The organism is Paraburkholderia solisilvae (assembly GCF_902859875.1).
GTDB lineage: Bacteria > Pseudomonadota > Gammaproteobacteria > Burkholderiales > Burkholderiaceae > Paraburkholderia > Paraburkholderia solisilvae.
This window is the reverse complement of the sequence record NZ_CADIKF010000015.1, coordinates 57,672-115,342: the sequence shown is the minus strand read 5'-3', so window position 1 is coordinate 115,342 and position 57,671 is coordinate 57,672. Positions and strand designations below refer to the sequence as shown.

Below are 57,671 nucleotides of genomic sequence, written 5' to 3'. Positions count from 1 at the left end.
ACCTTATACGGTGCAGCGACCCGATGGGGAACTCGCGCTCTATCACTTCGATCTGTACCGGTTCAACGATCCGGACGAATGGGCCGATGCGGGCTTTCGCGAGTATTTCGACAGCGGTGCGATCTGTCTCATCGAATGGCCGCAGCGTGCGGGACCTTTACTGGGTGTGCCGGATCTCGTGTTCTCGCTGGAAGTCGACGGCGAGGGGCGCAGGCTGACCGCCCGGGCGTACAGCGAATCAGGAAAAGCATGTCTCGAAAGATGTTGATCAAACCGTTCCGCTCGATCGAATCCGCCGCCACCGCATCGCACAACTGGCGGCGCCGCCAGATTCTGCGTGCCGGCGCGTCGACCCTCGTACTCGGCCTCAGCGTGTCGGTGCCGCGCCTCGCGTTTGCCAGCTCCGTGCTCGGCGTGCGCGTATGGCCGGCGCGCGACTACACGCGCGTCACGATCGAATCCGACCAGCCGCTGCAGAACAACCAGCAACTGCTGCAGAGTCCGGACCGGCTCGTGGTGGATCTGAACGGCCTCGATCTCGACCAGGCGCTGAAAGACCTCGTATCGAAGATCACGCCGAACGATCCGCAGATTCAATCGGTGCGGGTCGGGCAGTATCAGCCGCATGTCGTGCGGATGGTGTTCGACCTGAAAGGCTCGGTGAAGCCGCAAGTATTTACGCTGCCGCCGGTCGGTTCGTACAAGTACCGGCTCGTGTTCGATCTGTATCCGGCCGTCGCGCCGGACCCGCTGATGGACCTGCTCGCGCAGAGCGAGCGCAAGGAGCAGCGTCTGCAGGAGCAAAGCGCGCCGCCGAACGCGACGCTCAACGGCCCGTCAGCGCCGCCCGCCAACGCCGACAACAGCGATGCGTTCTTCGAGAAGTACGCGCAAACCGATACGCCCGCGCCTGCGGGGCCATCCGCGGCGCCGGGCGCAACCGCTCAATCGCGCGCGCAGACGCAGGCACGCGCGAATGCTGCGCCTACGCCGCGCCCGTCCGCGAAGCCGGCGCAGCCGCCTGCGGCACTTGCGCACAACGACGACGGCGACGCCGATTCGGACGACAGCGACAACTACGCATTCACCACGCCGAAGGGCAAGAGCAACACGGTGCGGCTGCTGACCGTCGCGATCGATCCGGGCCACGGCGGCGAAGACCCGGGTGCGATCGGCGGCAGCGGCACCTATGAAAAGCACGTCGCGCTCGATATCGCGAAGAAGCTGCGCGCGAAGATCGACGCGCAGCCGAACATGCGCTCGATGATGACGCGCGACGCGGACTTCTTCGTGCCGCTCAACGTGCGCGTGCAGAAGGCGCGGCGCGTCGGCGCCGACCTCTTCGTGTCGATCCACGCCGATGCGTTCACGACGCCCGAAGCCAGCGGCTCATCGGTGTTTGCGCTGTCGGAGCACGGCGCTTCGAGCGCGGCGGCGCGCTGGATGGCGAACAAGGAGAACTCGTCGGACCAGATCGGCGGCATCAACATCAAGTCGGCCGATGCGGCGGTGAACCGCGCGCTATTCGATATGTCGACCACCGCGCAGATTCGCGATTCGATGCGGTACGGCAATTTCGTGCTGAAGGAAGTCGGCGAGGTCAACAAGCTGCACAAGGGCTCGGTCGAGCAGGCGGGGTTTGCGGTGCTGAAGGCGCCGGATATCCCGTCGATCCTCGTCGAGACCGCGTTCATCAGCAACCCGGACGAGGAGCGGCGTCTGAATGACGACGCGTATCGCGACCGGATGGCGACCGCGATCATGAACGGCATCAAGCATTATTTCGCGGCGAATCCGCCGCTCGCGAAGAGCCGGATGACCTGAAGGCCGGGCGGCGCATGCCGCGCTGTCCGCGCGCTGCAGGTGCGGTTGGCCGACGCGGTTGGCCAACTAACGCGCCGGCGCAAGCCGCTGGATAACCCACCCGCCGAACACATTCACCGCAAGCCCCGCCATCACCACAACCGCACCCGCGATTTCCGCAGCCGACAGCTGTTCGTCGAGCAGCATCGCCGCGGACGCCAGACCGACGATCGGCACCAGCAGCGAGAACGGCGCGACCTGACTGGCCGGATAACGCGACAGCAGACGGCTCCACAAACTGTAGCCAAGCAGCGTCGCGACAAACGCGAGATAGACGATCGCCAGTATCGAATTCACGCCGATGGTCGACAGCGCATCGACCATCCGCCGCGGTCCTTCGAGCCAGTACGACAGCAGAAAAAACGGCACCGGCGGAATCAGGCTGCCCCATACGACAAGCGCGACGAGGTCCACTTTCCCCACCTTCTTCGTGACGACATTGCCGAGCGCCCACATCGCGGCTGCGCATAGCGTCAGGACGAAACCGGTCAGCGTCATCGCGTGGCCGCCTTGCATGCCGATCACCGCGAGACCGATTGCCGCGATCACGAGGCCCGCGACGTTGTGCGCGCGAAACCGCTCATGCAGGAACAACGCCGCAAACACCAGTGTGAAGAACGCCTGCGCCTGCAGCACGAGCGACGCAAGGCCGGCCGGCATACCGACATACATCGCCGAAAAGAGAAACGCGAACTGGCCGAGGGAAATGGTCGCGCCATAGGCAATCAGCCAGAACCACGGCACGCGCGGGCGTTTGATGAAGAAAGCCGCCGGCACCGCGGCCAGCGTGAAGCGCAGCGCGCCGAGCAGCATCGGCGGCGCGCCGTGCAAGCCGACTTTGATCACGACAAAGTTGACGCCCCACACGACAACCACGACCAGCGCGAGCAGCAAGTCTTTTGGCGACATTCGCGCGTCTCCGTTTTTGCGTTTGGTCAGGTGAAGATGTCGGAGTTTACCGGAGCGCGCGGCGCTCGGCGCGGCGCCTGCTGCCGCGACACCCCAGGCATCGCCATCCAGACGCGACCAGGCCCGCCGCTTCAAGGGATGGCTGCGTGCCTCAACCTTCGGGCAGTAGAATGACGATCCCGCCCCACCGTCCGAGTGTCCACTCATGTCCTCATCGATCAAAGCGGTTCTGAAACCCCATTTGCGCGACATCGGCAATCTCGCGGTGCGCCGCGTGCTGCCCGCGATGGCCGCGCGCCTCATCGGGCCGTTTATCTTTTTCGATCACATGGGGCCGGCGGTGCTGCCTGCCGGCGTCGGCATCGACGTGCGCCCGCACCCGCATATCGGGCTCGCCACGGTCACCTATCTGTTCGAAGGCGCGATCATGCATCGCGACAGCGTCGGCTCGCAGCAGAAGATCGTGCCCGGCGACGTGAACTGGATGACCGCCGGGTCCGGCATCGTTCACTCGGAGCGCACCCCCGACGACGAACGCGCGCGCGACTCGCGCGTGCACGGCATCCAGACCTGGGTCGCGTTGCCGCTCGCCGACGAAGACTGTGCGCCGTCTTTCGAACATCACGCGGCCCACACGCTGCCGGAGTTCGAGCGCAACGGCGTCACGCTGCGCGTGATCGCCGGCAGCGCGTTCGGCCATGCATCGCCCGCCCGCACCTTCTCCGGCACGCTGTATGTTGCCGCGCAGTTCACGCCGGACAGCGCAATCGCGCTCGAACCCGAGCACGACGAACGCGGCGTCTATCTGGTCGAAGGCGACCTGTCGATCGACGGCACGCCGCTCGAGGCCGAGCAGATGGCCGTGCTCACGCCCGGCGAAACGGCGACGCTCGCGAGCCGCAGCGGCGCAACGGTGATGCTGCTCGGCGGCGAAAAACTCGAGGGCGAACGCTTCATCGAATGGAATTTCGTCGCGAGTTCGCGCGAGAAAATCGAGCGCGCAAAAATCGCCTGGACGAATCAGGAAATGGGCCAGGTGCCCGGCGAAACCGAATGGATTCCGCTGCCGGAGCGCAAGCCGGGCTGACCGCCGATGCGGGCGAGGCAAGGCGCTTGCTTGCCGTTGCTATATTGAATTGATGCTTCCTGCCCTCAATTAACCCGCCGACACGTTTGATCACGAGGATGCGATGGACACCACTCTGGCCACTTTTGAAAAGGACGTAATCGCCGGCTCGACGCTCGCGCCCGTGCTGGTCGACTTCTGGGCGCCATGGTGCGGGCCGTGCAAGAGCTTGAGCCCGATGCTCGAGAAGCTCGAAGCCGAATACGACGGCAAATGGAAGCTGGTGAAGGTGAACGTCGACGAGAACCAGGAGCTGGCCGCGCACTTCCAGGTGCGCAGCATTCCGCACGTCGTTGCGTTCGCGGATGGCCGGCCGGTCGATCAGTTCATCGGTGTGCTGCCCGAAGGCCAGTTGCGCGCGTTCCTCGACCGGCTCGTGCCGAACGGCGCTGAGGCCGCGCGAGCGGAAGCCGCCGCGGCGATCGCGGAAGGCCGGCCCGCCGAAGCTTACGATTTCCTTAAGGAAGCGCTCGCTTTCGATCCGGGCTTCGACGACGCACGTATGGACCTGATCGAACTGCTGCTCGCGGACAGCCGCGTCGACGAGGCGCGTCAGCAGGTCGAGCTGCTGTCGCCGAAAACCACGCAGGGCATCGATGCGCGCTTCAACGCAATCAAAACGCGCCTCGACGCGCTCGACGCCGCAGCCGACCTGCCGCCGACCGATGCGCTCGAAGCCAGCGTCGCGCAGCACCCGGACGATCTCGACGCACGCTTCGATCTGGCGAGCGCGTTTATCGCGCGCCACAAGTACGAAGGCGCATTGGAACAGTTGCTGGAAATCGTCCGACGCGATCGCGCCTTTCGCGACGACATCGGCCGCAAGACGATGCTGTCGGTGTTCGATCTGGCCGCTCACCAGCCGGAACTGGTCGCGAAGTGGCGGCGCAAGCTGAGCGCCGCCCTTTACTGAGTCACGTCAACGCGCGCTCGCGTTGTGCGAGCGCGCGCAACACATGCGCGACCGCGGCGAGACCGAAGCTCGCGGTCACGCAGATGCTCGAGCCAAACCCCGCGCAATTCAGTCCGACCGGCCCGGCATGTCCGGGCGAGGTCGCGACGTGCCCCGCTTCCTCGTCGATATCGCAGACCGCGGCTTCCGGATAGATCAGCGGTTCGTCTGAATAGACGGCGCTCACCTTGAACTTCGCCTTCGGTCCGCGCGGAAAGCCATGATGCTTGCGCAACTGCGCGCGCACCTTCGACAGCAGCGGGTCCTGAATGGTCTGCGCGAGATCGTCGATGCGAATGCGGGTCGGGTCGAGTTGCCCGCCCGCGCCGCCCACCGTGATAAGCGGTTGCCCATGCTCGACGCACCATGCGATCAGCGCGGTTTTCGTGCGCACGCTATCGATCGCATCGATCACGAAATCGAAGCCGCCGCCCAGCAGCGTGCCGAAATTGTCCGGCTCGATAAAGTCTTCGATGACGCGCACATCGCACTGCGGGTCGATCAGCGCAATGCGTTCGGCCATCGCATCGACCTTCGGCTTGCCGTAGTTGCCGTCGAGCGCATGAATCTGCCGGTTCGTATTGCTTTCGGCGACGTTGTCGAGATCGATCAGCGTGAGCGTGCCGATCGCGCTGCGCGCAAGCGCCTCGACCGCCCACGAACCCACGCCGCCGATGCCGATCACCGCGACATGCGCGCGCTCGAACGCGGCGAGCGCGGCCGGACCGTACAGCCGCGCCACACCGCCGAAGCGCCGCGCGCGATCGGCTTCATTCCCCGTGTGGCTGGTAGTAACATCGACAGGCGCGGCAACGTGAGAGGCTGACATGATCGGCTTGATATCGGGCAAACAGTGGTGCGAAGAATGGTGCGAACCGTGGCGCGAACAGCGGCGCGAAGCACGGTATGGATCGCCGCACCGGACGGGCGAGGCCTCCATTTTGCCTGATCGCGCGGCGACCGATTCCGGCCGTCGTCCTGCCGCGCTCCCGTTACGCGTCCAGTCGCACACGCCGGCACGCGATTCTCACGTCACGATGTACACGGCGGTTGATCTGACCAGCCACAAAAAAATGCGTCCTTCGCTATACTGACTCCACTGTAGCGCTTGCATAACAACATGAGCTCACTCGCTGAACTTCGAAAAAACTATTCGCTGGGTTCGCTAGACGAAGCCGACCTGGATCGCGATCCGATCCGTCAGTTCGACAAGTGGTTCGCGCAGGCTATCGAAGCCCAACTGCCGGAACCCAATGCGATGACGCTCGCCACGGTCGACCCGCGCGGCTACCCGTCGGCACGCATCGTTCTGATCAAAGGCGCCGACGCGCGCGGCTTTGTGTTCTTCACCAACTACGAAAGCCGCAAGGGCCGCGAGATCGCGGATAACCCGCGCGCGAGCCTGCTGTTCCACTGGATCGAGCTCGAGCGCCAGGTGCGCATCGAGGGCAGCGTCGAGCAGACGAGCGCCGCGGAAAGCGACGCCTACTATGCGTCGCGGCCGCTCGCGTCGCGCATCGGCGCATGGGCCTCCGAACAGAGTCAGGTAATCGAAAGCCGTGCCGCGCTCGAAGCGCGTGAGCAGGCGGTGAGGGCACAATATGGGGACCACCCCCCGCGTCCGCCGCACTGGGGCGGCTATCGCGTAGTCCCCGAGACGATCGAATTCTGGCAAGGCCGGCCGTCCCGGCTGCACGACCGGATGCGCTATACGCGCGACGGCCGCGGCGGCTGGCAGATCGCCCGCCTGTCACCCTGATCCAGCGGTAACACCGGCAATACCGGCAAGGGGCGCGGTCGCGGTCGGGCCGCATACGCCGAACGGATCGTGCTCACCACCGCGCAAGCTGCACGGCACCCGCGGGCGCAGGCCGATTCGTCAGGCTTTGCTTTTGATTCATTGGATACGGAGAGATCGAATGTTCTGGGAGAAAAAGCTGGCGCAATGGGTCGACGAAGTACGGACGCAATCGAATCTGCCCGCCCGTCTCGTGCTATGGGATGGTCAGAAACACGATTTCGGCCAGTTCACCGAGCCGCAGGTCACGCTGAAGGTCAAGACAGCATCGGCGATGCGGCTGCTGCTCGACCCGAGCCTCGACAATCTCGGCGAAGCTTATGTGAAGGGCAAGATCGACATCGAGGGCAAGCTCTCCGATGTGATCAACATCGGCTACTCGCTGGCGCGCAGCACGGTCAAGAACAACACGAGCAAGCTCGCGCGCGTGGCGCGCTACTTCAATCACTCGAAGGCGTCGGACAAGAAAGCGATCCAGTACCACTACGACGTATCCAACGAGTTCTACAAGCTGTGGCTCGACGAGAACATGGTGTACTCGTGCGCGTACTTCGAGAACGGCGATGAAGACCTCGCCACCGCGCAGCTGAAGAAGATCGACCACATCCTGCGCAAGATCGAGCTGCAACCCGGGCAGCGCCTGCTCGACATCGGCTGCGGCTGGGGCGCGCTGATGCTGCGCGCGGCGCAGAAATTCGGCGCGCAGTGCGTCGGCGTCACGCTGTCGCAGAACCAGTTCGATCTCGCCACCGAACGCGTCAAGGCGGCGGGCCTGTCGGACCGCATCGAGGTCCGTCTGCAGGACTATCGCGACCTCGACGGCCAGTTCGACCGGATCACGAGCGTCGGTATGTTCGAGCACGTCGGCCGCAAGAACCTGCCGGCGTATTTCCGGAAGATTCACGATCTGCTCGCCGAAGACGGCGTGGCGATGAATCACGGCATCACGTCGAGCGATGCCGACAGCGGCGAAACGGCGCTCGGCGGCGGCGAGTTTATCGACCGCTATGTGTTCCCGGACGGCGAATTGCCGCATATCGCGCTCGTGCTCGAAGCGATGCAGCGCGGCGGCATCGAGGCGATCGACATCGAAAGCCTGCGCCGTCACTATGCGCGTACGCTCGACCTCTGGACCGAGAAGTTCGAGGCGAAGGCCGACCAGGCGAAAAAGCTCGTCGACGACGAGAAGTTCCGCATCTGGCGCGTGTATCTCGCCGGCTGTTCGTACGCGTTCGAACACGACGACGTGTCGATCTACCAGGTGGTGTGCCGCCGCGCCGGCCGCAGCGCAACGACGCTGCCATGGTCGCGCCGGTATATGTACGACACGCCGCTCTAATATGCCGCCAGGTGGGTGAGCCCGATGGGTGAGCCCGCTAGTTGAGCCCGATGGAAAGCACTACGCGCCGGACGCGTCGCAGACGCGCTCCGGCGCCTGCATGAAACGCAAAGGAATCGATGGAAGCGCGCCGCGCCCGCAACGACAACGCGCCAGCCGGGCAACTCGACATGTTCGGCCAGCCGGTGGACGAACCATCCGCTGACGCTACACCGCCGCCGTCTTCCGCGGATCAAGGCGCAACCTCCGCAAGCGCTTCGGCCGTTAGCGCCGCTCCCCGCACAGCCCGGCCGCGCAACGACGCGGCGGCTTCGCTGTGGGAAGCCGAAACGGGACGCGAAGCAAACCGGCAGGCAAACGAAGCGGCGCCGGCGCCATCCGCGACGACGCACGGCGAACCGGCGTCTGCCGCGCCGGCGCCCGGAAAGCGCCGCGCTTCGAAGGGCGTGCTCGCCGCCGTGCCGAACCCCGAAGTCGTCGCGATTGCGCAGACGCTGCCGCCGCACGTGCACCTCGGCACGTCGACGTGGTCGTTTCCCGGCTGGCGCGACATCGTCTACGGCGATGACTACAGCAACAGCAAATTGTCGCGCGATGGGCTGAGCGCGTATGGCGCGCATCCGTTGCTGCGCACGGTCAGCATCGACCGTTCGTTCTACAAGCCGCTCACGCTCGCCGAATACCTGCGCTACGCGCAACAGGTGCCCGAGCATTTCAGATTTATCGTGAAAGCGCCGGCGCTCGTGACCGACGCGACCGTGCGCGCGGAACGCGGCGAGCCGGTTTCGCCGAACCCGTGTTTTCTGAATGCGCAGCTCGCCACCGATGAATTCGTGCGACCGTGTCTCGACGGGCTCGGCGCGAAAGCGGGCGCGCTCGTGTTCCAGTTCTCGCCGCTGCCCGACACGCTGCTCGCGGAGCCGGCCGCATTGATCGACCGGCTTGCCGCCTTTTTCGCCGCGCTGCCCACGCTACCCGAAGGCCCTTGCTACGCAGTCGAAATTCGCGACGCGTGCCTGCTGACGCCACGCTTCATCCGCATGCTGAAGGCCGCCGGCGTGCGCTATTGCGTCGGCCTGCACGCGCGGATGCCCGACCCGCTGCGGCAGGCAGCCGCACTTGCGCTGCTGGACGACGCGCCGGCCGGCCCGCTGATCGTGCGGTGGAGCCTGCACAGCGGTTTCAAATACGAACAGGCGAAGGCGAAATACGATCCGTTCGACAAGCTTGTCGACGAAGACCCGGCTACTCGCACCGCGCTTGCCGAGCTCGCGGCCCGTTACGCGATTGCTGGGCAGCCGGTGCTGATCGCGGTGAACAACAAGGCGGAAGGCTCGGCGCCGCTCAGTTGCGTGCAGCTTGCACGCGAGATCGCAGCCGCGTGTGTGCGGCTGCGGGAGGAAAGCGCCGTGCAACCGGCGTGATCCGGCTGCTTGAACGAAGCACGAAGCATCAAGGAAATCGATCAGCACAACATCGATCGCGGCGGCCGTTATCACGCGACGCGCCGCCGCCTTGCTCACACCCGGCTGCTTCGGATCCGGTGCGCGAACTTCTGCCGGAACTTCGCGACCTTCGGCGCGACGACGAACGAGCAATAGCCCTGATTCGGATGCTGTGCGAAATAGTTCTGATGATAGGCTTCGGCCGGCCAGTAATTGCCGTTGAGCGGCAATACCTGCGTGACGATCTGGCCGTCGTAGATGCCTTGCGCACCGATCTGGCGAATCGCCTGCAAAGCCGTATCGCGCTGCGCATCGGAGTGCGTGAAGATCACCGACCGGTATTGCGTGCCGACGTCGTTGCCCTGCCGGTTCAATTGCGTCGGATCGTGAATCGCAAAGAAGATGTCGAGAATCTCGCGATAGGTGATCTTCGACGGATCGAACTCGACCTTCACGACTTCCGCGTGGCCGGTGTCGCCGTCGCACACCTGTTCGTACGAGGGACGGTCGACCTGGCCGCCGGCATAACCCGACTCCACCGACGTCACGCCGTCGACATCAAGGTAGACCGCTTCGAGACACCAGAAACATCCGCCGCCGAGCGTGGCGGTTTCGACTGACTGACTCATGCTGCTCGCTCCTATTGTTCGAATGCTGTGTTGCGACTGATGCACCAACTGTTCCATGTGCCACCCGGCGACCGGCGACAAGCTTCGCACCGCACACGGCTTGCTTCGCCGCCCGTAGGGCCTTCGCGGAAGCGCCGCGCGATTCCGCTAAAATTGGGTCAATTCGCCGAAAATCTACATGACCTTCGATTCAGTTTTTCCAATCCGCGCGCAACAGACCGCCGACGAAGCGCTGCCGGCGCTGGCCAACGCATGAAGCACGCCACGCCGCCCAATTTCGACGCTTCCGCGTTTCGTCGCGCGCTCGGCACGTTCGCCACCGGCGTCACCGTGGTCACGACCCGCGCGCCGTCGGGTCAACTGCTCGGCATCACGGCCAGCTCGTTCAATTCGGTGTCGCTCGCGCCGCCGCTCGTGCTGTGGAGCCTGTCGACACGCTCCGCGTCGATGCCGGTATTCCGCTCGAACAGTCATTATGTCGTCAATGTACTGGCCGCGTCGCAACTCGATCTGTGCAAACGCTTCGCGACGGTAAAAGGCGATCGCTTCGAAGGCGTCGCGCACGCGGCGGGCGATACCGGCATGCCGGTGCTGGAAGGCGCGCTCGCGTGGTTCGAGTGTCATAACCGCAGCCGCTATGAGGAAGGCGACCACGTTATTTTCGTCGGCGAAGTGGAGCGTTGCGGCGTGCGCGAGGATGCGCAACAGATCGAGCCGCTGGTGTTCCAGAACGGCATATTCCATACGGTGAAGCCGCTGTAACGAACGACGCGCGGCGCGCGCGAAAAGCGCAATGCGCCGGCTGATTGCGATCGCGGGCCCGTATGGTTTGCGCGACGGTGCATTTTCTGAATTGGCAATTCCGGGCGCGGCATGCGGGCGCCGGCCCGAGCGACGATGCGCCGCAGACCCGATGATTCGTGATTGCGAAGGCGACTGCGACTGCGATTGCGTTTGTGGTTGCCTGCCGGATTCGCCCGCGAAACCAACCTCCGGCCTGCGCAATTGATCGCGCTACGCTTTCGCGCCCGGCACCAGACTGACCGGCACGCCGGAGTCTTCTTTCAGCGTCTGCAGCACGATGTTCGAGCGGATGTCCAGCACGCCGGGCGCCTTGTACAGGCGCGTGAGCACGAAATCTGAATAGTGCTTGAGATGATGCGCGAGCACGTGCAGCAGATAGTGCGTCTCGCCCGTCACGACAAATGCGCCGATCACCTCCGGCCAGTCGCGCACCGCTTCCGCGAAACGTTCGTGCCAGTTTTCCTGTTCGTTGCGCATCGACACCTGCACGAACGCTTCGAGTTCGAACCCCAGCACTTCGCGGTTCAAACACGCGCGATAGCGTTCGATGACACCCTGTTCTTCCAGCAGGCGCAACCGCCTCAGGCAAGCCGACGGAGACAGCGAGATCCGCTCCGCCAGATCGAGATTGCTGATTCGTCCTTCGTGCTGAAGCACCGTCAAGATACGGCAATCGGTGGCGTCGAGCGAGATCGCGTTCATTTTCGGTCTCCCTTTTCCGTCTTGTTCAAATTATGTTCCAAACAAGCGGAAATAACGAGCTTTTTTCGCAACCCTATTGCGCACCAACCGGCCTATCATCGACGTCATGGACACGACAGCGGGAGCGCAGCGCATGGACCGCAAGCTGTGGGACCTCACGCCGGCCGTCGATCCGGCCACGCCGGTATGGCCCGGCGACACGCCGGTCGGCGTCGAGCGCGTGTGGCGCATCGAGGCCGGCGCGCCGGTCAACGTCGCGCGGCTGACGATGTCGCCGCACACCGGCGCGCATACCGATGCGCCGCTTCACTATGACCCCGCAGGCGCGGCAATCGGCGCAGTGGCGCTCGACGCCTATCTGGGCCGATGCCGTGTGGTTCATTGCATCGGCGCGGCGCCGCTAGTCACGCCGGACCGGCTTGCCGCGGCACTGGACGGCATCCCGCCGCGCGTGCTGCTGCGCACCTATGCGCGGGCGCCGGCGCGCGAATGGGATCGCGCGTTCTGCGCGGTCGCGCCGGCCACCATCGATCTGCTCGCCGCGCATGGCGTGAAACTGATCGGCATCGACACGCCGTCGCTCGACCCGCAGGATTCGAAAACGATGGATGCGCACCACCGCGTGCGCGTCCACCAGATGGCGATTCTCGAAGGCATCGTGCTCGACGGTGTCGACGCGGGCGACTATGAGCTGATCGCGTTGCCGCTCAAATTCACGACGCTCGATGCGAGCCCCGTGCGCGCGGTGTTGCGCGCGCTGTAGCAGGTCCCGCGCGAATCCGCCCGCGCGGCCGGATGACCCTCACCGATGACGATTGATCCACTACTGGATAACGATGAATACCCGAGAAGAAGCCCTCGCCCTCGACGCCGCCGATCCGCTCGCACCGCTGCGCGCGCAGTTCGCGCTGTCGCCCGACACCCTCTATCTGAACGGCAACTCGCTCGGCGTGCCGCCCGCCGCGGCCGCGCAGCGCGCGCAGGTCGTGATCGCCGCCGAATGGGGCGAAGGTCTGATCCGCAGCTGGAACACGGCCGGCTGGTTTACGCTCACGAAGCGCCTCGGCAACAAGCTCGCGCCGTTGATCGGCGCCGCGCACAACGAAGTGGTCGTCACCGATTCGATTTCGGTGAATCTGTTCAAGCTGCTGGGCGCCGCATTGCGGCTGCAAAAGCAGCGCGACCCGAAACGGCGGGTGATCGTCGCGGAGCGCGGCGATTTTCCGAACGACCTGTACATTGCGCAGGGCCTCATTTCGCAATTCGACGGCGCATATGAACTGCGTCTGATCGACGATCCATCGGAACTGCCGGCCGCGCTGCAACCGGACACCGCGGTTGCGATGCTCACGCATGTGAATTACCGCAACGGCGCGATGCACGACATGGCGGCGCTCACGCAACTGATTCATCAGAAAGGCGCGCTCGTGTTGTGGGACCTCGCGCATTCCGCGGGCGCGGTGCCGGTCGATCTGAACGGCGTCGGCGCGGATGGCGCGGTCGGCTGCACGTACAAGTACCTGAACGGCGGCCCGGGTGCGCCCGGATTCGTCTGGGTGCCGCACCGGCTCCAGAATGCGTTCGAGCAGCCGCTGTCGGGCTGGTGGGGACATCGCGCGGTCTTTACGATGAACCCGGTCTACGAACCGGACGACGGCATCGGCCGCTTTCTGTGCGGCACGCAGCCGATCGTGTCGATGGCGCTGATCGAATGCGGACTCGACGTGTTTCTGCAAACCGATATGCAAGCGGTTCGCGACAAGTCGCTCGCGTTGACGGATCTGTTTATCGAACAGGTCGAGGCGCGCTGCGATGAATTTCCGCTGCGTCTCGTCACCCCGCGCGAACACGCGCAGCGCGGCTCGCAACTGAGCTTCACGCATCCGCACGGCTACGAGGTGATGCAGGCGTTGATCGCGCGCGGCGTGATCGGCGACTATCGTGAGCCGCAGGTGCTGCGCTTCGGCTTTACGCCGCTCTATACGCGCTATGCCGACGTGTGGGACGCGGTCGAGGCGCTGCGCGACGTGCTGGTCAACGAAACGTGGCGCGCCGCGGAATTTGCCGCGCGCGTCGCGGTGACCTGAGCCAGGCGGGGAGCGCGCGATGACCACCGACCCGATGAAGCTGCAGGACGACGAGCGGCCGCATGGGCCGGACGCCGGCCACGGCGGCGCGCAGGTCCCGCACAGCCCGCATGCGCCGCATATGGCGGCCGGCGAACGGAACGCCGGTGACAACGACCACGCCGCTGAAAACAGCGGCTGGCATCACGCGAAGCTCGATATGTCGAAGTCGATGAGCTACGCGGACTACCTGTCGCTGAACACGCTGTTGTCCGCGCAGCATCCGTTGTCGCCGGATCACAACGAGATGCTGTTCATCATCCAGCACCAGACCAGCGAGCTATGGCTGAAGCTCGCGCTCTACGAACTGCGCGGCGCGCTTGCCGCGGTTCATCGCGACGAGTTGCCGCGCGCCTTCAAGATGCTCGCGCGCGTGTCGCGCATCTTCGAGCAGCTCGTGCAAGCCTGGGATGTGCTCGCGACGCTCACACCGTCCGAGTACACGTCGATGCGGCCGTACCTCGGCAGTTCGTCGGGCTTTCAGTCGTATCAGTACCGGGCGCTCGAATTCCTGCTCGGCAATAAACACGAACCGATGCTCGAGCCGTACGCGCACCAGCCCGACGTGCTGGCTGAGCTGCGCCCGCTGCTCGAAGCGCCGTCGTTTTATGACGAAGTCGTGCGTCTGCTCGCGCGGCGCAGCTTCGCGATCGCGCCGGAGCGGCTCGAGCGCGACTGGACGACGCCGACCGAATACGACGCGAGCGTCGAAGCCGCGTGGCTCGACGTGTATCGTCACCCGTCCGAGCACTGGGAACTGTACGAAATGGCCGAAGAGCTGGTCGACCTCGAGGACGAGTTCCGCCAGTGGCGCTTCCGGCATGTGACGACTGTCGAGCGGATCATCGGCTTCAAGGCGGGCACCGGCGGCACCGCGGGCGTGCCGTATCTGCGCAAGATGCTCGACGTCGTGCTGTTCCCGGAACTGTGGCACGTACGCACCGTGCTCTAAGCCCTGCTCGTCCTTTTATGCCGCACTGCCGCACGAAAACCTCGTCGTGCCGCCTTGACTTTCCCTGTCGCCAATACGATCATAAGTTCACAAACAGAGCAAATGCTCTGCGTTTAGCTCGACGCACTCGCGCAAACCATTCGCGCACGAGACTCGCGCACGACACTCATGCGGGCCGCCCCGACAGCAGCCACGCGCGCAGAACAATCAGGAGACACATCATGAACAGCGACCCGAGCGGCAGCGGCGCGAACGCGCACGTGATCCTGCACATCGGCGCAGGCTCGTTTCATCGCGCCCATCAGGCGTGGTATCTGCACCGGCTCAACGAGGCGCGGGTCGAGGGCGAACCCCACTGGTCGCTCGCGGTCGGCAATATCCGCAGCGACATGAATGCGGTGATGGACGCGCTTGCCGCGCAACACGGCGCCTACACGCTGGAAACCGTCACGCCGCAAGGCGAGCGCAAGTATGAAACGGTCCGCTCGATCAGCCGCGTCGTGCCGTGGTCCGCGGATCTGCAAGCGCTGATCGACGCGGGCGCCGACCCCGCCTGCAAGATCATTTCGTTCACGGTCACCGAAGGCGGGTATTACCTCGACGAGCACGACCGGCTCGATACCGGCAACCCTGATCTCGCCGCCGATCTGAACGGTGCGCGCACAACCATCTATGGCGCGCTCGCCGCGATTCTCGACGCGCGCATGCAGCGCAACGGCGGCCCCGTCACGCTGCAGACCTGCGACAACCTGCGCAGCAACGGCCATCGCTTCCTTGCGGGGATGACCGCGTTTCTCGACCGGCGCGGCGCGAGCGCGTTGCGCGCGTGGTTCGACGCGAACACCACCAGCCCGACCTCGATGGTCGACCGCATCACGCCACGCCCGACGCCCGATGTGCGCGAACGCGTGCGCGCCGCGACCGGCGTCGACGATGCGTGCCCGGTGATGGGCGAGGCATTTATCCAGTGGGTCATCGAAGATCACTTTCGCGCGGGGCGTCCCGCGTGGGAAAAGGTCGGCGCTGAACTGGTCGACTCGGTGCTGCCGTATGAAGAGGCGAAGATCCGCATTCTGAATGCGACGCATAGTTGCATCGCGTGGGCCGGCACGCTGGTCGGCTTGCGCTATATCCACGAAGGCACGATCGACACGGAGATCCAGCGCTTCGCATACGACTACGTGACGCAGGATGTGATGCCGTGCCTGACGCCCAGCCCGATCGACCTCGGCCGCTATCGCGACGTGGTGCTCGAGCGCTTCAGCAACCCGTTTATCCAGGACACGAACCAGCGCGTCGCCGCGGACGGCTTTTCGAAGATTCCCGGCTTTATCGCACCGACGCTTTCCGAAACCTTCGCACGCGGCAAGGAGCCGGCCGCGACCGCGATGCTGCCCGCGCTGTTCTTCCGCTTCCTCGACCGCTGGCAGCGGGGCGAATTGCCGTACACGTATCAGGATGGCGTGATGGACGAAAAGGTCGCGCGCGGGTTCTTTGCGGCGCCGGACCCCGTGAAAGCGTTTTGCGCGGACCGCCTGCTATGGGGCAGCATGGCGCAGACGCCGCCGCTCGAGCATGCGGTGCGCGCGGCGGTGGCACGCGTCGACCAATGGCTCAACAAGCGTACGTGAGCTGCGCAATGAGCGATGCGTGTCGACAGGTTGGCTGGTCGCAGTCTGCCCGCGGCTCGTGCGGCATCGCGTGCGCGGCCACGCGATAATCGCGACCGGATGAGCGGACACCGCGCAGCCACGCGGCACGCAAACCCACATAGTGACCGCGCCGCAACTCAACACACCGTTTGCGAGCGAGCCAGGTCTAACGCCCATGGCATCGCCCGCCGCATGCGGCTAAAGTAGCGCATCTTGACCGACGAAGGTATCGCGCCCATGTATCTCGGCATCGATCTCGGCACGTCCGAAGTGAAAGTCCTGCTGCTCGCGTCCGATGGACGCGTAATCGGCACCGCGGGCACACCGTTTACGGTGTCGCGCCCGCATCCGCGCTGGTCCGAGCAGAACCCGATCGACTGGTGGGAAGGCACGCGCGCCGCGCTCTTCGCATTGCGCGAGCGGCATCCCGACGAATTCGCGCAGATTCGCGGCATCGGCCTGTCAGGCCAGATGCACGGCGCCGTGCTGCTCGATGCGCAAGACCGCGTGCTGCGTCCGGCCATTCTGTGGAACGACATGCGCAGCGTCGACGAATGCGCGGAGCTCACCGAACGCGCGCCCGAACTGCATCGCATTGCCGGCAATCTCGCGATGCCCGGCTTCACCGCGCCGAAGCTGTTGTGGGTCGCGCGGCACGAACCCGAGATTTTCAAACGCACTGCATGCGTGTTGCTGCCGAAGGACTACTTGCGTCTGCAACTGACTGGCGGCAAAGTGTCCGATCCGTCGGATGCGGCCGGCACGCTGTGGCTCGATGTCGCGAAACGCGACTGGTCCGACACACTGCTCGCCGCCTGCAATCTGACGCGCGCGCATATGCCGGCGCTCGCGGAAGGCAGCGCGCCGTCGGGCATGCTCAAAGCCGAACTCGCGCGCGAGCTCGGCTTGCGCGAGCCGGTCGTCGTGGCGGCCGGCGGCGGCGACAATGCGACGAGCGCAATCGGCATCGGCGCGACGCAACCGGGTGATGGTTTCGTGTCGCTCGGCACATCGGGCGTGCTGTGCGTGATCGGCGACAGCTTCCGGCCGAACCCCGAGTCCGCGGTGCATGCGTTCTGTCATGCGATTCCGGACCGTTGGCATCAGATGAGCGTCGTGCTGTCGGCGGCAAGCTGCCTGCGCTGGGTATGCAAGCTGACCGGCACCAACGAAACATCCCTGCTGCCGGAAATCGAAGCGCTGCCCGATGATGCGCTCACGCATGCGCCGATCTTCCTGCCGTATCTGTCCGGCGAGCGCACACCGCATAACGACCCGTATGCGCAAGGCGTGTTCTTCGGCATGACGCACGCGACCGATCGCGCGCTGCTCGGCTACGCGGTGCTCGAAGGCGTGACGCTCGCGTTGACCGATGGGCTCGATGCGCTGAAAGCGGCCGGCACCGAAGTAAACGCGTTGTCGCTGCTTGGCGGCGGCGCGCGCAGCAACTATTGGGCGCAACTGCTCGCGGACGCGCTCAATACGAATACGCGCAAGCACGGCGGCGGCGAGACCGGCGCCGCGCTCGGCGCTGCGCGCCTCGGCTGGCTCGCGGCGGGCGGCGATCCGGCGCAGGTGCTGACCAAGCCGCCGGTCGAACTCGAGTTCACGCCGAATCCGCGGCGGCACGCGGTGCTGCGCAAGCGGCTCGAGCATTACCGCGCACTGTACCGGCAACTGAAGCCGTTATTCGCGCAGACCGCGAGCGGCGACTCGCCGGCGTAGCCCGTCGCCAGGGTCGCCCGAATCGCTTATCGCCCGTCAGGCCCTCGCCCACGCATTTATTCACCGTGCCCAAGTCCAGCGAAAAACTCGATCTCGCGACGCGCGCCGCCTGGCTGTACTACGTGGCCGGCAACACGCAGAACGAGATCGCCGAAAAATTGCAGGTGTCACGGCCCGTCGCGCAACGGCTCGTCGCGTTCGCGGTCGAGAAGAACCTGATTCGCGTGCGGGTCGACCATCAACTGGCCGAGTGTCTCGCGCTCGCGGATGAACTGTCGAAGCGCTACGGGCTCTCGATGTGCGAAGTCGTGCCGGTCGATAACGACACGCAGGAAGAAATCGATCGCAAGCTCGCGGTCGCCGGCGCGCAGGTGATGGAGCGGTATCTGAGCGAAGAAAAGCCGATGGTCGTCGCGGTCAGCAGCGGTCGCACGCTGAAGGCCGTGGTCGATCAGGTCGCGCAACTCGAGCGGCCGCAGCATCGGCTGGTATCGATGGTCGGCGCGATCGCGCATGACGGGTCGTCGAATCGCTACGACGTCGCGTTGCATATCTCCGAGAAGACCGGCGGCAAATATTTTCTGCTGCCCGCGCCGTTGATCGCCGATAGCGAGCCGGAGCGCGCGCAGTGGTGCAATCACCGCCTCTACCGGATCGTCGAGTCGCTGTCCGGCGAAGCGGATGTCGCGTTTGTCGGGATCGGCAATATCGGCCCGCACTGTCCGCTGCACGACGACGGCTTTATCACGTCCGATGAAGTGGCCGAGTTGATGGAACTCGGCGCGGTCGCGGAATTGCACGGGCTGCCGATTTCGGCCGACGGCGCGCGCATCGAGTCGCCGACCGAACGGCGCGTAACCAGCATACGGCCGGTTTCACCGCCGAAGCGACCGACGATCGGCTTTGCGTGCGGCGAAAGAAAGCGCACCGCGGTGATTGCCGCGCTCAAAGGCGGCTGGCTCTCGGGGCTCGTCACTGACGAGCGGTGCGCACGCGCGGCGCTCGAAGACGCCGTCGACGCCGGGTTGAAAGAGACCGCGCGCTGACGCCTGACGCCGTTCGACTCGCGGCCTTCTTCGTTACTTCATCACTGCGCCGCCTTGTCCCTTCGCCGCCCTGTCGATCGTTTCGTGCCTTCCATGTGACAGAGGCTTCTCCGTTAGGTAGCTTGAAACGCTATCTAACCCGGGAGAAGTCGAATGCGTCGAATCGCGATTGTGGGCGCGGGCCAGGCAGGGTTGCCGCTCGCCTTCGGACTGCTCGATCACGGCTACGAGGTCACCGTCGTGTCGGATCGCACGCCGGACGAAATTCGCAACGGCAAGGTGTTGTCCTCGCAATGCATGTTCGGGGCCGCCTTGCAGATCGAACGCGATCTCGGCGTCAACGATTGGGACGATGTGTGTCCGTCCGTCGAAGGTATCTCATTCACGCTGCAAAGCCCTGAACCGGGCGGCGGTCCGCTGATCGACTGGAAGGCGCGGCTCGATCGGCCGGGCCAATCGGTCGATCAGCGCATCAAGATGCCCGCGTGGCTCGCGAAGCTCGAAGCGCGCGGCGCGCGCGTGTCGATTCAGAAAGCCGGTGTCGCCGAACTGGAAGCGCTCGCGAAGAGTCACGATCTCGTGGTCCTGTCAGCCGGCCGCGGCGAGGTCGCACAACTGCTCGAGCGCGATGCGTCGCGCGCTTCGTTCGACACGCCGCAGCGTGCGCTATCGCTGACCTATGTGCACGGCCTCAAGGAAGCGAACGATTACGCGCGGGTGTCGTTCAACGCCGTGCCGGGCGTCGGCGAGTATTTCGTGATTCCCGCGCTCACGTTGAGCGGTCCGTGCCACATCATGTTCTTCGAAGGCATCCCGCAAGGCCCGTTCGATCTGTCGCGCGATGCGCTTTCCCCGAGCGAGCAGCTGGATGCGGTCCGACGCCTGTTGCGAACCTATCTGCCGCGCGAGTACGACCGCGCTAAACGCGCGGAGCTGACCGATGCGCAAGGCGTGCTGGCCGGTGCGTTTGCGCCGGTCGTACGCAAACCGGTGTTGTCGTTGCCGTCGGGACGGGCGGTCTTCGGTCTCGCCGACGCGGTGGTAGTCAACGATCCGATTTCCGGTCAAGGGTCGAGCAGCGCCGCAAAGGCCTGCAAGGTCTACCTCGATGCGATTCTGGCGCGCGGCGACCAGCCGTTCACGCGCGACTGGATGGAACAGACCTTCGAGCAATACTGGTCCTATGCGCAGTTCGTCGTGCAGTGGACGAATTCGCTGCTGATGCCGCCACCGGCTTATCGCGTGCAGTTGCTGGATGCGGCGACGCGAACGCCTGCGGTGGCGAGTGCGATCGTCAATGGCTTCGACGATCCGCCGGCGCTCTTCCCGTGGTGGGAGGACGAGCACGCGTGCGAGCAGTTCATCACACAGCGTCAGGCTGCCGTGCCCGTAACCGGGTAACCATTTGAACAGGATTCCGATGCTTCCCGTATCGCAGTGCGGCCGGCGCAGCGTCGGCGTGTGGCCGCACCTCCAGTCACCGGTGTCGATCAAGCCGACATCGTCAGTTAGTTGCCGGGCATGAACCAGCGGTTCGCGACGCCATAAAACAGCTCGTCGACTTCGCTTGCCGTGCAATCGCGAAACATCTCCGCATAGCGCCGGTAGACCTCGGCAAACCCCGTCGACAGCCCGGCGATCGGCATATGGCTGCCGACCATGCAGCGCGATGCGCCGATCGTTTCGATGGTCGTCGCTACCCAGCGCGCCGCGTCATGAGTCTGCCATTTCACGCCGAAGATGCATTCGAGCGCGGAGATGTCCATGCGGATGTTGTCGCATGCCGCGAGGTCGGCGACGCTGCGCTTCCAGCGCGTAAAGCCTTCATCCGAAAGATCCAGCGGCCAGCCGAGCAACGCGGTCGTGAAACCGATATCCGGGTGGCGGCGCACGACTTCGATCAGATCGGGCAATTGATGCGCACACGCATACAGCCCGCATTTCAGGCCATAGCGCTTCAATAACGGCAACTGTCTGTTCCATGCCGGATCGCGCATCAGATCGGGACGCCTGGCAAACCGCTTCAGGGGATCCGCGTCGTCCCACACCACGTGCTCGCGCACCGCGGTCAGATTCGGCAAGTCCGCGTATTGCTCGAGCGTTTGCTCGAGATCGGGGTCGAGGAAATCGACGAGCGCGCACAGCGCGATGCGCAATTCGCCTTTGCAGGCCAACTGCTGCGCCCAGACCGCTTCCTTGTACGCATCGGTCGACAGGAACTCGTGCCAAACGACGCCTTCGACGTGATGGCCACGGGCATCCGCGAGATAGTCGGCCGGCAGATAGCGGCGCGGCAGCGCGTCATAGTTACCGACAAACGCTTCCAGACCCGCATCGCGACGCTCAAAGAACGGATATCGATTGTGCGTGTGATCGTAGAAGTGAATATGCGAGTCTACGATGCGGTGCGGGATGGTCATGGCAGCCTCGTCGCGTGAGTGCTGGCGCTATCGGCACCTCGGCAGGGTGCAATGCACAGCATAGGCGCTGATGGCCGCGCGTATCAAGGCAGTTGCGCACACTAACGGTGATTCCCGCGGCTTGCACACCGCGCTGTGCGGGCGCGCACGCGTCGAAACAGGACTGAAGCCAGATGGACGGCACGCTGATCATGCAAGGCTCGCCGGAGCGACGCATGCAGGACAACGTGCTCAAAGCGATCTACGGTATTCCGGTGGAAACCGCCGAACCTCGCTGGGCGGGCGACGCATCAGAATTGCGTACCCGGGCCAGAACCCGCTGCCGCTCAGGCGATCTGCGCCCCGGGCAGGGCGCTGCGAAATTGGGCGACGGGCGACGGGCGACGGGCGGCGGGCGGCGGGCGGCGGGCGGCGAGCAGCAAGCACGCCCGTCCCGACACACGTCGATCGTCACATCGCGCCGGCCGGCGTCGCCCGCGCGCCCGAGGCGATCGCCTGCAGCGCCGCACTGCGCGCGCTTTCGATCGCCGCGGCCTCGCTCGCGTACAGCGTCTCGCTCTCGATGCGCTGATACGGCAGCACATCGGCGTCTTCGGTGGCCTGCGTCGTCAGCGTGCGCACCGCTGCATACGCAGTCCAGCCGCCGTTCTGAATGGACTGCATCGCCGACAGCACCAGTTGATATCGTCCAAGCGTTTCGATGTGCATGATCTTCTCCAGTCAAAGAGCCTTGCTATGGATACAAGCCCTAGGTGCTGAGCTGCGCGAGCAGCGCTTCGACGCTGCGCTTCGCGTCGCCGAACAGCATCCGTGTGTTTTCCTTGTAGAAGAGCGGGTTGTCCACGCCCGCATAGCCGCTCGCCATGCTGCGCTTCGACACGATCACCGTGGTCGCCTTCCACACTTCGAGCACCGGCATGCCCGCGATCGGGCTGCCCGCATCTTCGAGCGCCGCCGGATTCACGATATCGTTCGCGCCGATCACCAGCACGACGTCGGTGCTGCCGAAGTCCTCGTTGATCTCGTCCATTTCGAGCACGATGTCGTACGGCACTTTCGCTTCCGCAAGCAGCACGTTCATATGGCCTGGCAAGCGCCCTGCGACCGGATGAATGCCGAAGCGCACCTTCACGCCCTTGTCGCGCAGCTTGCGGGTAATCTCGCTGATGGTCGCTTGCGCCTGCGCAACCGCCATCCCGTAGCCGGGCACGATCACCACTTCGGACGCGTCGCGCAGCAACGCGCCGACTTCGTCGACCGATACCGGCACCACTTCGCCTTCGATCGCCGCGGCCGTCGTCGTCACCGTGCCGAAGCCGCCGAAAATCACCGACAGGAACTTGCGGTTCATCGCGCGGCACATGATGTAGCTCAGAATCGCACCGCTCGAGCCGACCAGCGCGCCGGTCACGATCAGCAGGTCGTTGCTGAGCATAAAGCCGGTCGCGGCCGCCGCCCAACCCGAGTAGCTGTTGAGCATCGACACGACCACCGGCATGTCTGCGCCGCCGATCGCCATCACCAGATGCACGCCGATCAGCGCGGCGATTGCGGTCATGGTCAGCAGCGGGCCGATGCCTTGCGCGGGTTCCTGTGCCGTCAGGAACAGATAACCGAGCGCGACCGACGCGAGCACGCCGACGATGTTCAGGATGTGCCGCATCGGCAAGATCAGCGGCTTGCCGCCGACCGTGCCTTGCAGCTTCAGGAACGCGACGATCGAACCGGTGAAGGTCACCGCACCGATAAACACGCCGAGATAGATTTCGACGTCGTGGATCGATTTGCCCGCGCCGCTGAACGTTGCCGCGCTCTCCGGCGCCTGCGACAGATAGCTCGCGTACGCAACCAGCACCGCCGCGAGACCGACGCAGCTGTGCAGCGCCGCGACGAGCTGCGGCATTTGCGTCATCTCGACACGCCGCGCGAGCAGCGCGCCGCCCGCCACGCCGATCGCCATCAGCACGGCGACCGTGGGCAGCGACGCGCCGCCCGCGAGCCACAACGTCGTGACGATCGCGATCACCATGCCGGCGACGCCGTACAGATTGCCGCGCCGCGCGGACGCGGGGTGGCTCAGGCCGCGCAGGCTCAAGATAAACAGCGCGCCCGCGGCCAGGTAGGCCATGCTGCCGATTCCAGTTTGCATGTCGGTCTCCTTATTCTTCGCGCTGGAACATGTTCAGCATGCGTTGGGTCACGAGGAACCCGCCGGCGATATTGATCGTCGCGATCAGCAGCGCGAGACCCGCGAGCACCGCGACCAGCGTGCCCGGCGCGCCGACCTGCAGCAGCGCGCCGATCACGATGATCCCGCTGATCGCATTGGTGACGCTCATCAGCGGCGTATGCAGCGCCGGCGTCACGTTCCACACGACCTGATAGCCGACGAAGATCGCCAGCACGAACACCGTGAAGTGCGCGACGAAGGCGGGCGGCGCGACTGCGCCGAGCGCGACGAGCAGCACCGCGGCAAGCACCAGACCGACGATGCCGAGCTTCGCGGCGCGGCGCCGCTGTGCGTCGCTCACCGCGGCGCCGGCGCCATGCGCGGCCAGCTTCGGTTGCGCCGCAGCCTGTGCCGCGGGTGCGGCCGGCGCCGGCGTCGCGCGCTTGGGCGGCGGCCACGTGACTTCGCCATTGCGGATTACCGTCACGCCGCGCACCACTTCGTCATCGAAGTTCACGACGATCTCGCCGTCCTTCTGCGGCGTGAGATCCGTCAGCAGGTGCCGCAGGTTGGTGCCGTACAGCTGGCTCGATTGCGTCGCCATGCGCGACGGCAAGTCCGTATAGCCGACCATCGTCACGCCTTCGGCCTGCACCGCGGCGCCTGGTTGCGTCAGCTCGCAATTGCCGCCCTGCTCGGCCGCGAGATCGACGATCACGCTGCCATAGCGCATGCTGCGCACCATGTCTCTCGTGATCAGCTTCGGCGCCGGCTTGCCTGGAATCAGCGCGGTCGTCACGATCACGTCGACTTCCTTCGCCTGCGCCGCGAACAACGCCATTTCCGCTTCGATAAACGCCGCGCTCATTTCCTTCGCGTAGCCGCCCGCGCCGCTGCCGTCTTCCTGGTAGTCGAGCTCGAGGAACTCGGCGCCCATGCTCTCGACCTGCTGCCGCACTTCGGGCCGCGTGTCGAACGCGCGCACGATCGCGCCGAGACTGCGCGCCGCGCCGATCGCCGCGAGCCCCGCGACGCCGGCGCCGATCACCATCACCTTGGCGGGCGCGATCTTGCCGGCGGCGGTGATCTGTCCCATGAAGCCGCGGCCGAACTGATGCGCGGCTTCGATCACCGCGCGGTAGCCGGCCATATTCGCCATCGAGCTCAGCGCATCGAACTTCTGCGCGCGCGAAATGCGCGGCACGCAATCCATCGCGAGCACGGTGATGTTGCGCGCACGCAGCCGCTCCAGCAGCTCCGGATTCTGCGCGGGCCAGATAAAGCTGATCAGCGTCGTGCCTTCGCGCAGCAGCGCGATTTCGTCGACGCCGCCCGCCGCTTCCGACAGCGGCGCGCGCACCTTCAGGATGATGTCGGCCGCCGCGTACAGCTCGGCCGGGTGCGCGGCGATCTGCGCGCCCGCGGCGCGATACGCGTCATCGGAGAACGCGGCCAGTTCGCCCGCGCCCGTTTCGATGAACACCTTGAAACCGAGCTTCGACAGATGCCCGATCACTTCCGGCGTCACTGCGACACGACGCTCGCCCGGATAACGCTCCCGCGGTACTCCAATCATCATTGGCATGGCAATGCTCCCAATCGACGTTTCAAATCCTGTTCTGTCGCACGTGCTGCGCGATTTCGACATCGCACGCTGTTTAGCGCAGCGACTCGCGCGCGCAGCCGCGCACGCCTTGTGCCGGCACGCGCCGTCACAAGGTCTGAAATCCTGTTGTCAAATGGTCGGTCAGCCGCGAAACGCGGTCTTTCTGGCGCGGCGGTCCGTTTGGGGGAATGGACCGCTTGCCGCTTGCGGCCCGCATCTCGGCGGGCCTGTCTCGTTGTCTCGTTTGGTCTTCGTTATCCGGCGCAAGGTCGGCGGGGCACTGAATACGCCGGCATGGGTGTGCCGGCGAACCCGTGCTTCATCACGCGTTCGCTTTCGCCTCCAGCTCGGCGACGCGCTTGCGCAGCGCGCGATCTTCGGTAAAGCGAGCCGTCTCGTCGCGAATAATGGCGACGATGCCGCTCAGCTCGCCTTGCGGCGAGCGCAATAGCGCGACCGTAAACGCAATCGACATTGCGCGGCCCGCCCTGTCGACCGCCGGCACCTTCAGCAGGTCGTGGCCGTAGCGGGTCTCGCCGGTCGCCATGGTCTTGTTGTAGCCGTCCCAATGACGGCCGCGCAGCCGTTCGGGAATGATCAGGTCCAGCGACTTGCCAAGCGCTTCGTCCGGCGTGTAGCCGAACATCCGTTCGGCAGCGGGGTTCCACAGCGTAATCGTGCCATCCGGACCGGAGACGATCACTGCGTCACCGATTGCGTTGACCAGCTGTTCAAAGTCGATGGTGGGGGCCATGATCTCTTGTCCGGGCTGTGTAGGGCTATGCTCGCACGCGAGCATTTGTCTCTCGTTCATTGTGCGGCCGCCGTCCCGTTTCCGCCGCATCGTGCGATGCGGCGCGGAACGGCGGCCGTCTGTCTGCTGCGAACTGCAACTACGACTGCAGGGTACTACGTGTGCTGCGCATTACGATGCGGCATCAAACCGCACGCGTTTCACGCATCGTCTTGATCTGCTCGTTGCTGTAGCCCAGTTCCGCCAGCACTTCGTCGGTATGCTCGCCGAGCAGCGGCGAACCCGTGATTTCCGGCTTCAGATCCGAGAACTTGATCGGGCTGCCGACCGTCAGGTACTTGCCGCGCACCTTGTGGTCCACTTCGACGATCGAGCCGCTTGCGCGCAGCGATTCGTCGTTGGCGAGTTCCTTCATCGTCAGCACCGGTGCGCACGGAATGTCGAACTTGCGCAGGATGTCGACCGCTTCGAACTTGGTCTTGTCGGCGAGCCACCCTTCGATCGTCGCGAAGATGTCGAAGATGTGCGGCTGACGCGCTTCGGCCGTCGCGTAGTTCGGATCGTTGATCCACTCCGGCTTGCCGATGGCGCGGCAGATCGGCTCCCACGCGTGACCCTGAACCGTGAAGTAGATGTACGCGTTCGGGTCGTTTTCCCAGCCCTTGCACTTCAACACCCAGCCCGGCTGGCCGCCGCCGCCCGCATTGCCGCCGCGCGGCACCACGTCGCTGAACGTGCCGTGCGGGTACTGCGGATACTCTTCCAGATAGCCGAGGCGGTCCAGACGCTGCTGGTCGCGCAGCTTCACGCGGCACAGGTTCAGCACGCTGTCCTGCATCGACACGGCCACCTTCTGGCCCTTGCCGGTCTGCTGGCGGCCGATGATCGCGGTCAGAATGCCGATCGCGAGGTGCATGCCGGTGTTGCTGTCGCCGAGCGCCGCCGCGCTCACCGTCGGCGGGCCGTCCCAGAAGCCGGTCGTCGATGCGGCGCCGCCCGCGCATTGCGCGACGTTTTCATAGACCTTCAGGTCCTGATAGTGGTGGCCGTCGCTGAAGCCCTTCACCGACGCGACGATCATCTTCGGGTTCAATTCGTTGATGTGCTCCCACGAAAAGCCCATCCGGTCCAGTGCGCCCGGGCCGAAGTTTTCGACGAGTACGTCCGATTCCTTGATCAGCTTCTCCAGTACTTCCTTGCCGGCGGCCGTCTTCGTATCGAGCGTCAGCGAGCGCTTGTTGCTGTTGAGCATCGTGAAGTACAGCGCGTCGGCATCGGGAATATCGCGCAGCTGGTTGCGCGTCACGTCGCCCGAGCCCGGGCGCTCGACCTTGATCACATCCGCACCGAACCACGCCAGCATTTGCGTGCAGGCCGGGCCGGCCTGAACGTGCGTGAAGTCGATGATCTTGATGCCTTCTAGTGGTTTGTTGCTCATTCGTATCTCCGTGGGCTGGGGCTTACTTCTTCACGCCGCTTTGCGGGTTCAGGTTGGTCAATCGGCCGCTTTCGGTACCGGCCGCTTCGTCGATCACGGCATTGATCAAGGTGGGCTTGCCCGACTTGATCGCTTCCTGCAGGGCCTGCGTCAGTTCTTCCGGCGTCGTCGCGTTAAAGCCGACGCCGCCGAATGCCTCGATCATCTTGTCGTAGCGCGCGCCCTTCACGAACACGGTCGGCGCAAGGTCCTTGCCGCCGGTCGGGTTCACGTCGGTGCCCTTGTAGACGCCGTTGTTGTTGAACACGATCGTGCAGACCGGCAGGTCGTAACGGCAGATCGTCTCGAGCTCCATGCCGGAAAAGCCGAACGCGCTATCGCCTTCGATCGCCACCACTTGCGTGCCGCTCGTCACCGCCGCGCCGATCGCGAAGCCCATGCCGATACCCATGATGCCCCACGTGCCCGAGTCGAAACGGCGGCGCGGTTCGTACATGTCGATCACCGCACGCGCGTAGTCGAGCGTGTTCGCGCCTTCGTTGACGACGTTGATGTCCGGACGCGTCTTCAGGACGTCGCGGATCGCGCGCAGCGCGCTGTGGAAGCTCATCGGCGACGGATTCTTCGCGAGCGTCGCGGCCATCTTTTCGAGGTTCTTGTTCTTCTTCTCGGTGACGGCGGCGATCCACTCCGACGGCGGCTTCGGGAAGTTCGCGTCGATACCGGCGACGAGCTCCGTGACGCACGAACCGATATCGCCGATCAGCGGCGCTTCGATCGCGACGTTGCTGTCGATTTCCGTCGGCGCGATATCGATCTGCACAAAGCGCTTCGGCGCGGCGCCCCACGTCTTGCCCTTGCCGTGCGCGAGCAGCCAGTTCAGACGCGCGCCGATCAGCACGACGCAGTCCGCTTCCTGCAGCACGAACGAGCGCGCGGCGGATGCCGATTGCGCGTGCGTATCCGGCAGCAGGCCCTTGGCCATCGACATCGGCAGATACGGAATGCCGCTCTTCTCGACCAGTTCGCGAATCTGCTTGTCGGCTTGCGCGTATGCGGCGCCCTTGCCGAGCAGAATCAGCGGACGCTTCGCGCCCTTGATCACGTCGAGCGCGCGCTTCACCGAATCCGGCGCCGGCAGCTGACGCGGCGCCGCATCGACCACCTTCACCAGCGACTGCTTCGCCTTCACCGCGTCGATCGTCTGCGCCAGCAGCTTCGCCGGCAGATCGAGATAGACGCCGCCCGGACGGCCCGACACGGCCGCGCGAATCGCACGCGCGATGCCGATGCCGATGTCCTCCGCGTGCAGCACGCGATATGCAGCCTTCGCGTACGGCTTCGCCGCGTTCAGCTGGTCCATCTCTTCGTAATCGCCCTGCTGCAGATCGACGATCTCGCGCTCGCTCGAGCCGCTGATCAGGATCATCGGGAAGCAGTTGGTCGTCGCGTTGGCGAGCGCCGTCAGGCCGTTCAGGAAGCCCGGCGCCGACACCGTCAGACAGATGCCGGGTTTTTGCGTCATGTAGCCGTGGATCGCCGCCGCGTTGCCGGCGTTCTGCTCATGACGGAAACCGATGAAGCGCATTCCTTCGGCCTGCGCGAGGCGCGCGAGGTCGGTGATCGGAATGCCGACCAGACCGAAAATCGTATCGATGTCGTTCAGCTTCAGCGCATCGATGACCAGATGAAAGCCGTCGGTCGTGGCGGCTTGTTCGCTCTCCTGTGCTGTCGCAGCAGCAGGACGCGCAATTTCAACAGTAGACATTCACTAATCTCCAGATCGATATGACTGTTAGGCCGTCGCGTCGTGTATGGGTAATCGGTGCCCGAGAACCTTCCGTCGGACTCATCGCAGCACTGTGATATACCATATATCACACACCAAGTTTGATTCAATAGCTTTTTGCCCTTAGGGCGTCGCTTGTTGCAGCGTAGAGCTGTTAAATCTCGCTCGCCATCGACAGCTTTCCCGTAGAAACTTCATTAATTTCAGTGAGTTGCTCCTTTCGCTGACCTCTTGTGCAGCGCACCACAACGTCCGACGATATCTGGCATGTGATATATCAAGTTGATGCGAAGAAAGGCCCGCAAAGGGGCCGATTCACCGCGCACACGCCGGTCGATCCGTCATCCAACCTCGCTCCAGCTTTCACTCCAGAAAGTCGCAATGCGCGTTCACGTAGGTCGCGAGCTCCAGCGAATGCTGCCGCGCGAGCCGCTCCGCGCCTTCCGTATCGCGCGCCTCCAGCGCTTCGATGATCTGCATGTGATCGGTGATCGAACGCGACGCCCGGTCGCTTTGCGAGATCGTCAGCTTGCGGATTGCGCGCACGTGCGCGAACACGTTGCGGATCGTGCGCGCGATCGCCTGCGACTTCGACAGCTTCACCAGCGCCTCGTGAAACGTGATGTTCGCCTCCGAGTACTCGTCGATCTGCTGCGCCGGCGTCTGCCGTCCGCCGTCGAAGCGCGCGAACAGCCTGCGCAGATCTTCGATCTCGTCGTCGCTCGCCTTGAGCGTCGCGAGGCGCGCCGCCATGCTCTCGAGCGCCGCCCACATCTGGATCATCTCGACGATCTCGCGACGCGTCTTGCGCCGGATAAACATGCCGCGACGCGGCACCGCGCGTAGAAAGCCTTCCTGCTCGAGCAGCGTCATCGCCTCGCGGATCGGCGTGCGGCTCACACCGAGCGCTTCGGTCAGATTGCGCTCGTCGAGCCGGATCGCTTCGCGCGAGCCGTAGATGTCGGCTTCCGCGATCGCCTGACGCAGCTTCGCGTACGCGAGATCGCGCAGCGACGCGCCCGGGTTCAACGGCTGCAGCGACAGCGCAAACGGCGTCGCACGCGCTTCCGTTGAAGCCGGCGACGCCGCGATCGTCAAAGTCGCGTCGTCGTCCATTACTCGTTCGACCCCAGCGGCGTCGGTTTATACGTATTACGTGATCCGACGAACGCGAGCCGTTCGCTTTCCTTCCACGAATCCTCGATCCAGCGCTGCCGCATCGGCGCGAGCACGAATTTCGCCGCCACGCTGCCCGCGATCGCGATGCACGCCGCGAAGATAAACACCGTGTTCCAGCCGCCGTGCTCGGCGAGCACCGAGGCGATCGGCACCAGCATCGCGGCGGTGCCCTTCGCGGTGTACAGCGTGCCCGCGTTGCCGGCCGCGTATTTCGCGCCGAACGTATCCGCGCAGGTCGCCGGGAAGTTCGAGAAGATGTCGCCGTAGAACACGAAGATCAGCCCGGAGAACACCATGAACAGGTACGGGTTGTGACCGAAGTGCATCAGGCCGAGCAGCGCGAGTCCTTCGCCGAGGAACGTCATGAACATCGTGTTCTCGCGGCCGATGCGATCGGAGATCGCGCCGCAAATCGGCCGTGTGAAGCCGTTGCAGACGTTATTGATCGACAACGTCAGCGTGAGCAGCGGCAGCGTCGCGGCGAAGAATGCGATCGGCGTCTCGGCGAAACCATATTCCTTCGCGATCGGGCCGATCTGCGCGGTCGCGATGATGCCGCCGGTCGCCACGCATACGAACATCGCGTAGAGCACCCAGAACACCGGCGCGCGCACCATTTCGCTGGTCGTGTAGTCGATCTTCGTCGCGACCACGCGTTTGACCTTGCGCGCGAACTCGGGCGGATTCGGGCGCACCAGCAACGTCGCGAGCAACAGGATCACGCCGCCTTGCAGGCAGCCGAAAAAGACCAGCGTGTGCTGATAGCCGGAGCGCTCGATCATCGACGCGATCGGGATCACGGTCAGCGCGGCGCCCGCGCCGAAGCCGGCGGCCGTCAGGCCGGCCGCGAGGCCGCGCCGGTCCGGAAACCACTTGAGCGCATTGCCGACGCAGGTGCCGTACACGCAGCCGGCGCCGATGCCGGAGATCACCGCGGCGAGAAAGAGCACGGCCAGATTGGGCGCATACGCGTCGAGTATCCAGCCGAGGCCCGCGCAGATCGCGCCGCCGATCACGACGGGACGCGGACCGAAACGATCGACGAGCCAGCCTTCGATCGGCACAAGCCAGGTTTCGGTCACGATAAAGATCGAGAAAGCCGTTTGAATCGACGCGAGGCCCCAGTGATGCTGGGCATTCATCGGCTCGACGAAGAGCGTCCACGCGTATTGGAGATTCGCGACGAGGCCCATGCAGATGACGCCGATCGCAAGTTGAACCCATCGGCTGGACTGGCGGCCGGGCAGATGTTTCGCACCGCCACCGGGTGCTGTGACTGGCTGTTGCAAGAGTCGTCTCCGTGTAATGACTTCTGGTCTGACGTCGACGCTCGGGTTCCGGAGGCAACTTGCAGGCTGTCAGGACAACGAGATGCACAGAACGGGATACGGTTGACGCCCGCCGATGGTGGTCTCTTTTGCGCGGCAGCAAAAATCAAACTTTTTTATCGTTTGAATAAGGCTATGTGAATGGCCGTCATCGAATGTTATTCGAGAGAAAGGCATTGGTAATGCGAAAGCCGCGCCATCGCTCGCGTCGAGCAGGCACGAGCACCCGCATCGCAGCATGGCGCTGTGCCAGGGCGTGAAGGCAGGCGGAACAATACGGCGCGCACTTTGGCGGGCGGTGTGAACGGCCGGCGCCGGCGCGTTGTTTTCGTGCTCCGAATGATTCGTTAATTGATAGGTCAGCTGTATCGTGCCGGCCGTTATGCGCCAACGCGACGCGCAACGGTCAGACGGTTAGTTTGACTATATAGGCGAAACGCGCCGTCAACCGACGTCCGTCACGCCGCCAGTTCCTGCGCGATTCTCCGGCGGAACGCCTGCCCGTTGCTATCGAACAGGTGGCAATGGCCCGCGTCCGCGCCGAGTTTGACCATCTTGCCCTTCGGATGCTGCTCGAGCGGCGGAATGCGCGCGATCAGCCCTTCGGGCGCGACGCCGCATTCGGCGTACAGATACGCGGCATCGCCGAGCGATTCGACGGCCATGATTTTCGCGGACACGCCGAACTCCACTGAATCCACATGCAGATGCTCGGGCCGGATGCCGACGCTCACCTTGTCGCCTTCCCTCGCATTGCCGGGCTCGACCGCGACGCGTTGCGTCTCGCCGGTTTCATAGCGCACCAGCACGCCGTCAGCCGCGACCGACTGCACGACGCCGTCCATGAAATTCATCTTCGGCGAGCCGATAAAGCCCGCGACAAAGCGGTTCGCCGGCGCGTGATACAGCGCGTTCGGCGTGCCGACCTGTTCGAGATTGCCTGCCGACAGCACGACGATCTTGTCCGCGAGTGTCATCGCTTCGACCTGGTCGTGCGTCACGTAGATCATCGTGGTCTTCAGTTCGTCGTGCAGCCGCGCGAACTCGAGGCGCATTTTCACGCGCAGCGCGGCGTCGAGATTCGACAGCGGTTCGTCGAACAGAAATACCTTCGGCTTGCGCGTGATCGCGCGGCCGATCGCGACGCGCTGACGCTGCCCGCCCGACAGTTGCTTCGGCTTGCGCTCGAGCAGATGGTCGATATGCAGGATCTTCGCCGCGTTGCGCACCGCCTGATCGATCTCCGGCTTTTTCGCGCCTGCGAGCTTGAGGCCGAACGCCATGTTGTCGTACAGCGTCATATGCGGATACAGCGCATAGGACTGGAACACCATCGCGATGCCGCGCTTGGCGGGCGGCACTTCGTTCATGCGCGTGCCGTCGATATTCAGATCGCCGCTGCTGATGTCTTCGAGGCCCGCGATCATCCGCATCAGCGTCGACTTCCCGCAGCCGCTCGGACCGACGAACACGACGAACTCGCCATCCGCGATGTCGAGGTTGATGTTGCGCATCACTTCCGTCTCGTCGTAGCGCTTGCTGATATTGCGCAAAGTCAGGCTAGCCATGATGTGTCTCCGTGTGTTGCGTGATGTTGCGTCCAACGTGCGACCAGTTCCGGCAGTCGCCGCATATCGTCGAATACCTGTTGCGCGCCGGCCGCGCGCAACGCGTCGATCTGCGCGTCGCTCGTGTGGCCGCCGCCGATGAAGCCGATCACCGTCATGCCCGCCGCCGTCGCCGCGGTCACGCCGGTCACGCTGTCTTCGACAACGAGACAAGCGTCCGGCGTCACGTTCAGACCGCGCGCCGCCGCGAGATAAACGTCCGGCGCCGGCTTCGGCCGCGGCACCGAATCCGCGCAGAAAAGCCGGTCGCCGAAAAACTTGACGAGCCCGGTGCGCGCGAGCGCCGCTTCGACGTACGGACGAAAGCTGTTGCTCGCGCACGCTTTGGTGAGCACAATCTGCGCGAGCGCGTCGCCGACGCCGTTCACGGTCGGCGCCTGCACCGCCGCCGCTTCGACCTTCGTGCGAATCGCCTCGATATCGCCGCCGGCAAACTGCTTGCCCAGCTGCGCGGCCGCGCCTTCGAGCACGCGTTCGATCCGCAGACCGAGCAGCGGCATCACGACCGGCGCGACCTCCGCATCGGGCCAGCGCGCTTCGAGTTCGCGCACCAGCATCGCGGCCGCGACGGCTTCGCTGTCGATCAGCACACCGTCGCAATCGCAGATCAGGACGAGCGCCATGCCGGTTCGGGTTTCCGTGCGAGGTTGTGTTTGCATCTGGGTCTGGGTTTGCGTCTGCGTTTGCGTCACTTGACCGCTCCGAACGTAAGCCCCCGCACCAGCTGCTTCTGCGACAGCCAGCCGACAATCAGGATCGGCGCGACCGCGAGCAGCGACGCAGCGGACAGCTTCGCCCAGAACAACCCCTCGGGGCTCGAATACGACGCGATGAACACCGTCAGCGGCGCCGCATTCGAACTCGACAGATTGATGCTCCAGAACGCTTCGTTCCACGACAGGATCACGAGCAGCAGCGCGGTCGACGCGAGGCCCGGCAGCGCCATCGGCATCAGCAGGTAGACGATTTCCTGCCACGTCGCGGCGCCGTCGATGCGGCCGGCTTCGAGGATGTCGCGCGGAATCTCGTTGAAGTACGTGAACGCCATCCACACGGCGATCGGCAGATTGATCAGCGTGTAGACGATGACGAGACCGGTCACCGTGTCGAGCAGCCCGCTGTTTTTCCACAGCAGATAGATCGGCACCAGCACGCCGACCGACGGCATCATTTTCGTCGACAGCATCCACAGCAGCGTTTTCTGCGTACGCCGGCTCGGGAAGAACGCCATCGCGTAAGCGGCGGGCACGGCCAGGATCAGGCACACGATGGTCACGCCGACCGAAATCAGCACCGAGTTCCACGCAAACCCGAAGTAGTTGCTGCGCGCGAACACCTCGCGGAAGCTCTCGAGCGTCGGCGTAAAGAACAGCGAAGACGAGTACGCCTGCTGCTCGGTCTTGAACGCGGTGATCGTCATCCAGAAGATCGGGAAGAACAGCGCGAGCGCGATCAGCCACGCGAGAATGCCCGGAATGGCGCGCCGCACGGTAGCCAACGGCGAAGCAGCGGGCGCGGCGGCGGCCGCAACGGGTGAGACAGCGACCTGGCTCATTTTTCGTACTCCCCTTTCAGGTTCTTCGCGAGCATCTTCACAAGGAAGAACGACACGATGTTCGCGACCACGACCGCGAGAATGCCGCCGGCGGAAGCCAGGCCGACGTCGAACTGCTGCAGGCCGAGCGCGTAGATCAGGTACGACAGATTGGTGGTCGCGTTGCCGGGGCCGCCGCCGGTCGTCGTATAGATCTCGGCGAAAATCGACAGCAGGAAAATCGTCTCCATCATCACGACCACCGCGATCGCACGTCTCAGGTGCGGCAACGTGATGAAGAAAAACATCGCGAACGGGCCGGCGCCGTCGATTTTCGCCGCCTCCTTCTGTTCCTGATCGAGCGACTGGATCGCGGTAAACAAAATCAGAAACGCGAACGGCAACCACTGCCACGCGACGATGATGATCACCGACGTCAGCGGATACGTCGCGAACCAGTCGATCGGCGTGAGGCCGGCCGCGCGCATCGCGTCCGCGACCAGACCGTACACCGGGTGGAAAATCATGTTCTTCCAGATCAGCGCGCTCACCGTCGGCATCACGAAGAACGGCGCGATCGCGAGCAGGCGCGCAATGCCCTGCCCATAGAATTTCCGGTCGAACAGCACGGCCATCAGCACGCCGCCCACCACCGTGATCACCAGCACCGCGATGATCAGCTGCAACGTATGCAGGATCGACGGCCAGAACGACGGGTCGGTCGCCAGATAGCGGTAGTTGTCGAAGCCGGCGAAGCCTTTTTCATCCGGGTTCAGCAGGTTGTAGCGCGTGAACGAAAACCAGATCGTCATCGCGAGCGGAATCGCCATCCACAGCAACAGGACCGCGACGGATGGCGACACCAGCCAGCGCGCGGACGCGGCTTTGCGCGATTCGCGTTCCTGTTCGGTTCGGGGATGGGCATGCGACAGAGGAAGGCGCAGATGAGGCATGATGGGCCACCTGTTCGGAAGTGCGCGAGCCGCCGGGTTTGCTTCAAACGAGGCAGGCGGGCCGCCGTGCTGCCGGGGGTCCGGCCGGGCATTGCCGCCCGGCCGGGGTTTTGCTTCGAACGAACTTTGCTACCGCGTTACTTCTGCAGGCCAGCCTGGCGCACCGCGCGATCCGCGGTGGCATTGCCCGCCTGCAAAGCCTGATCGACCGTCATCTGGCCCGCCACTGCGCCGGAGATGCTCTGTCCGACCACGGTGCCGAACGACTGGAACTCAGGAATACCGACGAACTGCACGCCGGTGTACGGCACGGACTTCAACGTCGGGTGCGTCGGGTCGGCGGATTCGATCGCCTTCAGCACGAAGTCGGCAAACGGCGCGGCCTGCTTGTATTCCGGCCGCGCGTAGGTCGACTGGCGCGTGCCCGGCGGCACCGAGGCCCAGCCTTCATCCTTCGCGACCAGCTCGATGTACTCCTTCGACGTCGCCCACGCGATGAACTTCTTCGCCGAATCCTGCTGCTTCGACGTCTTCGGAATCGCCAGCGCCCACGCCCACAGCCAGTGCGAACCGTTCGGCGTGACCTGGGTCGGCGCCGCCGCGAAGCCCACCTTGTCGGAGATCTGCGATTGCTGCTTGTTGTACAGCATGCCGGCCGCCACCGTCGCATCGATCCACATCGCGCACTTGCCCGATGACATCAGCGTCAGGTTTTCGTTGAAGCCGTTCGAGCTCGCTCCCGGCGGGCCGTCTTTCTTCAACAGGTCGACGTAGAACGAGACGGCCTTTTTCCACTCCGGCGTGGTGAGCTGCGCATGCCATTTCTCGTCGAACCAGCGGCCGCCGAACGTGTTGACGAGCGTCGTCACGTACGCCATGTTCTCGCCCCAGCCCGCCTTGCCGCGCAGACAGATGCCGTACATGCCGGCCGACTTGTCGGTCAGCTTGTCCGCAAATTGCGCGATCTGGTCGTAGGTCGGGTTGTCCGGCATCTTCAGGCCCTTCGCCGCGAACAGATCCTTGCGGTAAAACGTCATCGAGCTTTCGACGTAGAACGGCAGCGCATAAAGCGAACCGTTATACGAGAGCCCTTCGCGCGCGGTCTTCACGACGTCGTTCAGGTCATAGCTCGCCGGCAGGTCGGCAAGCGGCGACAGCCAGCCGCGCTTGCCCCATTGCGGCGTTTCGTATGCGCCGATCGTCACCACGTCGAACTGGCCGCTGCCGGTGGTGATGTCGGTCGTCGCGCGCTGGCGCAACACGTTTTCCTCGAGGATCACCCAGTTCAGCTTGATGTCCGGATTCGCCTTTTCGAATGCGGGCGAGAGCTTCTTCAGCTCGATCATGTCCGGGTTGTTGAGGGTCGCGATCGTGACGGTCGCCGCCGACGCATTGAGCGCCGCGCACGCGGCCGCCGCGGCGCCGAGTACCTTCAGCGCGGGTTTCAGGGCAGGTTTCATCGTTTGTCTCCTTTATCGTACGTTCGTTGTTGGCTTGCGATGGGCGGCTCACAGGTCCTCAGATTGCCGGCAGCCGGGTCGCGGGCAGGGGTCGGGCAGATCAGCTCATCCAGTTACCGCCGTCGACATTCAGGGTTTGCGCGGTGATGTAGTCCGCATCCGACGATGCGAGGAACAGCGCCGCGCCGGTCAGATCCGCCGGCAGCCCCATCCTGCCGAGCGGCACCGCTTCGCCGACGAGACGCTTCTTCTCGCCGAGCGGCCGGTTCTCATAACGTGCGAAGAGCGCATCGACCTGCTCCCACATCGGCGTATCGACGACGCCCGGTGCGATGCCGTTCACGTTGATCCTGTGCGGCGCGAGGGCGAGCGCCGCCGATTGCGTATAGCTGAGCACGGCCGCCTTGGTCGCGCAGTAGTGCGACACGAGCGCCTCGCCGCGGCGCCCGGCCTGCGACGACATATTGATGATCTTGCCGCCCGCGCGCTGCTCGACCATGCGCTGCGCGACTGCCTGCATCAGGAAGAACATGCCCTTCACGTTGACCGCGAACAGCTTGTCGTAGATATCCCAGGATTCGTCGAGCAGCGGACGCATATCGAATAGCGCCGCGTTGTTGAAGAGAATGTCGACGCGGCCGAAATGCCCGACCGTCTGCGACAGGATGCGCTGAATGTCTTCGCGCCGCGTGACGTCCGCGCTGACGGTGATCACGCGCTCGGGGTAATCGTCGCGCAACGACTGCGCAAATGCATCGGCCGGCTTCACGTCGACCAGCACGCAGCGCGCGCCTTCGTCCAGATACCGGCGCGCGACCGCTTCGCCAATGCCGCTCGCCGCGCCGGTGAGAATTGCCACCTTGTCTTGCAATCGCGCTGCCACTGCGTGTCTCCCAATCGTTCGCTCTTGTGTGCGAGTCTTTATGCCAGTGAGCGAACGCTCTCTGTGCGATCAATTGCTCTATTTGTGATCGAATGATCGGATACGTGTCCGGCCATGTCAAGGCGCGCCGCAAGATTTCGATGGTGCAGCGCCGCAGCTAGCGGCTCACTCGCAGGCACGTCGAATTCAATGCGGGCGCCGCGTCGCTCATATCAATTTAGACGGCGTGCGCGCGCAATCAATGGCAAGATGTTTAGATACGTTATATCATCTCGCCTTCGTCGATTTTTCGTCGATTTTTCGTCGCTTCATTGCCGTGTCGCGTTGGGTTTTTCCAATCGGCACTGCCAGACAGGCGGCCGCGGCTGCGGCGTTCCGCCGGCCAAACGCGCCGCCCTCAGGAGCAGCACCATGTCCGCCTCATCCGATGATCGCGTCGCGCAACGGCTGGCGCGTGCGCAAGCCGTCGCAGCGGCGCGCGGCCTCGCGCTGACCACGCTGCGCCGCCAGGTCTACACGCTGATCGCCGCGAGCGACCGGCCGATCGGCGCGTACGACCTGCTTGCCGCGCTCGAACCCCAGCGCGGCCGGGTGCCGCCGACTACCGTCTATCGCGTGCTCGACTTTCTCGTCGAGCACGGCTTCGTGCATCGGATCGAGTCGAAGAACGCGTTTATCGCGTGTTGCGACGTCGGCGAGCCGCATCAAGGGCAGTTCCTGATCTGCGAGGCATGCGGCGAGGCGATCGAAATCCCCGGCGGCGAGCTGGCGCGGCAGCTTGCCGGCAGCGCGCCCGCCCATGGCTTCGAAGTGCATCGCCAGGTCGTCGAACTAAGCGGCCTGTGCGCCGAATGCCAGCGCGGCCAAGCCTGAATTCTCTTTCCATTCGCTATCAACCTGAACAAGCCCATCAAATGAACAACAACCCGAAGTGGAATGCGGTGCGCGCCGCATTGAGACTGTCGACCTTCGTCGCCGCCGCGGCGCTCGCGCTCAGCGCCGGTGAGGCGGCGCATGCGCAAGCCGCATCGCCTGCCGCGAGCGGCAAACTGCCGGTGGTCGCCGCCGAGAACTTCTACGGCGACGTCGTACAGCAGCTAGGTGGCGATCGCGTCGAAGTAACCAGCATCCTGAGCAATCCGGACCAGGACCCGCACCTGTTCGAAGCGAGCCCGAAGACCGCGCGCGCGTTGCAGCATGCGAGCCTTGTCGTCTATAACGGCGCCGACTACGATCCGTGGATGGCCAAGCTGCTCGCCGCGTCGAAGAGCACGAAGCGTACGGTGATCGTGGTGGCGGACCTCACCGGCAAGAAAAGCGGCGATAATCCGCACCTCTGGTACGACCCGGCGACGATGCCGAAGGTCGCCCGCGCGGTGAGCGCCGCGCTCGAGGCCGCTGACCCGGCGCACAAGAGCGCGTACGATGCGAATCTCGCGAAGTTTCTCGATTCGCTGAAGCCGATCGACGCGAAGGTCGCCGCGCTGCATGCCCGCTATGCGGGCGTGCCGGTCACGGCGACCGAGCCGGTGTTCGGCTATATGTCAGACGCGATCGGCCTCGATATGCGCAATCTGCGTTTCCAGCTGGCGACGATGAACGACACCGAGGCGAGCGCGTCGGATATCGCCGCGTTCGAGCGCGACTTGCGCGAGAAGCGCGTGCGCGTGCTGATCTACAACAGCCAGGCAACCGAGGCGCTGACCCGGCGGATGCTGAAGCTCGCGCAGCAATCGCAGGTGCCGACCATGAGCGTCACTGAAACGGAACTCGCGGGCAAGAACTACCAGCAATGGATGCTTGTGCAACTGGACGCGCTCGGCGTGGCGCTCGCGGCCGGCGGCGGCGCCGGTAAATAAGGAAAGGCTCAATGACCGAAAGTGATCGTCCGCCGCCCGCACTTCCCGCCTCCTCTTCAGAGAAGGACGCGGTGCAAGATGCGGCGCCAGTGCTGGAGCTCGACCGGGTGACCCTCGAGCTCGGCGGACGCACGATCCTGCGCGACACGAGCTTTGCGATCCAGCCAGGCGAATTCATCGGCGTGCTCGGCCCGAACGGCGCCGGCAAGACCACGCTGATGCGCGCGGTGCTCGGCCTCGTGCCGGCCGCGCAAGGCGCCGTGCGCGTGCTCGGCGAACCGGTCGTCTGCGGCAATCCGTCGATCGGCTATATGCCGCAGACGCGCAGCGCGCTCGCGGGCCGGCGCGTGCGCGGGCGCGACTTCGTCGCGATGGCGGCGGACGGTCACCGCTGGGGCCTGCCGCATGCGGACGCCAGCACGCGCGCCGACGTCGCGCGCGTGCTCGAGCTGGTCGGCGCGAGCGCGCTGGCCGAGCGGCCGCTGTCGGAACTGTCCGGCGGCGAGCGGCAGCGGCTGCTGCTCGCGCAATGCCTGCTCGGCAATCCGTGCCTGCTGCTGCTCGACGAACCGCTGATCAGTCTCGATCCGCATCGTCAGAAGAGCGTCGTCGAACTGGTGCGGCGCGTGCAGCAGGAACTCGGCATCGCGGTGCTGTTCTCCGCGCACGAGTTGAACCCATTGCTGCATGCGCTCGATCGCGTGCTCTATCTCGGCAACGGCGTCGCGGCGCTCGGCACCGTCGACGAAGTGATCACGAAGCCAGTGCTGTCGCGCCTCTATGGGTCGGCGATCGACGTGATCCGCATGAACGGCCGCATCTTCGTGATGTCCGGCGACGTCGAAGTGGAAAAGCACGACCACGAGCACGAAGACGACGGCGATCACGGCCACAGTCATGGGCACGAACAGGGCGGCGGCACGCACAAGCACGGCCACGCCCACCGCTCTCACCACACGTCACGCGACGGGCACACGCACGATGTTTGAATATGACTTCATGGTGAACGCATTCGCGGCGTCGGGGATCGTCGCGGTGCTGTCGGGAATCGTCGGTTACTTTCTGGTGATGCGCGGGCAGACGTTCGCGGGTCATGCGTTGTCGCACGTCGGCTTCACCGGCGCGACCGGCGCCGTGCTGATCGGCGTCTCGCCGATCTGGGGGATGATCGGCTTCACGCTGGCCGCCGGCATCGGCATGGGCGCGCTCGGCGAGCGCCTCGCGGGCCGCGACGTCGCAATCGGCGTGACCTTGTCGCTTTCGCTCGGCTTCGGGCTGCTGTTTCTGCATTTCTTCACCGCGTACGCGACGCAGGTCACCGCGCTGCTGTTCGGCAATGTGCTCGGCGTGAACACGTCGACGCTCGCGGTGCTCGCGGCCATCGGTGTGGTGAGCCTCGCTGCGCTCGCGGCCATCATGCGGCCTTTGCTGTTCGCCTCGCTGCAGCCGGAACTGGCGGAAGCGAAAGGCGTATCGCTGCGGCTCGTGTCGGTCTTGTTTCTGGCGATCGCGGCGCTGGCGGTGGCCGCCTGCACGCAGATCGTCGGCGTGCTGCTGGTGTTCACGCTGATGGTCGGTCCGGCCGCCGCCGCGCAGAACATGACGACGCGACTATCGATCGGCCTCGCGCTCGCCGCGGCGCTCGCGCTTGCGCAAGCGTGGCTCGGCGTCACGCTCGCGTTCTACACGGACTGGCCGACGAGCTTCTGGATCACGCTGCTCGCGGCGCTGGTGTACGGCGCCAGTCTGCTGACGCGGCGCTGACATGCGCAGGCAGGCGTGCGTGCCTGCGCACGTACGTTCTCACGCATGTCAAAGATATCGCGCTGACGCGATGCGATGCGATGCCACAACAGGCACCCGCGCCGCGCGTAACGCGCAACACCACGCCGCCGTTGCCGTTACACCGCCCGCGTGCCCTACGCGAGCAACACCTTCGCGTGATGCGCGAGATGATCTTCGACGAACGTCGAAATAAAGTAATACCCGTGGTCGTAGCCCGCATGGCGCCGCAGCGTCAACGGCTGACCGGCGGCAGCGCACGCCGCCTCGAACACATCCGGATTGAGCTGCTGGTCGAGAAATTGATCCGCGAGCCCCTGATCGACCAGAATGCCCGCCGCGAACTTCGCCGGCGCACGCCCCACCAGTTCGCTCGCGTCATACTCGCGCCACGCATCGCGCTGCGCGCCGAGATAGCCGCCCAACGCCTTTTCACCCCACGGGCAGCGCATCGGCGCGGCGATCGGTGCAAACGCGGACACCGACCGGTACAGGTCCGGGTTGCGCAGCGCCAGCACCAGCGCGCCGTGCCCACCCATCGAATGACCGAAGATGCCGAGGCGCGCTGCGTCGATCGGCAGATTCGCGCACACCGTCTCGCGCAGCTCGTCACGCACGTACGAGTACATCCGGTAGTGCTTCGCCCACGGCTCGCGCTTCGCGTCGACGTAAAAGCCCGCACCCACGCCGAAGTCCCACGCATCGCTCTCGCCGGGCACGCCGGCGCCGCGCGGGCTCGTGTCCGGCGCGATCAGCGCAATGCCATGCTGCGCGGCGAAGCGCTGCGCGCCGGCCTTGATCGGAAACGTCTCCTCGGTACAGGTCAGGCCCGCGAGATAGAACAGCGCGGGCACCTTGCCATGCGCGGCCTGCGGCGGCAAATACGCGGCAAAGCGCATCGGCAGGCCGATCGTGCGCGACTCGTGCTGATAGAACTGCTGCACGCCGCCGTGGCAGGCGTGCGATGAGCGCGTCTCAAGCATCGCGGTCTCCTTTAGTACATCACCACCGAGCGGATCGACTCGCCCTTCTTCATCAGGTCGAAGCCTTCATTGATGCGCTCGAGCGGCAGATGATGCGTGATCAGGTCGTCGATATTGATCTTGCCTTCCATATACCAGTCGACGATCTTCGGCACGTCGGTGCGGCCGCGCGCGCCGCCGAACGCCGAGCCTTTCCACTGGCGGCCCGTCACGAGCTGGAACGGCCGCGTGCTGATCTCTTCGCCGGCCGCCGCGACGCCGATGATGAACGACTGCCCCCAGCCCTTGTGCGTGCACTCGAGCGCGTCGCGCATCACCTTCACATTGCCGATGCATTCGAACGAGTAGTCGGCGCCGCCGTCGGTCAGCTGCACGATGCGATCGACGACATTGCCGACTTCCTTCGGGTTGATGAAATCGGTCATGCCGAACTTCGTCGCCAGCTCGACGCGCGCCGGGTTGAGATCGACCCCGATGATCTTGTTGGCGCCGACCATTTTTGCGCCCTGGATCACATTGAGCCCGATGCCGCCGAGACCGAATACGACGACGTTCGCGCCCGCTTCGACCTTCGCCGAATAGACGACCGCGCCGACTCCGGTCGTCACGCCGCAGCCGATATAGCAGACCTTGTCGAACGGCGCGTCCTCGCGAATCTTCGCGACCGCGATTTCCGGCACGACAATGTAATTCGAGAACGTCGAGGTGCCCATGTAGTGAAAGAGCGGCTTGCCGCCGAGCGAGAAGCGCGACGTCGAATCGGGCATCAGGCCTTTGCCCTGCGTCGTGCGGATCGCCTGGCACAGGTTCGTCTTGCGCGACAGGCAGAACTTGCACTGGCGGCATTCGGGCGTGTAAAGCGGAATAACGTGATCGCCCTTCTTCAGCGTGCCGACACCCGGCCCGACGTCGACCACGACGCCCGCGCCTTCGTGACCGAGGATGGCCGGGAAAATGCCTTCCGGATCCGCGCCGGACAACGTGTAGTAATCGGTATGGCAAATGCCGGTGGCCTTCACCTCGATCAGCACTTCGCCGGCACGCGGACCGTCGAGATCGACTTCCTCGATGGTGAGCGGTGCGCCGGCTTTCCATGCGATGGCGGCTTTGGTCTTCATGCACTGTTCTCCTGGTGTCTGGCGAAGCGGATAGCGAATGGGGTGAGGCCGGGGCCGCTGGCCCCGTCACCGGTATGCGACGCGCAGCAGATTCGCATCCGGCATGCGCACCGTGCATGTTGGCGGCGCGAGGCCGTTATGTAAAGACCGGAAGAGGGTCGCGTTCAATACCGAACGACGGGCCGGGCAACAAATCGGGCTTATCGGCCTGTTTCAGCCGCGTATTTTTTCATATCGCGCCCACGTCTCTATACTCCGAGGACATCGAGGCAACAGCCGCGTGGTACACGCTTACGCCTGCGCCGCCGGCGCGGCATATTGACCTTTCGGAACGCGAACTCATGGCAATTCAGACCCCGGCATCCGACGATGCAATCCAGTTGACCATCGACGACGGCCTCGCGCGCGTGACGCTGAACCGCGCGGCGCGCCGCAACGCGCTTACCCTCGCGCTTTGGCGGCGCCTCGGCGACACCTTCGATGCGCTGGGCGCGCAGCGCGAGGTGCGCGCAATCGTCCTGACCGGCACCGCGAACAGCTTCTGCGCGGGCGCCGATATCTCGGAGTTCGGCGCAGTGCGCGCGAACGCCGGGCAGGCGCGTGACTACGAGCACGCGTATGAAGGCTGCTGCAACCGGATCGCCGCGTCGCCAAAGCCGACGATCGCCGCGATCAACGGATACTGCATGGGTGGCGGCTGCAATCTCGCGATGTCGTGCGATTTCCGCTTCGCGGCGCCGGGCGCGATGTTTGCGATTCCGGCCGCGAAGCTGTCGATCGTCTATGGGATCGCGGGCACGCGCCGGCTGCTGTCGCTGGTCGGCCTCGCGAATGCGAAGCGCATTCTCTACGCCGCCGAAAAGTTCGATGCGGCGCGCGCGCTGCGCATTGGCTTTGTCGACGAAATCGCCGACGATCCGCTCGCTGCCGCGCTCACCTTCGCCGCACACCTGAAGGACTGCGCGCCGCTCACGATTGCCGGGGCGAAGACGATTCTCGATGCGCTTGCATCCGGCAACGGCGCACTGCGCGACGGCATCGTCGAGGAGTTGCTCGATCAGGCCGCGCAAAGCGCTGACTTCCGCGAAGGACGCGCTGCGTTCGCGGAAAAGCGCAAACCGTGCTTTCGCGGCGAATGAGTCGCGCACTACGCGCGAACGCGTCACGGCACGACACGACACGCGAGGAATAAGCCCGTTGCAAGCGGACCTCATGCGGGACCCCGATGCGGACCCAAAGCGGAACGCCAGGCGGCCCCGCGCGCACCCTGTTGCGGTGCCGGGTTGCTATCGTTGAGTCGATCGATTGACGGCGTGCATGCGGGGTTTGTTGCACGTACAACGATCGTGCCCGCGTGGCGCGCTGTCGCAGTGAACATGTCCCGGGTCGGATCGATCCGCGTCCGCTTCCGCGTCCACGTGCGCACCGGCATCGCCAAGGTTTTCGTATTGCATCCGCGCAAAATGAAGATGCAGCACAATCAGCTTGCGCTTTGCACATGCCGGCGTAATGCACGCGACCCCATCGCCGCACGCCGCGTGCCCGAACGTCACGCCCCCACAGCGCACCGCCGCATGGAACGCACACGACGCGACGCCTCGCGTAACAAACACTGACGCGCTTACAAAAAGCAATGCGAGCATGCGAAACCGGGCCGTTTCGAAAGTCTCGACAGGCACGCGAAACAGAAACATCATCGGCATCACGATCAGCGACTGAATGCAGGCGGCCGCAACGGAGGCCGTCATCAGATAGGCACGCAGCATCAGCCGGGTACGGCCAGTCATCGTAATCATCCGGAACGCGAGGTGTAAAGATCAACGTGCCGGCGGCTTGCGATATTCCATCTATTTCATGCCCGTGCCTCGCACCTTGCGTGATAGCCCTGCAATAACGGGCGCAGACCAAACGTTGATGCGCTCCTGGGTCAGCGATGACGAGGTCATCACGCTGTTCCACGACATCTTCAAGACAGGGCTCGATGCGTTGCGGGCGAAGATTTCATAAGCGCGATCTATGCGCGCGTGGTCGTGTGGCCGCGTGCGATGCGATCGTGCGCATTGCCGCATTGAGCGCCGCTTGCGCGGCGGCGCATTCATACGCTGCGGCTTGCGCTCACGCGGCGGGTCAGAACCACGGTTCGACGCGGCCGTACAGATCGATAAAGCGTGCATAGCGGGCGGCGATCGCCCGATCGCCGCCCGGCCCCGCGACACGCGTCGCAGCCGGCGCGAGCGATGCAAGATCGTGCGCCTGCCAACGGCCGGTCGCGAGACCGCCGAGCAATGCCGCGCCGCGCGCCGCAGCGTTCGGGCAATCGACCGCATGCAGCTCGACGTCGAGCGCATCGGCGAGCAACTGACGCCAACGCGTATCGACCGAGCCGCCGCCCGCAAGACGCAACGCATCGACTGTCGCGCCGCTTTGCCGGATCGCATCGAGTCCCGCGCGCAGCGCAAACGCGACGCCCTCGAAAGCCGAACGCATCAGCGCGCCACGCGACGCACCCAGCGCAAGCCCGAGCCAGCCGCCGCGCGCGGCCGGGTTGAGCCATGGGGTGCGCTCGCCAGTGAGATACGGCAGAAAGGTCAACGCGCCGGCCTCGGCGTCGGCGCCCGCGGCAAACGCGTCGCGGTAAGCGTCGCGCCACTCGTACGACAGCCATCCGCGCACCGCCTCGAGCGCGACGCCGACGTTCTGCATCGCCGCCATCCGGTACCAGTGTCCGGTCGCCGCGCGGTAGCGGTGCAAGCCTTGCGCGGGCGCCGGCTCATCCGTCGACATGACGACGATCTGACCGCCGCTGCCCGTCGTGAGCAGCGCATCGCCGTCGCGCACGAGACCGCTGCCGAGCGCCGCGCATGGCGTATCGGCGGCGCCGGTTGCGAGCGGGATGCCGGCGCGCAGACCGAGCGCGCGTGCCGCATCGGCGGACAACACGCCGTTCACTGCCGACGACGACGCCAGCGCGGCGAACCATTCCCGCGGCAATCCGAGCCGCTCGAGCAAAGCGACGTCCCAGACGCCGTCGGGCCCGGCAAGCGCGGTCGCGCATGCGTCGGATGGATCGGTCGCCACGGCGCCGCCCAGCGCAACGCGCAACCAGTCCTTGGGTTGCAATGCCCAGCGCGCGCTTTCGACACTGCGCGGTTCGTGCAGCGCGACCCAGCGCAGCAGCGGACCCCATACCCGGCGCCACCGGATTCGGCTGCGGTTGCGGCCACGCATCGAGCAGCGCGAGCGCGCGCGTGTCGGGCCACAGCATCGCCGGACGGACAGCTTCGCCGCGCGCTCCGGTCAGCACGACGCCGTGCATTTGCCCGGAGAATCCAAGCGCCTCGACCGCGGCGCGCTGGTTCGCAGGCAGCCGCGCCGATGCTTCGCACAGTGCGCGCCACCAGGTCTGCGGATCCGTTTCGGCCCAGCCCGGATGCGGCGTGTCGATTGCATAGGCCACGCTTGCAATCGACGTCTCGCGACCCCCGTCGTCGACGATCGCGAGTTTCAGTGAACCGGTGCCGAGGTCGATGCCGAGATAGGACATAAGAGGGATAGCCGTTCGGTCGAAATAGATGACGGATGGAAGGACGCGACAGCCTGCGCGCCAAAAGCACCCCGCGCACGGCTTGCGGGTTAACCCGTTCATGCGCATCGATGCGCAATAACCGCAGCATGCGCGCCGCCCGATACAGATCATATCGAACGCGATACGTCCCCGGTGCGGATGGCGATCGGTGCATGCACGCGCTGTCATCGCGAGGCAGGCGCAGCGGCGGATGCGGGCCGCGCATGCCCGGCCCGGGCGCGCTACACCACACTACGGCCTCGCTGTGCACGCTCGCTATGGCTCCAGCGCGCTCACCGCATATCAGCGGCGCGAAGCCCGGAATAGCCGGCAGCAGTCTTGTTGCGCTTTTTCAGCGCGCATACCGTTAGGAATATTCCTAAATCGATATGGAGAGAGACAATGCGCGCGAACACGGTCCACCCGTGCGACGAACGCCTGCCCGCGGGCCGGCTGCTGACACTCGGCATCCAGCACGTACTCGTGATGTACGCGGGCGCGGTTGCCGTCCCGCTGATCATCGGCGGCGCACTGAAACTGCCGAAGGACCAGATCGCGTTTCTGATCAGCGCCGATCTGTTCTCATGCGGCATCGCGACCCTGATTCAGACGCTCGGCCTTTGGATTTTCGGCATCCGGCTGCCGGTCATCATGGGCTGCACGTTCGCCGCAGTAAGCCCGATGATCGCGATCGGCACCAACCCGAATCTCGGTATTCTCGACATCTTCGGTTCCACGATCGCCGCAGGCGTGATCGGCATTCTGCTCGCGCCGGCGATCGGCAAGCTGTTGCGCTTCTTCCCGCCGGTCGTGGTCGGCGTCGTGATTTCGGTCATCGGCCTGTCGCTGATGGAAGTCGGCATCAACTGGGCCGCGGGCGGCGTCGGCAATCCGGACTACGGCAATCCGGTCTATCTCGGGCTCTCGCTCGCCGTGCTGATGTTGATCCTGCTGATCAACCGGTTCGGCAAGGGCTTTATTGCGAACATCTCGGTGCTGCTCGGCATCGTCGCCGGCTTTGCGCTCGCGGCCCTGCTCGGCCGCGTGAATATGGAGGGCGTGACGAGCGCGCCCTGGGTCGGATTCGTGATGCCGTTTCACTTTGGCTTGCCGCACTTCGATCCGCTGTCGATCGCCACGATGGTCACCGTGATGTTCGTCACGTTTATCGAATCGACCGGCATGTTCCTCGCGGTCGGCGACATGGTCGGGCGGCCCGTCGATCAGAAGACGCTGGTGCGCGGCTTGCGCGTCGATGGCCTGGGCACGCTGATCGGCGGCATCTTCAACTCGTTCCCGCATACGTCGTTCTCGCAGAACGTCGGACTGATCGGCGTCACCGGCGTGAAGAGCCGCTACGTGTGCGCGATGGGCGGCGTGCTTCTGGTGCTGCTCGGACTGTTTCCGAAGATGGCGCAGGTCGTCGCATCGGTGCCCGCGTTCGTGCTCGGCGGCGCCGGCATCGTGATGTTCGGCATGGTGGCGGCAAACGGCATCAAGGTGTTGTCGAAGGTCGACTTTGCGAAGCATCATCACAACCTCTTTATCGTCGCGGTCAGCATTGGACTGGGACTCGTGCCGGTCGTATCGCCGCATTTCTTCGAGAAATTGCCGCCGGCGCTGTCGCCGCTGCTGCACAGTGGGATTCTGCTCGCGTCCGTCTCAGCAGTCGTGCTGAATCTGATCTTCAACGGCGTGCGGGACGAACGTGCCGCAACGCGCGACATCCGCCGCGCGGCACACGACTTCGAGACGGCGGTCGATCAACGCGACGCGGCCTCCGGCGACGGCATGATGCGGGCAGCCGACTGACATCGCGACGCAACGGGCGATGCACGGTTGAACACGCGACGGATACGGGAGTATTGCGCAAGAAGATGCGGCAGTGGCGCGCCGCACCTGGCCATTTGGCTGAATGGTGGCAATGAAGCGGCATTCATAGAATGGACCGCTCGCCCTTCCATTCGATGCAATGTCGCAACACGCACTACAGGCCGCCGTCGTCGATTCGCCCGAACACGCACATCGCTTTCGCGAGTTGACGTTTCACGGCGTTCGATGGGACCTGAGCCATCTCGACGCGTTCACGCTCAAAATGGATCTTGGGCTCGATGCCGACATCACCGTGCTGGTGCTGTTCTCGTGCCATTGCTTTACACACGGTTTTCGTTGGGACAAGCGCCCACGAGCGCTGATACCCGCACATGAAATCTACGACGACGGCAGAGAGCAACGCGTTCTCGATCCTCAGAGATACGAACTATCCAAACGTTTCTTAAGAGATGTCGTGATGAGCTTACCGTCACGTCGCATCGTGCTAGCCGACGAAAGACAACCGAATTTTGTCACGGTGGAAAGCGTGAACGCCGACGGTACGACTTCGCTCTACGCAATATTCTTTGAAGCGCAAAAAGACAAGAGCCGCAAGCGCAGGATGATCTTGCGCATTCAGTCTGCGTATCTGCTGAACGAAGGGCTGACGAAGCGCCAAACCGGCGCTCGACGAGTCGGCTTTACCACGCTGTTGCGTGCAACCTACCTGGGCAAGAAAATTCGTGGATAGTGGGCCCGTCAGCGGGCCGGCGAATGGCGAATTGCGCAAGCCGCGCAAGCCGCACAAGTCGCGCGAATGCAAGCCACTAGCAGTGCGCTAAAAGCGCATGGCCGCGCGCCTTGCATACCGAAATACCGATCCAGAAAGACCAACGGCCACCTTTCGGTGGCCGTCGTATGCGAGGTTCTCTATCTGCGTTGCCGCAGAACTCCCACTCCATGGTGGGACCCGGTCACCCGGGCGGCGCTACGTTTTTCGCACTCGCTTGTACGTAGTTTTCAAGCACAGATTCTATCCCCGCGTTCCCCCTCCGTCAACCCGGCCAACTGGCCAACGGTTCATCATCAGCCGGCCGCGGCGGCTGATGCGGGCACGGGAGCCGCCGGTGCATCACCGTAGTCCATTGGCGCATCGGCTGGCCGCGGCGTTTCGCCGGCCCGCTCGATCCAGCCGCCGCCCAGCGCCTGATACAGGTCGACCAGGTTCGACAGACGCTGCACGCGTGCATCGGTGAGCAGCAACTGCACCGAGTACAGATCGGTCTGCGCGGTCAGCACCGACAGGTAGCTGTCGACGCCATTCCGATAGCGCAGTTCCGACAGGTCGAGCCGCCGTTGCTCGGCGAACGTGTCGCGTTCGAGCGCGGCGATCTGCTGATCGAACGTGCCGCGCGCGGCGAGGCCATCGGCGACTTCGCGGAACGCAGTCTGGATCGCCTTTTCGTACTGCGCGATCTGGATGTTCTTCTGCACGTGTGCGAGGTCGAGGTTCGCGATATTCGCGCCGCCTTCGAAGATCGGCACGGTGATTTGCGGCGCGAAGCCCCACGCCGCCGAACCCGCCTTGAACAGGCCGCCGAGCGTCGGGCTCAACGTGCCGAAGTTGCCGGTCAGTGAAATGCGCGGGAAGAACGCGGCGCGCGCGGCGCCGATATTCGCGTTCGCGGCGAGCAGATTCTGCTCCGCTTCCATGATGTCGGGACGGCGCGTCAGCAGGTCGGACGGCAAGCCGGCCGGGATATCGGTCAGCAGATCCTGGTCGCCTAGCGTGCGGCCTTGCGGCAAATCGGCCGGCAGCGGTTCGCCGATCAGCAGCACAAGCGCGTTTTCCGCTTGCGCGCGCGCGCGTGCCTCGGTCTGCAGGTTCGCACGCGCCTGTTCGACGACGGTTTCAGCCTGACGCAGGTCGAGCTCGGAGCCGGTGCCGGTTTCGTACTGCAGCTTCGTGATGTTGTACGAATCCTGCGCGGTACGCAGCGTGTTCTGCGTGACCTTCAGCGCCTCGTCGAAACCGAGCATCGACACGTACTGATCCGCCACCGACGACACCAGCGCGATCTCCGCCGCCTTGCGCGCCTGCGCGGTCGCGAGATACTGCGCGAGCGCCTGATCCTTCAGGCTCTGGATGCGGCCGAAGAAATCGATCTCCCACGACGCGTTGACGCCCACCGAATACTCGTTGGAAATCGTCTGGTTCTGAAACGACAGATTTTTCGGCGTACGCGACTTCGACTGCGAAGCCGCTGCTTCGATGCTCGGGAAGAGTTCCGCACGCGTGATCTGATACTGCGCGCGCGCCGCCTGAATATTCAGCACGGACACGCGCAGATCGCGGTTGTTCTTCAACGCGATTTCGATCAGTTGCTGCAGACGCTCGTCGGCGAAGAAGTCGCGCCAGCCGAGGTCGGTGGCGGCCGCGCCGTGCGCGGAACGTTCACCCGATGCCGGCGCCGGCTGGGTGTCGTACACGCCGCCCTGCGGGAACGTGCCCGACACCGGCGCCGCCGGACGCTCGTACTTCGGCGCCATCGTGCAGCCGGCGGCCAGCAGCGCGACCGATGCTGCGATCAGAGTGTGTTTGAGCATCTTAGTGTCCTTCCTTGCCCGAGCCGCCGCCCGACGGATCGCCGCCCGACGGATCATGCGGATGGTGCTCGTTGTAGTGAGCGAGCGCCTCGTCCGGATCTTCCTTCTCGCCGCTGAAACTGCCGCGAATCACGACGAAGAACATGGGGATCATGAAAATCGCGAGGAACGTCGCGGTCAGCATCCCGCCGATCACGCCGGTGCCGATCGCGTGCTGGCTCGCCGAGCCGGCGCCATTACTGATGGCAAGCGGCAGCACGCCGAGAATGAACGCGAGCGACGTCATCAGGATCGGCCGCAGCCGCAGGCGCGCCGCTTCGAGTGCGGCCTCGATCGGCCCCATGCCCTGCCCTTGCTGCAGTTCGCGCGCGAACTCGACGATCAGAATCGCGTTCTTCGCGGACAGACCGACAGTGGTCAGCAGCCCGACCTGGAAGAACACGTCGTTCTCGAGTCCGCGCAGCGTCGCCGCGAGCAGCGCGCCGAGCACGCCGAGCGGCACGACCATGATCACCGAAAACGGAATCGACCAGCTCTCATACAGCGCCGCGAGACACAGGAACACGACCAGGATCGAGATGCCGTAGAGAATCGGCGCCTGCGAACCGGACTGGATTTCCTGGAACGACAGGCCGGTCCATTCGTAACCGATCCCCGCTGGCAGCTTTTTCGCGAGCGTTTCGATCGCCGCCATCGCCTGGCCGGTACTCTTGCCCGGCGCCGCCTGCCCCTGGATTTCCACAGCGGAGATACCGTTGTAGCGCTCGAGCTTCGGCGAACCGTAGATCCACTTGCCGGTCGTGAACGCGGAGAACGGCACCATGCCGCCGGACGCGTTGCGCACGTACCAGTCGTTCAGGTTTTCCGGCGTCATCCGGAACGGCGCGTCGGCCTGCAGATACACCTTCTTGATCCGGCTGTCGGTATCGAGGAAGTTGTTCACGTATGCCGATGCCCACGCGATCGAGAACGACTGGTCGATCGTCGCGAGCTGCACGCCGAGCGCGGCGGCCTTTTCCTGGTCGATCGTCACCTTGAACTGCGGCGTGTCGCTCAGACCGTTCGGACGCACCTGCGCCAGCGTCGGATCTTTCGCGGCCATCCCGAGCAGCTGGTTGCGCGCCTGCATCAGCACATCGTGACCGACGCCCGCGCGATCCTGCAGTTCGAAGTCGAAGCCGGCCGCCGTGCCGAGTTCCGGAATGGAAGGCGGATTGACCGGAAACACGGTCGCCGTCTTGTACGTCGAGAAGTGCTGGAACAGGCGTCCGACGAGTGCCTGCACTTTCTGGTCCGAGTGCTGGCGCACCGAATAGTCCTTCATCCGCACGAACACGAGACCCGAGTTCTGGCCGCGGCCCGCGAAGCTGAAGCCGTTCACCGTGAAGGTCGCTTCGACGATGCTCTTTTCCTGCGTGAGCAGATAGTCGGAAATATCTTTCAGCGCACGGCCGGTGGTTTCCTGCGTCGAGCCGACCGGCGTCTGCACGAGCACGAACATCGTGCCCTGGTCCTCATTGGGCAGGAACGACTTCGGCAAGCGTGCGAACAGCATGCCGACCGCGACGATCACCACGAGATAGATGATGAGCCAGCGGCTCGAGCGCTTGATCACATGGTGCACGCCCTTGTGATATTGGTCGCGGCTCTTGTCGAACGTGCGGTTGAACCAGCCGAAGAAGCCCTTCTTTTCTTCGTGATGGCCCTGCGGAATCGGCTTCAGAATCGTCGCGCACAGCGCCGGCGTGAGAATCAGCGCGACCAGCACTGACAGCACCATCGCCGCGACGATGGTCAGCGAGAACTGCCGGTAGATCGCGCCGACCGACCCGCCTGAAAACGCGACCGGCACGAACACCGCGGACAGCACCAGCGCCACGCCGATCAGCGCGCCGGTAATCTGCTCCATCGCCTTACGGGTCGCGTCGCGCGGCGACAGCCCTTCTTCGGACATCACGCGCTCGACGTTCTCGACCACCACGATCGCGTCGTCCACCAGCAGGCCGATCGCAAGCACCAGACCGAACATCGACAGCACGTTGATCGAGAAACCCACCACGCTCATGATGGCGAACGTGCCGAGCAGCACGACCGGCACCGCGATGGTTGGAATCAGCGTCGCGCGCAGGTTCTGCAGGAACAGGTACATCACGAGGAACACGAGCACGATGCCTTCGAGCAGCGTCTTCACCACTTCCTCGATCGACAGCCGCACGAACGGCGTCGTGTCGTACGGATACTTCACGACGAGGCCATGCGGGAAGTACGGCGCAAGCTGGTCGATCTTCTGGCGCACGAGCTTCGCGGTCTGCAGCGCGTTCGCGCCGGTTGCGAGCTGGATGCCGAAGCCGGCCGTCGGCGCGCCGTTGTACTTCGTGTCGGTGTTGTAGTTTTCGCCGCCGAGATCGATGCGCGCGACGTCCTTCAGCCGCACCTGCGAGCCGTCCGTGTTCACCTTCAGCAGGATATTGCCGAACTGCTCGGGCGTCGTGAGCAGCGACGCTTCGGTGATGGTCGCCTGCAGCAGTTGCCCCGGCACCGACGGCGTGCCGCCGAGCGAGCCGCCCGCGACCTGCACGTTCTGCGCGAGGATCGCGTTCTGCACGTCCACTGGCGTGAGGCTGTAGTTGGTCAGCTTGTTCGCATCGAGCCAGATCCGCATCGCGTACTGCGTGCCGAACAGCGTGACCGTGCCGACCCCGTCGATCCGGCTCACCGGATCCTGGATGTGCGACGCGACGTAGTTCGCCAGATCGTACTTGCTCATGCTGCCGTCTTCGGACACAAACGCGAGCACAAGCAGGAAGCTGCTGCTCGACTTGGTCACCTTCGTGCCGAGCTGCTGCACGACTTCCGGCAGCAGCGGCGTGGCGAGCTGCAGCTTGTTCTGCACCTGCACCTGCGCGATGTCCGGATTGGTGCCGGCCGCGAACGTCAACGTGATGGTCGCGGTGCCGGAGTCATCGGAGGTGGACGACAGATACAGCAGATGGTCGAGGCCGCTCATCTGCTGCTCGATCACCTGCGTGACGGTGTTTTCGACGGTCTTCGCCGATGCGCCCGGGTACGTCGCGCTGATCTGAATGGACGGCGGCGCGATGGTCGGGTACTGCGCGACGGGCAGCGTGAAAATCGACGCAAGACCCGCCAGCATCAGGACGATGGCGATCACCCATGCAAAGATCGGGCGATCGATAAAAAACTTTGCCATGTAACAGGCTCCCTGTTGTTACGCGCCCGATGCAGCGGAGGCGGCCGGCGCGGCCGGTGTGGCCTGACCCGTCGCGTCGGAAGCGGGGGTGGCGGGGAGTTGCGCGGCAACGGTCTTGACCTTGTTGCCCGGATGCACCTTGTCGACGCCTTGCACGATCACGCGGTCGCCCGGGTTCAGGCCGTCTTCGACCACCCAGTTCGGGCCGTAGGTACCCGACGTGACGAGCGGGCGCAGCGCAACCTTGTCGTCCTTGTCGACGATCAGCGCGGTGGCCTGCCCCTTCTGGTCGTGCGTCACACCGACCTGCGGCACGAGCAGCGCCGCATCGTTGACGCCTTCCTGGATGCGCGCGCGCACGAACATGCCAGGCAACAGCACACGGTCCTTGTTCTCGAAGATCGCGCGAATGGTGACCGAACCGGTGGTCTGGTCGACGGTGACGTCGGTGAACTGCAGCTTGCCGGTTTCACCGTACGGCCGTCCGTCTTCGAGAATCAGCGTGACTTTCGCCGCGTTCGGACCGCTCGTTTTCAGGCGCCCGCTCTGGATGTCCCTGCGCAGTTGCAGGCCCTGCAGGCTCGACTGCGTGAGGTCGACGTACATCGGATCGAGCTGCTGGACGGTGGACATCAGCGTCGCCTGGCTTGCCTGCACGTAGGCGCCCGGCGTGACCTGCGAAATGCCGACGCGGCCGGTGACCGGCGAGACGACATCCGTATAGCCGAGGTTGATCTGCGCGGTGTCGACCGACGCCTTGCCGGCGGCGACGTCCGCGGCCGCCTGGCCTTCCGAGGCGACCGCGTTGTCGTAGTCCTGCTTGCTGACCGCGTTCGCGGCCACCAGCACCTTGTAGCGATTCGCCTGCGCGGTGGTCGTGGCGAGATTCGCCTGCGCCTTCGCCAACGCCGCCTTCGCGTTATTCAGCGCGGCGATATACGGCGCCGGGTCGATCTTGTAGAGCCGCTGGCCGGCCTTCACCTCGCTGCCCTCGACGAATTCGCGCCGCAGCACGATGCCGTCGACCCGAGCGCGCACCTGCGCGACGAGATACGCGCTGGTGCGGCCCGGCAGCTCGGTGACCACGGGCACAGGGGTCGGCTGGACGGTGACGATGCCCACTTCGGGGTCTTGCGGCGGAGGAGCTGATTGTTTTGGTCCGCAAGCCGCCAGCATGACGGCAAGCGCCGCGGCAGGAAGCAGGCTGAACGAAGCCCAGCGGATAGAAACCCGTTTGACGCGCATGGAGCGACCTCTGTCAGAGACTGAGAAAGGAAAAAGTGCGCACCGGCTACCAGGATTGCGACGGCGCGCACCGGCGTCTTGCGACGCCCGTGACCGGAAGCCCATGGGTGCTTTTTGCTGCGGGAGTACCGCGCGCGAACTGCGCCAAACCGGGAAATGCCGCACCGCGCAGCGCCTCTCGGAAAGGGTCGTGCGAAGGATATTGAAAGCTTCAGTGACGGGTATTAACCGGTCGGGTGAGGTGGGTCATCCGATCGTTTAGGGTGCTATTATAGATACGTTCACGAATGCACGTAAAAGTTTATTAGCGTCGGGTGAACGCGCATACACGCAATAGCAATTCCCGTGGGAACGACTACACGAGATGATCTTTATCATCGACGTTTAAAAACCTCAGGGAAATCCAGCAATACAGGCAAGTCTGAAGATATGGTCCGACGTACCAAGGAAGAGGCACTGGAAACGCGAAGCCGCATACTCGATGCGGCCGAGGAAGTGTTCTTCAGGAAAGGGGTTTCTCGCACTTCCCTTTCAGATATCGCGCAGGCCGCGGGCGTCACGCGCGGCGCAATCTACTGGCACTTCGACAACAAAGGCGATCTGTTCACCGCGATGTTCGACCGGGTGCTGATGCCGCTCGACGAGCTGAAGGCGGCGTCGCTCGATCCGCAGGAGCCGGATCCGCTCGGCAAGCTGATCGACATTCTCACGATGGTGTTGCGCAACACCGCGCTCGATCCGCGTCAGCGCCGCGTATTCGACATCCTGTTTCTGAAGTGCGAGTTCGTCGAAGAGATGGGCCCGGTGATGGCGCGCCATCAGAACGATATGCGCGAAGGGCTCGCGAATATCCAGGGCGGGCTGCGCAACGCGGTATCGAAGGGACAGTTGCCGGCCGACCTGGACACGACGCGCGCGGCGTCGATCCTGCATTCGTTCGTGAGCGGCGCGTTGCGCGACATGCTGTTTCTGCCGTGTTCGGCGGACTTCGGCAAGCACGCGCGCGAGATGGTCGAGTCGGTGATCGACGCGCTGCGGTTCGGCCCGACCTTGCGGCTCGGGTCCGGCGCGAAGCCGGCAGCCTAGCTGGCGCTAAACCAGCGCGCGACGTACAGCAGCAACGCCACGAAGAAGATCATCGCGGCCCACGCCCAGTGCGGGACCACATGCGGCGGCTGTTCATGATGCGCGCGCGCGCCGAACGTCGAGTGCATCGCGCGGCCGGTCAGCGCGCCGCCATGGTCGTGCCGCGCGCGGCGCGCGACGCCCGCGAGGCTGA

The 57,671-nt window shown here is 64.6% G+C and carries 49 protein-coding genes and 1 pseudogene (2 of these 50 cut by a window edge); 24 read left to right on the top strand and 26 right to left on the bottom strand.

Annotated features, from left to right (window positions below; translation table 11 throughout):
* Together tsaE and HV675_RS11885 are read left to right on the top strand one after the other, a co-directional pair.
* Positions 1-268, top strand: partial view of a tRNA (adenosine(37)-N6)-threonylcarbamoyltransferase complex ATPase subunit type 1 TsaE gene (tsaE, locus tag HV675_RS11890; protein ID WP_175111100.1) — the final stretch only. 284 nt of this gene lie to the left of the window's left edge; the window shows 268 of its 552 coding nt (coding positions 285-552); the start codon falls outside the window, past its left edge; it ends in the stop codon at positions 266-268.
* Positions 250-1,824 (top strand): N-acetylmuramoyl-L-alanine amidase, encoded by a 1,575-nt coding sequence (locus HV675_RS11885; RefSeq protein WP_175111099.1) that lies wholly within the window; start codon positions 250-252, stop codon positions 1,822-1,824. Before tsaE ends, HV675_RS11885 begins: the two co-directional genes overlap by 19 nt.
* Positions 1,825-1,890: 66 nt before the next feature.
* Here HV675_RS11885 and HV675_RS11880 read toward each other — a convergent pair whose 3' ends face one another.
* Complete coding sequence (locus tag HV675_RS11880) at positions 1,891-2,772, bottom strand: EamA family transporter (RefSeq protein WP_175111098.1); 882 nt, start codon at positions 2,770-2,772, stop codon at positions 1,891-1,893.
* 205 nt (positions 2,773-2,977) lie between these two features.
* On the opposite strand from HV675_RS11880, the gene HV675_RS11875 reads away from it, so the two are divergent.
* Positions 2,978-3,859: a pirin family protein gene (locus HV675_RS11875; RefSeq protein WP_175111097.1), complete on the top strand. Its 882-nt coding sequence runs from the start codon at positions 2,978-2,980 to the stop codon at positions 3,857-3,859.
* 103 nt (positions 3,860-3,962) lie between these two features.
* The gene (gene trxA / locus HV675_RS11870; RefSeq protein ID WP_175111096.1) at positions 3,963-4,811 is read left to right on the top strand and encodes a thioredoxin; all 849 of its coding nucleotides are present in this window, start codon (positions 3,963-3,965) and stop codon (positions 4,809-4,811) included.
* 1 nt (position 4,812) lies between these two features.
* Here the strand turns inward: trxA and tcdA are convergent, their stop codons facing one another.
* Positions 4,813-5,679 (bottom strand): tRNA cyclic N6-threonylcarbamoyladenosine(37) synthase TcdA, encoded by an 867-nt coding sequence (gene tcdA / locus HV675_RS11865; protein ID WP_175111095.1) that lies wholly within the window; start codon positions 5,677-5,679, stop codon positions 4,813-4,815.
* 291 nt (positions 5,680-5,970) lie between these two features.
* Between tcdA and pdxH the strand changes: the two genes are divergently transcribed.
* The 3 genes from pdxH to HV675_RS11850 all read left to right on the top strand — a co-directional run bounded on the left by pdxH (position 5,971) and on the right by HV675_RS11850 (position 9,411).
* Positions 5,971-6,609 carry a pyridoxamine 5'-phosphate oxidase gene (gene pdxH / locus HV675_RS11860; RefSeq protein ID WP_175111094.1) on the top strand — a complete coding sequence of 213 codons (639 nt, stop codon included), beginning with the start codon at positions 5,971-5,973 and terminating at the stop codon, positions 6,607-6,609.
* 160 nt (positions 6,610-6,769) lie between these two features.
* Positions 6,770-7,987, top strand: coding sequence for an SAM-dependent methyltransferase (locus HV675_RS11855; protein WP_175111093.1), 1,218 nt, complete (start codon positions 6,770-6,772; stop codon positions 7,985-7,987).
* A 119-nt stretch (positions 7,988-8,106) separates the two neighbouring features.
* A complete protein-coding gene (locus HV675_RS11850) occupies positions 8,107-9,411 on the top strand; it encodes a DUF72 domain-containing protein (protein ID WP_246270197.1) in 1,305 nt (434 codons plus the stop codon).
* 95 nt (positions 9,412-9,506) lie between these two features.
* On the opposite strand, the gene msrA is transcribed toward HV675_RS11850, so the two are convergent.
* Positions 9,507-10,061, bottom strand: coding sequence for a peptide-methionine (S)-S-oxide reductase MsrA (msrA, locus tag HV675_RS11845; protein ID WP_175111092.1), 555 nt, complete (start codon positions 10,059-10,061; stop codon positions 9,507-9,509).
* 252 nt (positions 10,062-10,313) lie between these two features.
* Here msrA and HV675_RS11840 point away from each other — a divergent pair, with 252 nt between their 5' ends.
* A complete protein-coding gene (locus tag HV675_RS11840) occupies positions 10,314-10,823 on the top strand; it encodes a flavin reductase family protein (protein WP_175111091.1) in 510 nt (169 codons plus the stop codon).
* A gap of 252 nt (positions 10,824-11,075) precedes the next feature.
* Here HV675_RS11840 and HV675_RS11835 read toward each other — a convergent pair whose 3' ends face one another.
* On the bottom strand, positions 11,076-11,567 hold the full coding sequence (locus HV675_RS11835) for an Lrp/AsnC family transcriptional regulator (protein ID WP_175111090.1): 492 nt from the start codon (positions 11,565-11,567) through the stop codon (positions 11,076-11,078).
* A 133-nt stretch (positions 11,568-11,700) separates the two neighbouring features.
* On the opposite strand from HV675_RS11835, the gene kynB reads away from it, so the two are divergent.
* From kynB to HV675_RS11800, 7 genes are all read left to right on the top strand, one after another.
* On the top strand, positions 11,701-12,330 hold the full coding sequence (gene kynB / locus HV675_RS11830; RefSeq protein ID WP_175111089.1) for an arylformamidase: 630 nt from the start codon (positions 11,701-11,703) through the stop codon (positions 12,328-12,330).
* A 73-nt stretch (positions 12,331-12,403) separates the two neighbouring features.
* Entirely contained in the window at positions 12,404-13,654 is a 1,251-nt protein-coding gene (kynU, locus tag HV675_RS11825) for a kynureninase (protein WP_175111088.1), read from the top strand.
* Between the two features lie 34 nt (positions 13,655-13,688).
* On the top strand, positions 13,689-14,645 hold the full coding sequence (gene kynA / locus HV675_RS11820; RefSeq protein ID WP_175111121.1) for a tryptophan 2,3-dioxygenase: 957 nt from the start codon (positions 13,689-13,691) through the stop codon (positions 14,643-14,645).
* Between the two features lie 221 nt (positions 14,646-14,866).
* The gene (gene dalD, locus HV675_RS11815) at positions 14,867-16,276 is read left to right on the top strand and encodes a D-arabinitol 4-dehydrogenase (protein ID WP_175111087.1); all 1,410 of its coding nucleotides are present in this window, start codon (positions 14,867-14,869) and stop codon (positions 16,274-16,276) included.
* A 258-nt stretch (positions 16,277-16,534) separates the two neighbouring features.
* Positions 16,535-18,022, top strand: a complete 1,488-nt coding sequence (gene xylB, locus HV675_RS11810; protein WP_175111120.1) for a xylulokinase — start codon at positions 16,535-16,537, stop codon at positions 18,020-18,022.
* A gap of 65 nt (positions 18,023-18,087) precedes the next feature.
* Complete coding sequence (locus HV675_RS11805; RefSeq protein ID WP_175111086.1) at positions 18,088-19,068, top strand: sugar-binding transcriptional regulator; 981 nt, start codon at positions 18,088-18,090, stop codon at positions 19,066-19,068.
* A gap of 153 nt (positions 19,069-19,221) precedes the next feature.
* On the top strand, positions 19,222-20,469 hold the full coding sequence (locus tag HV675_RS11800; protein ID WP_175111085.1) for a styrene monooxygenase/indole monooxygenase family protein: 1,248 nt from the start codon (positions 19,222-19,224) through the stop codon (positions 20,467-20,469).
* 107 nt (positions 20,470-20,576) lie between these two features.
* Here HV675_RS11800 and HV675_RS11795 read toward each other — a convergent pair whose 3' ends face one another.
* The 15 genes from HV675_RS11795 to HV675_RS11725 all read right to left on the bottom strand — a co-directional run bounded on the left by HV675_RS11795 (position 20,577) and on the right by HV675_RS11725 (position 38,210).
* Positions 20,577-21,488, bottom strand: a complete 912-nt coding sequence (locus tag HV675_RS11795) for an amidohydrolase family protein (protein WP_175111084.1) — start codon at positions 21,486-21,488, stop codon at positions 20,577-20,579.
* Between the two features lie 450 nt (positions 21,489-21,938).
* On the bottom strand, positions 21,939-22,196 hold the full coding sequence (locus HV675_RS11790; protein WP_175111083.1) for a hypothetical protein: 258 nt from the start codon (positions 22,194-22,196) through the stop codon (positions 21,939-21,941).
* Positions 22,197-22,236: 40 nt separating this feature from the next.
* Positions 22,237-23,637, bottom strand: coding sequence for an NAD(P)(+) transhydrogenase (Re/Si-specific) subunit beta (locus HV675_RS11785; protein WP_175111082.1), 1,401 nt, complete (start codon positions 23,635-23,637; stop codon positions 22,237-22,239).
* Positions 23,638-23,647: 10 nt separating this feature from the next.
* The gene (locus HV675_RS11780) at positions 23,648-25,243 is read right to left on the bottom strand and encodes a Re/Si-specific NAD(P)(+) transhydrogenase subunit alpha (protein ID WP_175111081.1); all 1,596 of its coding nucleotides are present in this window, start codon (positions 25,241-25,243) and stop codon (positions 23,648-23,650) included.
* 343 nt (positions 25,244-25,586) lie between these two features.
* Positions 25,587-26,018 (bottom strand): PAS domain-containing protein, encoded by a 432-nt coding sequence (locus HV675_RS11775; protein ID WP_175111080.1) that lies wholly within the window; start codon positions 26,016-26,018, stop codon positions 25,587-25,589.
* Between the two features lie 184 nt (positions 26,019-26,202).
* A complete protein-coding gene (frc, locus tag HV675_RS11770; RefSeq protein WP_175111079.1) occupies positions 26,203-27,456 on the bottom strand; it encodes a formyl-CoA transferase in 1,254 nt (417 codons plus the stop codon).
* 22 nt (positions 27,457-27,478) lie between these two features.
* Complete coding sequence (oxc, locus tag HV675_RS11765; RefSeq protein WP_246270196.1) at positions 27,479-29,224, bottom strand: oxalyl-CoA decarboxylase; 1,746 nt, start codon at positions 29,222-29,224, stop codon at positions 27,479-27,481.
* Between the two features lie 384 nt (positions 29,225-29,608).
* Complete coding sequence (locus HV675_RS11760) at positions 29,609-30,361, bottom strand: GntR family transcriptional regulator (protein WP_175111078.1); 753 nt, start codon at positions 30,359-30,361, stop codon at positions 29,609-29,611.
* Positions 30,361-31,671, bottom strand: a complete 1,311-nt coding sequence (gene oxlT, locus HV675_RS11755) for an oxalate/formate MFS antiporter (RefSeq protein ID WP_246270202.1) — start codon at positions 31,669-31,671, stop codon at positions 30,361-30,363. The genes HV675_RS11760 and oxlT overlap by 1 nt, the downstream gene beginning before the upstream one ends.
* A 539-nt stretch (positions 31,672-32,210) precedes the next feature.
* The gene (locus tag HV675_RS11750) at positions 32,211-33,320 is read right to left on the bottom strand and encodes an ABC transporter ATP-binding protein (protein ID WP_175111077.1); all 1,110 of its coding nucleotides are present in this window, start codon (positions 33,318-33,320) and stop codon (positions 32,211-32,213) included.
* The gene (locus HV675_RS11745) at positions 33,308-34,039 is read right to left on the bottom strand and encodes an HAD family hydrolase (protein WP_175111076.1); all 732 of its coding nucleotides are present in this window, start codon (positions 34,037-34,039) and stop codon (positions 33,308-33,310) included. The genes HV675_RS11750 and HV675_RS11745 overlap by 13 nt, the downstream gene beginning before the upstream one ends.
* 29 nt (positions 34,040-34,068) lie before the next feature.
* Positions 34,069-34,935 carry a carbohydrate ABC transporter permease gene (locus HV675_RS11740; protein WP_175111075.1) on the bottom strand — a complete coding sequence of 289 codons (867 nt, stop codon included), beginning with the start codon at positions 34,933-34,935 and terminating at the stop codon, positions 34,069-34,071.
* Positions 34,932-35,867 carry a carbohydrate ABC transporter permease gene (locus HV675_RS11735; protein ID WP_175111074.1) on the bottom strand — a complete coding sequence of 312 codons (936 nt, stop codon included), beginning with the start codon at positions 35,865-35,867 and terminating at the stop codon, positions 34,932-34,934. The genes HV675_RS11740 and HV675_RS11735 overlap by 4 nt, the downstream gene beginning before the upstream one ends.
* Before the next feature lie 137 nt (positions 35,868-36,004).
* Complete coding sequence (locus HV675_RS11730) at positions 36,005-37,327, bottom strand: ABC transporter substrate-binding protein (protein ID WP_175111073.1); 1,323 nt, start codon at positions 37,325-37,327, stop codon at positions 36,005-36,007.
* 100 nt (positions 37,328-37,427) lie between these two features.
* Positions 37,428-38,210 carry an L-iditol 2-dehydrogenase gene (locus HV675_RS11725; protein WP_175111072.1) on the bottom strand — a complete coding sequence of 261 codons (783 nt, stop codon included), beginning with the start codon at positions 38,208-38,210 and terminating at the stop codon, positions 37,428-37,430.
* Positions 38,211-38,621: 411 nt separating this feature from the next.
* Between HV675_RS11725 and HV675_RS11720 the strand changes: the two genes are divergently transcribed.
* From HV675_RS11720 to HV675_RS11705, 4 genes are read left to right on the top strand one after another with little or no spacing between them, the layout of a single operon-like run.
* The gene (locus HV675_RS11720) at positions 38,622-39,083 is read left to right on the top strand and encodes a Fur family transcriptional regulator (protein ID WP_175111071.1); all 462 of its coding nucleotides are present in this window, start codon (positions 38,622-38,624) and stop codon (positions 39,081-39,083) included.
* 41 nt (positions 39,084-39,124) lie between these two features.
* A complete protein-coding gene (locus tag HV675_RS11715; protein WP_175111070.1) occupies positions 39,125-40,069 on the top strand; it encodes a metal ABC transporter solute-binding protein in 945 nt (314 codons plus the stop codon).
* Between the two features lie 11 nt (positions 40,070-40,080).
* Positions 40,081-41,058, top strand: a complete 978-nt coding sequence (locus HV675_RS11710; protein WP_175111069.1) for an ABC transporter ATP-binding protein — start codon at positions 40,081-40,083, stop codon at positions 41,056-41,058.
* Positions 41,051-41,833 (top strand): metal ABC transporter permease, encoded by a 783-nt coding sequence (locus tag HV675_RS11705; RefSeq protein WP_175111068.1) that lies wholly within the window; start codon positions 41,051-41,053, stop codon positions 41,831-41,833. Before HV675_RS11710 ends, HV675_RS11705 begins: the two co-directional genes overlap by 8 nt.
* Before the next feature lie 155 nt (positions 41,834-41,988).
* Here the strand turns inward: HV675_RS11705 and fghA are convergent, their stop codons facing one another.
* Together fghA and HV675_RS11695 are read right to left on the bottom strand one after the other, a co-directional pair.
* On the bottom strand, positions 41,989-42,834 hold the full coding sequence (fghA, locus tag HV675_RS11700) for an S-formylglutathione hydrolase (protein ID WP_175111067.1): 846 nt from the start codon (positions 42,832-42,834) through the stop codon (positions 41,989-41,991).
* Between the two features lie 11 nt (positions 42,835-42,845).
* On the bottom strand, positions 42,846-43,952 hold the full coding sequence (locus HV675_RS11695) for an S-(hydroxymethyl)glutathione dehydrogenase/class III alcohol dehydrogenase (RefSeq protein WP_175111066.1): 1,107 nt from the start codon (positions 43,950-43,952) through the stop codon (positions 42,846-42,848).
* Between the two features lie 341 nt (positions 43,953-44,293).
* On the opposite strand from HV675_RS11695, the gene HV675_RS11690 reads away from it, so the two are divergent.
* Both HV675_RS11690 and HV675_RS11685 read left to right on the top strand, forming a co-directional pair.
* Positions 44,294-45,091, top strand: coding sequence for an enoyl-CoA hydratase/isomerase family protein (locus HV675_RS11690; protein ID WP_175111065.1), 798 nt, complete (start codon positions 44,294-44,296; stop codon positions 45,089-45,091).
* Positions 45,092-45,244: 153 nt separating this feature from the next.
* Positions 45,245-45,568: a hypothetical protein gene (locus HV675_RS11685; protein ID WP_175111064.1), complete on the top strand. Its 324-nt coding sequence runs from the start codon at positions 45,245-45,247 to the stop codon at positions 45,566-45,568.
* Between the two features lie 511 nt (positions 45,569-46,079).
* Here the strand turns inward: HV675_RS11685 and HV675_RS11680 are convergent.
* Positions 46,080-47,496: pseudogene (locus HV675_RS11680) on the bottom strand (xylulokinase).
* 423 nt (positions 47,497-47,919) lie between these two features.
* On the opposite strand from HV675_RS11680, the gene HV675_RS11675 reads away from it, so the two are divergent.
* On the top strand, positions 47,920-49,329 hold the full coding sequence (locus HV675_RS11675; RefSeq protein ID WP_175111063.1) for a nucleobase:cation symporter-2 family protein: 1,410 nt from the start codon (positions 47,920-47,922) through the stop codon (positions 49,327-49,329).
* 160 nt (positions 49,330-49,489) lie between these two features.
* A complete protein-coding gene (locus HV675_RS11670) occupies positions 49,490-50,080 on the top strand; it encodes a hypothetical protein (protein WP_175111062.1) in 591 nt (196 codons plus the stop codon).
* Positions 50,081-50,415: 335 nt separating this feature from the next.
* Here the strand turns inward: HV675_RS11670 and HV675_RS11665 are convergent, their stop codons facing one another.
* From HV675_RS11665 to HV675_RS11655, 3 genes are read right to left on the bottom strand one after another with little or no spacing between them, the layout of a single operon-like run.
* Positions 50,416-51,936 carry an efflux transporter outer membrane subunit gene (locus tag HV675_RS11665; protein ID WP_175111061.1) on the bottom strand — a complete coding sequence of 507 codons (1,521 nt, stop codon included), beginning with the start codon at positions 51,934-51,936 and terminating at the stop codon, positions 50,416-50,418.
* Position 51,937: 1 nt separating this feature from the next.
* On the bottom strand, positions 51,938-55,147 hold the full coding sequence (locus tag HV675_RS11660) for an efflux RND transporter permease subunit (RefSeq protein ID WP_175111060.1): 3,210 nt from the start codon (positions 55,145-55,147) through the stop codon (positions 51,938-51,940).
* Between the two features lie 18 nt (positions 55,148-55,165).
* A complete protein-coding gene (locus tag HV675_RS11655; RefSeq protein WP_175111059.1) occupies positions 55,166-56,392 on the bottom strand; it encodes an efflux RND transporter periplasmic adaptor subunit in 1,227 nt (408 codons plus the stop codon).
* A 429-nt stretch (positions 56,393-56,821) separates the two neighbouring features.
* On the opposite strand from HV675_RS11655, the gene HV675_RS11650 reads away from it, so the two are divergent.
* Positions 56,822-57,478, top strand: coding sequence for a TetR family transcriptional regulator (locus HV675_RS11650; protein ID WP_175111058.1), 657 nt, complete (start codon positions 56,822-56,824; stop codon positions 57,476-57,478).
* Here the strand turns inward: HV675_RS11650 and HV675_RS11645 are convergent.
* A protein-coding gene (locus HV675_RS11645) for an SRPBCC family protein (protein ID WP_175111057.1) crosses the window boundary here: on the bottom strand, positions 57,475-57,671 show its end. It continues 538 nt past the right edge of the window; only the last 197 of its 735 coding nucleotides appear in the window; its start codon lies off the right edge, out of view; it ends in the stop codon at positions 57,475-57,477. The genes HV675_RS11650 and HV675_RS11645 overlap by 4 nt on opposite strands.

What these genes read in the sequence shown, in the direction of transcription:
- HV675_RS11885 (WP_175111099.1), top strand. Translation starts at nt 250, where the DNA reads ATGTCTCGAAAGATGTTGATCAAACCGTTCCGCTCGATCGAATCCGCC.
- HV675_RS11880 (WP_175111098.1), bottom strand. Translation starts at nt 2,772, where the DNA reads ATGTCGCCAAAAGACTTGCTGCTCGCGCTGGTCGTGGTTGTCGTGTGG.
- HV675_RS11875 (WP_175111097.1), top strand. Translation starts at nt 2,978, where the DNA reads ATGTCCTCATCGATCAAAGCGGTTCTGAAACCCCATTTGCGCGACATC.
- trxA (WP_175111096.1), top strand. Translation starts at nt 3,963, where the DNA reads ATGGACACCACTCTGGCCACTTTTGAAAAGGACGTAATCGCCGGCTCG.
- tcdA (WP_175111095.1), bottom strand. Translation starts at nt 5,679, where the DNA reads ATGTCAGCCTCTCACGTTGCCGCGCCTGTCGATGTTACTACCAGCCAC.
- pdxH (WP_175111094.1), top strand. Translation starts at nt 5,971, where the DNA reads ATGAGCTCACTCGCTGAACTTCGAAAAAACTATTCGCTGGGTTCGCTA.
- HV675_RS11855 (WP_175111093.1), top strand. Translation starts at nt 6,770, where the DNA reads ATGTTCTGGGAGAAAAAGCTGGCGCAATGGGTCGACGAAGTACGGACG.
- HV675_RS11850 (WP_246270197.1), top strand. Translation starts at nt 8,107, where the DNA reads ATGGAAGCGCGCCGCGCCCGCAACGACAACGCGCCAGCCGGGCAACTC.
- msrA (WP_175111092.1), bottom strand. Translation starts at nt 10,061, where the DNA reads ATGAGTCAGTCAGTCGAAACCGCCACGCTCGGCGGCGGATGTTTCTGG.
- HV675_RS11840 (WP_175111091.1), top strand. Translation starts at nt 10,314, where the DNA reads ATGAAGCACGCCACGCCGCCCAATTTCGACGCTTCCGCGTTTCGTCGC.
- HV675_RS11835 (WP_175111090.1), bottom strand. Translation starts at nt 11,567, where the DNA reads ATGAACGCGATCTCGCTCGACGCCACCGATTGCCGTATCTTGACGGTG.
- kynB (WP_175111089.1), top strand. Translation starts at nt 11,701, where the DNA reads ATGGACCGCAAGCTGTGGGACCTCACGCCGGCCGTCGATCCGGCCACG.
- kynU (WP_175111088.1), top strand. Translation starts at nt 12,404, where the DNA reads ATGAATACCCGAGAAGAAGCCCTCGCCCTCGACGCCGCCGATCCGCTC.
- kynA (WP_175111121.1), top strand. Translation starts at nt 13,689, where the DNA reads ATGAAGCTGCAGGACGACGAGCGGCCGCATGGGCCGGACGCCGGCCAC.
- dalD (WP_175111087.1), top strand. Translation starts at nt 14,867, where the DNA reads ATGAACAGCGACCCGAGCGGCAGCGGCGCGAACGCGCACGTGATCCTG.
- xylB (WP_175111120.1), top strand. Translation starts at nt 16,535, where the DNA reads ATGTATCTCGGCATCGATCTCGGCACGTCCGAAGTGAAAGTCCTGCTG.
- HV675_RS11800 (WP_175111085.1), top strand. Translation starts at nt 19,222, where the DNA reads ATGCGTCGAATCGCGATTGTGGGCGCGGGCCAGGCAGGGTTGCCGCTC.
- HV675_RS11795 (WP_175111084.1), bottom strand. Translation starts at nt 21,488, where the DNA reads ATGACCATCCCGCACCGCATCGTAGACTCGCATATTCACTTCTACGAT.
- HV675_RS11790 (WP_175111083.1), bottom strand. Translation starts at nt 22,196, where the DNA reads ATGCACATCGAAACGCTTGGACGATATCAACTGGTGCTGTCGGCGATG.
- HV675_RS11785 (WP_175111082.1), bottom strand. Translation starts at nt 23,637, where the DNA reads ATGCAAACTGGAATCGGCAGCATGGCCTACCTGGCCGCGGGCGCGCTG.
- HV675_RS11780 (WP_175111081.1), bottom strand. Translation starts at nt 25,243, where the DNA reads ATGCCAATGATGATTGGAGTACCGCGGGAGCGTTATCCGGGCGAGCGT.
- HV675_RS11775 (WP_175111080.1), bottom strand. Translation starts at nt 26,018, where the DNA reads ATGGCCCCCACCATCGACTTTGAACAGCTGGTCAACGCAATCGGTGAC.
- frc (WP_175111079.1), bottom strand. Translation starts at nt 27,456, where the DNA reads ATGAGCAACAAACCACTAGAAGGCATCAAGATCATCGACTTCACGCAC.
- oxc (WP_246270196.1), bottom strand. Translation starts at nt 29,224, where the DNA reads ATGTCTACTGTTGAAATTGCGCGTCCTGCTGCTGCGACAGCACAGGAG.
- HV675_RS11760 (WP_175111078.1), bottom strand. Translation starts at nt 30,361, where the DNA reads ATGGACGACGACGCGACTTTGACGATCGCGGCGTCGCCGGCTTCAACG.
- HV675_RS11750 (WP_175111077.1), bottom strand. Translation starts at nt 33,320, where the DNA reads ATGGCTAGCCTGACTTTGCGCAATATCAGCAAGCGCTACGACGAGACG.
- HV675_RS11745 (WP_175111076.1), bottom strand. Translation starts at nt 34,039, where the DNA reads ATGCAAACACAACCTCGCACGGAAACCCGAACCGGCATGGCGCTCGTC.
- HV675_RS11740 (WP_175111075.1), bottom strand. Translation starts at nt 34,935, where the DNA reads ATGAGCCAGGTCGCTGTCTCACCCGTTGCGGCCGCCGCCGCGCCCGCT.
- HV675_RS11735 (WP_175111074.1), bottom strand. Translation starts at nt 35,867, where the DNA reads ATGCCTCATCTGCGCCTTCCTCTGTCGCATGCCCATCCCCGAACCGAA.
- HV675_RS11730 (WP_175111073.1), bottom strand. Translation starts at nt 37,327, where the DNA reads ATGAAACCTGCCCTGAAACCCGCGCTGAAGGTACTCGGCGCCGCGGCG.
- HV675_RS11720 (WP_175111071.1), top strand. Translation starts at nt 38,622, where the DNA reads ATGTCCGCCTCATCCGATGATCGCGTCGCGCAACGGCTGGCGCGTGCG.
- HV675_RS11715 (WP_175111070.1), top strand. Translation starts at nt 39,125, where the DNA reads ATGAACAACAACCCGAAGTGGAATGCGGTGCGCGCCGCATTGAGACTG.
- HV675_RS11710 (WP_175111069.1), top strand. Translation starts at nt 40,081, where the DNA reads ATGACCGAAAGTGATCGTCCGCCGCCCGCACTTCCCGCCTCCTCTTCA.
- HV675_RS11705 (WP_175111068.1), top strand. Translation starts at nt 41,051, where the DNA reads ATGTTTGAATATGACTTCATGGTGAACGCATTCGCGGCGTCGGGGATC.
- fghA (WP_175111067.1), bottom strand. Translation starts at nt 42,834, where the DNA reads ATGCTTGAGACGCGCTCATCGCACGCCTGCCACGGCGGCGTGCAGCAG.
- HV675_RS11695 (WP_175111066.1), bottom strand. Translation starts at nt 43,952, where the DNA reads ATGAAGACCAAAGCCGCCATCGCATGGAAAGCCGGCGCACCGCTCACC.
- HV675_RS11690 (WP_175111065.1), top strand. Translation starts at nt 44,294, where the DNA reads ATGGCAATTCAGACCCCGGCATCCGACGATGCAATCCAGTTGACCATC.
- HV675_RS11675 (WP_175111063.1), top strand. Translation starts at nt 47,920, where the DNA reads ATGCGCGCGAACACGGTCCACCCGTGCGACGAACGCCTGCCCGCGGGC.
- HV675_RS11670 (WP_175111062.1), top strand. Translation starts at nt 49,490, where the DNA reads ATGTCGCAACACGCACTACAGGCCGCCGTCGTCGATTCGCCCGAACAC.
- HV675_RS11665 (WP_175111061.1), bottom strand. Translation starts at nt 51,936, where the DNA reads ATGCTCAAACACACTCTGATCGCAGCATCGGTCGCGCTGCTGGCCGCC.
- HV675_RS11660 (WP_175111060.1), bottom strand. Translation starts at nt 55,147, where the DNA reads ATGGCAAAGTTTTTTATCGATCGCCCGATCTTTGCATGGGTGATCGCC.
- HV675_RS11655 (WP_175111059.1), bottom strand. Translation starts at nt 56,392, where the DNA reads ATGCGCGTCAAACGGGTTTCTATCCGCTGGGCTTCGTTCAGCCTGCTT.
- HV675_RS11650 (WP_175111058.1), top strand. Translation starts at nt 56,822, where the DNA reads ATGGTCCGACGTACCAAGGAAGAGGCACTGGAAACGCGAAGCCGCATA.